At 42.4% G+C, this 57,671-nt stretch carries 53 protein-coding genes and 2 pseudogenes (1 of these 55 cut by a window edge); 40 read left to right on the plus strand and 15 right to left on the minus strand.

The genetic code is table 11. From position 1 onward, the window contains the following. The 4 genes in view from A5883_RS16775 to A5883_RS16790 are tightly spaced (at most 22 nt apart) and all read left to right on the plus strand, a layout consistent with a single transcriptional unit that may run on beyond the window. Positions 1–257 carry the 3' portion of a PTS sugar transporter subunit IIB gene (locus tag A5883_RS16775; RefSeq protein WP_005227537.1) on the plus strand. It extends 25 nt beyond the left edge of the window, so only the last 257 of its 282 coding nucleotides appear in the window; its start codon lies off the left edge, out of view; the stop codon is at positions 255–257. Positions 258–273: 16 nt separating this feature from the next. Further along, complete coding sequence (locus A5883_RS16780) at positions 274–1,638, plus strand: PTS ascorbate transporter subunit IIC (protein ID WP_005232062.1); 1,365 nt, start codon at positions 274–276, stop codon at positions 1,636–1,638. A 22-nt stretch (positions 1,639–1,660) separates the two neighbouring features. Beyond that, complete coding sequence (locus tag A5883_RS16785; RefSeq protein ID WP_086339103.1) at positions 1,661–2,518, plus strand: transketolase; 858 nt, start codon at positions 1,661–1,663, stop codon at positions 2,516–2,518. 3 nt (positions 2,519–2,521) lie between these two features. After that, positions 2,522–3,484, plus strand: coding sequence for a transketolase family protein (locus tag A5883_RS16790; RefSeq protein ID WP_086339104.1), 963 nt, complete (start codon positions 2,522–2,524; stop codon positions 3,482–3,484). 117 nt (positions 3,485–3,601) lie between these two features. Here A5883_RS16790 and A5883_RS16795 read toward each other — a convergent pair whose 3' ends face one another. Both A5883_RS16795 and A5883_RS16800 read right to left on the minus strand, forming a co-directional pair. Next, positions 3,602–5,068 (minus strand): PH domain-containing protein, encoded by a 1,467-nt coding sequence (locus A5883_RS16795; protein WP_086339105.1) that lies wholly within the window; start codon positions 5,066–5,068, stop codon positions 3,602–3,604. After that, positions 5,058–5,549 carry a PH domain-containing protein gene (locus tag A5883_RS16800; protein ID WP_086339106.1) on the minus strand — a complete coding sequence of 164 codons (492 nt, stop codon included), beginning with the start codon at positions 5,547–5,549 and terminating at the stop codon, positions 5,058–5,060. The genes A5883_RS16795 and A5883_RS16800 overlap by 11 nt, the downstream gene beginning before the upstream one ends. A 264-nt stretch (positions 5,550–5,813) precedes the next feature. On the opposite strand from A5883_RS16800, the gene A5883_RS16805 reads away from it, so the two are divergent. The 4 genes from A5883_RS16805 to A5883_RS16820 all read left to right on the plus strand — a co-directional run bounded on the left by A5883_RS16805 (position 5,814) and on the right by A5883_RS16820 (position 9,356). Further along, positions 5,814–6,533, plus strand: a complete 720-nt coding sequence (locus tag A5883_RS16805; RefSeq protein ID WP_086339107.1) for an ABC transporter ATP-binding protein — start codon at positions 5,814–5,816, stop codon at positions 6,531–6,533. Then, a complete protein-coding gene (locus A5883_RS16810; protein ID WP_016609706.1) occupies positions 6,530–7,270 on the plus strand; it encodes an ABC transporter permease in 741 nt (246 codons plus the stop codon). Before A5883_RS16805 ends, A5883_RS16810 begins: the two co-directional genes overlap by 4 nt. A gap of 21 nt (positions 7,271–7,291) precedes the next feature. After that, positions 7,292–8,125, plus strand: a complete 834-nt coding sequence (locus A5883_RS16815) for a MerR family transcriptional regulator (RefSeq protein WP_086339108.1) — start codon at positions 7,292–7,294, stop codon at positions 8,123–8,125. A 388-nt stretch (positions 8,126–8,513) separates the two neighbouring features. Next, positions 8,514–9,356: a class I SAM-dependent methyltransferase gene (locus tag A5883_RS16820; RefSeq protein WP_086339109.1), complete on the plus strand. Its 843-nt coding sequence runs from the start codon at positions 8,514–8,516 to the stop codon at positions 9,354–9,356. A gap of 123 nt (positions 9,357–9,479) precedes the next feature. On the opposite strand, the gene A5883_RS16825 is transcribed toward A5883_RS16820, so the two are convergent. The 3 genes from A5883_RS16825 to A5883_RS16835 form a co-directional block, all read right to left on the minus strand. Next, positions 9,480–9,941, minus strand: a complete 462-nt coding sequence (locus A5883_RS16825) for a GNAT family N-acetyltransferase (RefSeq protein ID WP_034868779.1) — start codon at positions 9,939–9,941, stop codon at positions 9,480–9,482. 99 nt (positions 9,942–10,040) lie between these two features. Continuing rightward, the gene (locus tag A5883_RS16830; RefSeq protein ID WP_086339110.1) at positions 10,041–10,559 is read right to left on the minus strand and encodes a helicase; all 519 of its coding nucleotides are present in this window, start codon (positions 10,557–10,559) and stop codon (positions 10,041–10,043) included. 40 nt (positions 10,560–10,599) lie between these two features. Next, positions 10,600–11,508, minus strand: a complete 909-nt coding sequence (locus A5883_RS16835) for a helix-turn-helix transcriptional regulator (protein WP_015508973.1) — start codon at positions 11,506–11,508, stop codon at positions 10,600–10,602. Positions 11,509–11,601: 93 nt separating this feature from the next. Between A5883_RS16835 and A5883_RS16840 the strand changes: the two genes are divergently transcribed. From A5883_RS16840 to A5883_RS16855, 4 genes are all read left to right on the plus strand, one after another. Further along, positions 11,602–12,030 (plus strand): effector binding domain-containing protein, encoded by a 429-nt coding sequence (locus tag A5883_RS16840; RefSeq protein ID WP_015508974.1) that lies wholly within the window; start codon positions 11,602–11,604, stop codon positions 12,028–12,030. 15 nt (positions 12,031–12,045) lie between these two features. Continuing rightward, positions 12,046–12,558, plus strand: coding sequence for a ClbS/DfsB family four-helix bundle protein (locus tag A5883_RS16845; RefSeq protein WP_015508975.1), 513 nt, complete (start codon positions 12,046–12,048; stop codon positions 12,556–12,558). Positions 12,559–12,980: 422 nt separating this feature from the next. Beyond that, positions 12,981–15,344 (plus strand): HAD-IC family P-type ATPase, encoded by a 2,364-nt coding sequence (locus A5883_RS16850; RefSeq protein ID WP_086293993.1) that lies wholly within the window; start codon positions 12,981–12,983, stop codon positions 15,342–15,344. Positions 15,345–15,573: 229 nt separating this feature from the next. Beyond that, a complete protein-coding gene (locus A5883_RS16855) occupies positions 15,574–16,500 on the plus strand; it encodes a LacI family DNA-binding transcriptional regulator (RefSeq protein ID WP_176324019.1) in 927 nt (308 codons plus the stop codon). 414 nt (positions 16,501–16,914) lie between these two features. On the opposite strand, the gene A5883_RS16860 is transcribed toward A5883_RS16855, so the two are convergent. After that, a complete protein-coding gene (locus A5883_RS16860; RefSeq protein WP_005227564.1) occupies positions 16,915–17,103 on the minus strand; it encodes a hypothetical protein in 189 nt (62 codons plus the stop codon). A gap of 603 nt (positions 17,104–17,706) precedes the next feature. Continuing rightward, on the minus strand, positions 17,707–20,454 hold the full coding sequence (locus A5883_RS16865; protein WP_086339111.1) for a sigma 54-interacting transcriptional regulator: 2,748 nt from the start codon (positions 20,452–20,454) through the stop codon (positions 17,707–17,709). Between the two features lie 252 nt (positions 20,455–20,706). Here A5883_RS16865 and A5883_RS16870 point away from each other — a divergent pair, with 252 nt between their 5' ends. From A5883_RS16870 to A5883_RS16910, 9 genes and pseudogenes are all read left to right on the plus strand, one after another. Beyond that, positions 20,707–21,147, plus strand: coding sequence for a PTS sugar transporter subunit IIA (locus A5883_RS16870; protein WP_086339112.1), 441 nt, complete (start codon positions 20,707–20,709; stop codon positions 21,145–21,147). A 1-nt stretch (position 21,148) separates the two neighbouring features. Then, positions 21,149–21,631, plus strand: coding sequence for a PTS system mannose/fructose/N-acetylgalactosamine-transporter subunit IIB (locus A5883_RS16875; protein WP_086339113.1), 483 nt, complete (start codon positions 21,149–21,151; stop codon positions 21,629–21,631). 2 nt (positions 21,632–21,633) lie between these two features. Then, on the plus strand, positions 21,634–22,407 hold the full coding sequence (locus tag A5883_RS16880; RefSeq protein ID WP_086339114.1) for a PTS mannose/fructose/sorbose/N-acetylgalactosamine transporter subunit IIC: 774 nt from the start codon (positions 21,634–21,636) through the stop codon (positions 22,405–22,407). Then, the gene (locus A5883_RS16885; protein ID WP_074536577.1) at positions 22,404–23,228 is read left to right on the plus strand and encodes a PTS system mannose/fructose/sorbose family transporter subunit IID; all 825 of its coding nucleotides are present in this window, start codon (positions 22,404–22,406) and stop codon (positions 23,226–23,228) included. The genes A5883_RS16880 and A5883_RS16885 overlap by 4 nt, the downstream gene beginning before the upstream one ends. 48 nt (positions 23,229–23,276) lie before the next feature. After that, positions 23,277–25,859, plus strand: a complete 2,583-nt coding sequence (locus A5883_RS16890; protein ID WP_086339115.1) for a family 78 glycoside hydrolase catalytic domain — start codon at positions 23,277–23,279, stop codon at positions 25,857–25,859. A 203-nt stretch (positions 25,860–26,062) separates the two neighbouring features. Next, positions 26,063–26,587: pseudogene (locus tag A5883_RS19740) on the plus strand (hypothetical protein). A 231-nt stretch (positions 26,588–26,818) separates the two neighbouring features. Further along, positions 26,819–28,126, plus strand: a complete 1,308-nt coding sequence (locus A5883_RS16900) for a DUF3440 domain-containing protein (protein ID WP_086339116.1) — start codon at positions 26,819–26,821, stop codon at positions 28,124–28,126. A gap of 36 nt (positions 28,127–28,162) precedes the next feature. Beyond that, positions 28,163–28,654 carry a hypothetical protein gene (locus A5883_RS16905; protein WP_074934567.1) on the plus strand — a complete coding sequence of 164 codons (492 nt, stop codon included), beginning with the start codon at positions 28,163–28,165 and terminating at the stop codon, positions 28,652–28,654. Further along, positions 28,581–29,114 carry an IbrB-like domain-containing protein gene (locus A5883_RS16910; RefSeq protein WP_005227576.1) on the plus strand — a complete coding sequence of 178 codons (534 nt, stop codon included), beginning with the start codon at positions 28,581–28,583 and terminating at the stop codon, positions 29,112–29,114. Before A5883_RS16905 ends, A5883_RS16910 begins: the two co-directional genes overlap by 74 nt. Positions 29,115–29,177: 63 nt before the next feature. On the opposite strand, the gene A5883_RS19290 is transcribed toward A5883_RS16910, so the two are convergent. From A5883_RS19290 to A5883_RS16920, 3 genes are all read right to left on the minus strand, one after another. Further along, a complete protein-coding gene (locus A5883_RS19290; RefSeq protein WP_010748814.1) occupies positions 29,178–29,330 on the minus strand; it encodes a hypothetical protein in 153 nt (50 codons plus the stop codon). A gap of 490 nt (positions 29,331–29,820) precedes the next feature. Continuing rightward, positions 29,821–30,696: a LysR family transcriptional regulator gene (locus A5883_RS16915; protein ID WP_016609730.1), complete on the minus strand. Its 876-nt coding sequence runs from the start codon at positions 30,694–30,696 to the stop codon at positions 29,821–29,823. A gap of 459 nt (positions 30,697–31,155) precedes the next feature. Next, positions 31,156–32,661: a helix-turn-helix domain-containing protein gene (locus A5883_RS16920; protein ID WP_016609732.1), complete on the minus strand. Its 1,506-nt coding sequence runs from the start codon at positions 32,659–32,661 to the stop codon at positions 31,156–31,158. Between the two features lie 267 nt (positions 32,662–32,928). Here A5883_RS16920 and A5883_RS16925 point away from each other — a divergent pair, with 267 nt between their 5' ends. Next, complete coding sequence (locus tag A5883_RS16925) at positions 32,929–33,210, plus strand: LPXTG cell wall anchor domain-containing protein (protein ID WP_254907889.1); 282 nt, start codon at positions 32,929–32,931, stop codon at positions 33,208–33,210. Positions 33,211–33,377: 167 nt separating this feature from the next. On the opposite strand, the gene A5883_RS16930 is transcribed toward A5883_RS16925, so the two are convergent. Beyond that, the gene (locus A5883_RS16930) at positions 33,378–33,953 is read right to left on the minus strand and encodes a recombinase family protein (protein WP_086339118.1); all 576 of its coding nucleotides are present in this window, start codon (positions 33,951–33,953) and stop codon (positions 33,378–33,380) included. 177 nt (positions 33,954–34,130) lie between these two features. Between A5883_RS16930 and A5883_RS16935 the strand changes: the two genes are divergently transcribed. Continuing rightward, on the plus strand, positions 34,131–35,621 hold the full coding sequence (locus tag A5883_RS16935; RefSeq protein WP_034868770.1) for a helix-turn-helix domain-containing protein: 1,491 nt from the start codon (positions 34,131–34,133) through the stop codon (positions 35,619–35,621). A gap of 196 nt (positions 35,622–35,817) precedes the next feature. Here A5883_RS16935 and A5883_RS16940 read toward each other — a convergent pair whose 3' ends face one another. Then, positions 35,818–36,021, minus strand: a complete 204-nt coding sequence (locus A5883_RS16940; RefSeq protein ID WP_005232004.1) for a hypothetical protein — start codon at positions 36,019–36,021, stop codon at positions 35,818–35,820. A 182-nt stretch (positions 36,022–36,203) separates the two neighbouring features. Here A5883_RS16940 and A5883_RS19585 point away from each other — a divergent pair, with 182 nt between their 5' ends. Next, on the plus strand, positions 36,204–36,326 hold the full coding sequence (locus A5883_RS19585; protein WP_254907890.1) for a DUF7006 family protein: 123 nt from the start codon (positions 36,204–36,206) through the stop codon (positions 36,324–36,326). A gap of 117 nt (positions 36,327–36,443) precedes the next feature. On the opposite strand, the gene A5883_RS16945 is transcribed toward A5883_RS19585, so the two are convergent. Continuing rightward, the gene (locus A5883_RS16945; RefSeq protein WP_086339119.1) at positions 36,444–37,931 is read right to left on the minus strand and encodes a helix-turn-helix domain-containing protein; all 1,488 of its coding nucleotides are present in this window, start codon (positions 37,929–37,931) and stop codon (positions 36,444–36,446) included. Positions 37,932–38,410: 479 nt separating this feature from the next. Here A5883_RS16945 and A5883_RS16950 point away from each other — a divergent pair, with 479 nt between their 5' ends. The 13 genes and pseudogenes from A5883_RS16950 to A5883_RS17020 all read left to right on the plus strand — a co-directional run bounded on the left by A5883_RS16950 (position 38,411) and on the right by A5883_RS17020 (position 50,072). Continuing rightward, the gene (locus A5883_RS16950) at positions 38,411–38,806 is read left to right on the plus strand and encodes a DUF7006 family protein (RefSeq protein WP_005227597.1); all 396 of its coding nucleotides are present in this window, start codon (positions 38,411–38,413) and stop codon (positions 38,804–38,806) included. Between the two features lie 762 nt (positions 38,807–39,568). Next, positions 39,569–39,856 carry a hypothetical protein gene (locus A5883_RS16960; protein ID WP_086339121.1) on the plus strand — a complete coding sequence of 96 codons (288 nt, stop codon included), beginning with the start codon at positions 39,569–39,571 and terminating at the stop codon, positions 39,854–39,856. A gap of 584 nt (positions 39,857–40,440) precedes the next feature. Continuing rightward, positions 40,441–40,950 carry a hypothetical protein gene (locus A5883_RS16965; RefSeq protein WP_086339122.1) on the plus strand — a complete coding sequence of 170 codons (510 nt, stop codon included), beginning with the start codon at positions 40,441–40,443 and terminating at the stop codon, positions 40,948–40,950. A gap of 22 nt (positions 40,951–40,972) precedes the next feature. After that, positions 40,973–41,581, plus strand: coding sequence for a hypothetical protein (locus A5883_RS16970; RefSeq protein ID WP_086339123.1), 609 nt, complete (start codon positions 40,973–40,975; stop codon positions 41,579–41,581). A gap of 21 nt (positions 41,582–41,602) precedes the next feature. Further along, a complete protein-coding gene (locus A5883_RS16975; protein ID WP_086339124.1) occupies positions 41,603–41,926 on the plus strand; it encodes an LPXTG cell wall anchor domain-containing protein in 324 nt (107 codons plus the stop codon). A 443-nt stretch (positions 41,927–42,369) separates the two neighbouring features. Then, the gene (locus tag A5883_RS16980; RefSeq protein ID WP_086339125.1) at positions 42,370–42,738 is read left to right on the plus strand and encodes an LPXTG cell wall anchor domain-containing protein; all 369 of its coding nucleotides are present in this window, start codon (positions 42,370–42,372) and stop codon (positions 42,736–42,738) included. 12 nt (positions 42,739–42,750) lie between these two features. Next, positions 42,751–43,575 (plus strand): WxL domain-containing protein, encoded by an 825-nt coding sequence (locus tag A5883_RS16985; RefSeq protein WP_086339126.1) that lies wholly within the window; start codon positions 42,751–42,753, stop codon positions 43,573–43,575. 23 nt (positions 43,576–43,598) lie between these two features. Continuing rightward, the gene (locus A5883_RS16990; RefSeq protein ID WP_086339127.1) at positions 43,599–44,522 is read left to right on the plus strand and encodes a WxL domain-containing protein; all 924 of its coding nucleotides are present in this window, start codon (positions 43,599–43,601) and stop codon (positions 44,520–44,522) included. Between the two features lie 93 nt (positions 44,523–44,615). Continuing rightward, positions 44,616–45,680 (plus strand): annotated as a pseudogene (locus A5883_RS16995) (DUF916 and DUF3324 domain-containing protein). A 367-nt stretch (positions 45,681–46,047) separates the two neighbouring features. After that, positions 46,048–47,466 (plus strand): helix-turn-helix domain-containing protein, encoded by a 1,419-nt coding sequence (locus A5883_RS17005; RefSeq protein WP_086339128.1) that lies wholly within the window; start codon positions 46,048–46,050, stop codon positions 47,464–47,466. A gap of 76 nt (positions 47,467–47,542) precedes the next feature. Then, positions 47,543–48,022, plus strand: a complete 480-nt coding sequence (gene lepB, locus A5883_RS17010) for a signal peptidase I (RefSeq protein ID WP_086339129.1) — start codon at positions 47,543–47,545, stop codon at positions 48,020–48,022. 74 nt (positions 48,023–48,096) lie between these two features. Beyond that, positions 48,097–48,861 carry a hypothetical protein gene (locus A5883_RS17015; RefSeq protein WP_086339130.1) on the plus strand — a complete coding sequence of 255 codons (765 nt, stop codon included), beginning with the start codon at positions 48,097–48,099 and terminating at the stop codon, positions 48,859–48,861. Positions 48,862–48,908: 47 nt separating this feature from the next. Beyond that, a complete protein-coding gene (locus A5883_RS17020; RefSeq protein WP_086339131.1) occupies positions 48,909–50,072 on the plus strand; it encodes a hypothetical protein in 1,164 nt (387 codons plus the stop codon). 54 nt (positions 50,073–50,126) lie between these two features. On the opposite strand, the gene A5883_RS17025 is transcribed toward A5883_RS17020, so the two are convergent. Then, entirely contained in the window at positions 50,127–50,576 is a 450-nt protein-coding gene (locus tag A5883_RS17025; protein WP_015509014.1) for a MerR family transcriptional regulator, read from the minus strand. Between the two features lie 89 nt (positions 50,577–50,665). On the opposite strand from A5883_RS17025, the gene A5883_RS17030 reads away from it, so the two are divergent. Both A5883_RS17030 and A5883_RS17040 read left to right on the plus strand, forming a co-directional pair. Further along, entirely contained in the window at positions 50,666–51,715 is a 1,050-nt protein-coding gene (locus A5883_RS17030; RefSeq protein ID WP_254907893.1) for a zinc-dependent alcohol dehydrogenase, read from the plus strand. 428 nt (positions 51,716–52,143) lie between these two features. Then, positions 52,144–53,622, plus strand: a complete 1,479-nt coding sequence (locus A5883_RS17040; protein WP_086339134.1) for a helix-turn-helix domain-containing protein — start codon at positions 52,144–52,146, stop codon at positions 53,620–53,622. Positions 53,623–53,722: 100 nt separating this feature from the next. Here A5883_RS17040 and A5883_RS17045 read toward each other — a convergent pair whose 3' ends face one another. After that, the gene (locus tag A5883_RS17045) at positions 53,723–55,216 is read right to left on the minus strand and encodes a helix-turn-helix domain-containing protein (protein ID WP_086339135.1); all 1,494 of its coding nucleotides are present in this window, start codon (positions 55,214–55,216) and stop codon (positions 53,723–53,725) included. Positions 55,217–55,425: 209 nt separating this feature from the next. Here A5883_RS17045 and A5883_RS17050 point away from each other — a divergent pair, with 209 nt between their 5' ends. Next, positions 55,426–57,555: a VWA domain-containing protein gene (locus tag A5883_RS17050; protein WP_086339136.1), complete on the plus strand. Its 2,130-nt coding sequence runs from the start codon at positions 55,426–55,428 to the stop codon at positions 57,553–57,555. The last annotated feature ends 116 nt before the right edge of the window (positions 57,556–57,671 follow it).

The raw sequence follows: 57,671 nt of genomic DNA on the forward strand, positions 1-57,671 counted from the left end.
CAGGATTAGGATCAAGTTTTATGGTGGAGATGAATATCAATTCTGTTTTAAATGAACTGGGTGTCTCAGGCGTGGAAGTGTCCCATTATGATTTAGGAAGTGCTGCACCCGATATGGCGGATGTTTTCTTCGTTGGCGGCGATTTAGCCGATAGTGCGCAGCATCTAGGTGAGATCGTAGTTTTAGACAGTATTATCGATCTCGATGAATTGAAGCAAAAGGTTCAAGCCGTTTGTCAGGAAAAAGGATTACTATAAAAAGGAGTAGACAGTCATGAACGAATTTTTAGATATTCTTGTTGATATCGCGAGTACCCCAGCGATCTTAGTTGCGCTGATCGCCGTTTTGGGGAATGTGCTGCAGAAAAAAGACATTGCCACGATCGTCAAAGGGGGCATCAAAACCTTTGTTGGGTTTCTCGTGGTCACTGCCGGGGCTGGGGTGATCGAAAGCTCTCTGGCGCCATTTGGGGAGATGTTCCAAGCAGCCTTTAACATGCAAGGGGTCGTACCAAATAACGAAGCGATCGTTGCGCTAGCGTTGACGACTTACGGCACCTATACCGCACTTATTATGTTAGCCGGAATGGCCTTCAATATTTTGATTGCCCGTATCACTCGCTTTAAATACATTTATTTGACTGGGCATGCCACGTTGTATATGGCTTGCATGATTGCGGTGATTTTGAGCGTTACTGGAATGAATACTTTTAATCTAGTTTTATTTGGGGGCTTAGCGTTAGGGATCTGTAACACGATTTTCCCAGCGATCGCACAGCCGTTTACCCGAGAAATTACTAAAAATGATTCCGTCGCATTGGGGCATACGGGAAACTTCGGCTATGCATTGAGCGGGTTGATTGGGAAATACGTCGGCAATAAGGAAAAATCTACCGAAGACATCAATTTTCCGAAAGGCCTGTCTTTCTTGCGGGATTCTACTGTTAGTATCACGATTACGATGGCGGTTGTATACGTGATCGTAGCAATTTTTGCTGGGAGTGAATTTATTACGGAAAATCTAAGCAATGGCACGAACTCGATCATTTATTCGTTGCAGCAAGCAGGTTCGTTTGCCGCTGGTGTCTTTGTGATTTTAGCTGGTGTCCGTCTGATTTTGGCAGAAATCGTACCAGCCTTTAAAGGGATTTCTGAAAAGCTTGTTCCTAATGCGATTCCTGCATTGGATTGTCCAATCGTCTTTCCTTATGCGCCAAATGCTGTTCTGATTGGTTTTCTAACCAGTTTTGTCGGAGGGATCGTTAGTTTGATCATCATGGTCTTCACAGGAACAACCGTTATTATTCCAGGTGTCGTGCCCCATTTCTTCTGCGGCGCAACAGCAGGTGTTTACGGCAATGCAACGGGTGGTGTGCGAGGCGCCGTCATTGGTTCCTTTATTCATGGGATCATTATCAGCTTCATGCCGATCTTGTTGATGCCAGTCATGGGGGATCTTGGGTTCCAAGGATCAACTTTCTCTGATACCGACTATGGGGTTGCAGGGATCTTCCTAGGAAACTTAGCCAATATGGGCGGTCAAATCGCCATCTTCTCAGGGATAATTGCGGTAGTCGCGGTCTTGATCGGATTGACGATTTTCAAGAAAAACAGTCGGGCAAAATCTGTTTCTGAATAAATAGAGGATGGAGGGATAAATAGTGGCAATCAGTGAACAAAAATACCACGAGCTTGAAGAATTAGCGGCAAAGATTCGTTTAGATACCCTTTGCAGCATCAAGAAAATGGGACAAGGCCATCTGGGCGGCTCCTTTTCAATTGTTGAATTATTGGCCGTTTTGTACGGCAAACAGCTGCGAATCAATCCACAAGATCCACAGTGGGCGGATCGTGACCGACTCGTCTTGTCAAAAGGGCATGCTGGCGCCGCCCTGTATAGTGCATTAGCAAATACGGGCTATTTTGATCGGTCGTGGTTATGGACGATCAATGAGGGCGGCACGAGACTGCCTTCCCATCCGGATCGCTGGAAAACGCCAGGGGTTGATGCCACCACAGGTTCACTGGGGCAGGGAACTTCCATGGCTGCTGGGATCGCGACAGGCCTGCGCTTGGCAGGCAAGGAAAATTTTGTTTATTTGATCGTTGGAGATGGCGAACTAAATGAAGGACAGTGCTGGGAAGCCTTCCAATACATTGCCCACTTTAAACTGAATCACTGTATCGTCATTATTGATGACAACAAAAAACAGCTAGATGGGCCAACCAAAGACATTCTTGATCCCTTTGACATCCAGCAGAAGATGACTGCTTTTGGCTTTTATACAGAAAAAGTTCCAGGGGCAGACATGCAAGCCATTGATGAGGCAATCGAGCGCTGCAAAGCAATCGAAGACCAAGCGGTTTGCATTGTCTTGGACAGCGTGAAAGGACAAGGCGTTCCTTTCTTTGAAGAACTAGATGCCAATCACTCCGTGAAGTTTACCACGGATGAGATCAATCAAGCGGCAGAAGCGGCAATCAAAGAATTGACGATAAAAATCGAAGGAGGACGCTAAGGCATGTTTACATTAAGCAAAACCACTGCTGCTGGTAAAGAGCTGCGAACTTGTGTCGTTGACACATTGGTGGAACTCATGGATGAAAATAACCAGCTAGTTGCGTTAGATGCCGACCTTGGTTCTGCCAGCGGCTGGACCACGATTGCCAACAAACATCCCCAACGCTTTATCAACATGGGGATCGCGGAAGCCAATATGGTTGGTGTCGCGGCTGGCTTGAGTTTAACTGGTTATACACCTTTTATCCACACCTTTGGGCCATTTGCAACGCGTCGGGTATTCGATCAGCTGTTTATTTCTGGCGGCTATGGCGGCAATACGATCAATATTTACGGTTCTGATCCAGGGTTTGCAGTCGGGCACAACGGCGGCACCCATACGACATGGGAAGATGTGGCTTTGATGCGAATGATTCCCCAATCGATCGTCTGCGATGCAGCGGATGAAGTCCAAATGGCGTGGATCATAAAAACCTTTAGCCAATTATCAGGCATTCATTACGTACGAGGCAATCGGAAAGCGGTTCCGACGATTTATGAAAAAGGCTCGACCTTTGAACTAGGAAAAGGCAATATTTTAAGACCAGGCGATGAACTGTTGTTGATTGCTAGCGGACAATTGGTATCTGAAACACTGCAAGTGGCAGAAGAATTAGCAGAAAAAGGAATTAGCTGCGAAGTGATCGACATGTTTACCATCAAACCAATCGATAAAGAATTGATCCTCCGCGAAGTTCAGGGGAAACGGCAAGTCATCACCATCGAAAATCATTCTCTTACCGGTGGACTAGGAAGTGCCGTCGCCGAAGTGCTTGCTGAAACAGGCAGTGCTGTCCCCTTAAAACGTATTGGTGTCAACGAACGATTCGGTCAAGTCGGCACACCCGATTTCCTGCAAAAAGAATATGGCTTAGATGCTGCTTCAATAAAGCAGCAAATAGTCGAAGGGAAGGTTAAGGGATAGAAAAAGGAAGCATCAACGAATCAATGGTTGATGCTTCCTTTTCATTCCTTTCAGATCTTGTAAAAAAAGCGTCAAACAGCGCGTCAGTCCTACTGTTTGACGTTTTTTTTGTGTGAACTAAGACAAAAACCAGCGCCGTAAGTTTTCTGCTTCGGTTAATGGAAAGTAGAAAAGCTTACTTTCGGTGAGAGTATCTTCGGTTTTGATGGTTAGCTGTGACTTGCCAAGCCCTTTTTTGTGCTGCCAATACGTGGTGGTGACAGTGAAATCTTGGATTTTATTTTTCTTCAGATAAGCGGTCACCTTCGTAAGACCGCGAATCGTTTGGCACAACAATACGTGGTTATCTAAAAATTGATACCCTTGTATTTTGCCTCGCCAGATGCTTGATAACACGAAGGAGCCAAAGAACACGAAGAAAATCAGCGCTAACCACCAGAAAAAGAAGGCGGAGATTCCTACAGCAAGCAGTCCGATCAGCAGCGGCCAACGGCAGAAGTACCAAAAGTTGGGTCGTGGATTTTTCACTAGAGCAGTTTGTTGAAACGACCATTCGGGCAAAAAGCGGGTCAATGTTTCGGTCAGCTGCGCCTCTTTCAAAATGGGGAACAGATAGACCGTATCATCGCTTTCTGACGAACTGCCAGCAGCCAGCAGTAATTTGACGGAGCTTAGATGAAAGATTCTTCGATAAAGGTTTTGTTCGACACTCAGCCCTTGGATCCTAGCGAGGGGAATCGTTTGGTGTCGTTTAGAAAACAAGCCCTGCGTGATCAGCAGCTGTTGTTGGTTCGTTTCCACCGTAAAGCCATAATAACGGAAAAGATTCCTGGCGATCGCAAGGAAGAAAAACAAAATCAGCAGCCCGAGTAAAAGTGCAGCACCTAATAAAAGGCCAAGTTGTTGCAATTCCGATGCATAGGCAAAGAGATTGGGAATGTTGTCGATCACGTTGTAGCCGATGACTAGAACCAAGGTGAAAACAGAAAAATCAGTGAGAGAAAACAAGAAAATCTCCTTGAATTTCAAAGTGAATGTTTCTAGCGGCGGCTTGGCTGACTTCTCAGCTGAAAACGCAGCGTAATCGTCGGTTGGTTCTTCTCTACTAGTTGTTTGGGCAGTCGGCTGTTGTGGTGTCGCAGCCGCCTTTTTTGACGCTTCGATGGAGGCAATGAGAGCCAGCGGCAATGCAGGGAAAAGAATTTCGGCTTCACCACTCGAACTTGCGGCGCTTTCCAATTTCACTTCAGCTAGTTTAAACGGACGTAAATAAAAGTAATGATTCTCTTGAATCGTTTGGATGCGTTCAAATGGCAAAATCGTTTGTTTTTGGATAAAGAGTCCTTTGTTGACTAGTACACTCGTTTGATCGATTTGAAAGGTAAAGCGGGCGTAAGACAGTACCGCAAAAATCAGACACACCAGTAAAAATAGCAGAATGCCGCCCAGAATCATCGGAAAAGAAGGGGCGTCGTTGAATAATTTGAATACAAGCAGAAATGCTAGTACCAGAAAATTTTTGCAATTTTTGAACCAATAAAGACCGATACACAGCAACGGCAGTCGTTGTTTTTCATAGATCATCTTTGACCACCTCGACTAAATTCATGATGGTTTCTCGCAAGCGTTCGGCTTGCGCCACTGGCAAGCCTTCAATGGTGTGGTTGGTCGCAGCCGTATGGATCTGTAAGGAGACTAAAGCGTATTTTCGCAAAAAGATCCCTTGGTCTGTTTCGATGTGCTGGATTCGGCGGATCGGAATATACGTGGTGCTGCGAAATAGATAGCCACGTTGAATAGCGATATCCTTTTCTTGGATCTCGTAGCGATGGAATTTGTAACGATAGCTCATCAGCACAAAAGAAAGCAGATGACTGATCAAAGTCAGCGCCAATAAGCTTGACCAAAGGGCGAACACCCAGAAATGCAGCCAGTTTTGCATGGATAAAAACCAAAAAGAAGCAGCGAAAATCAGGCTGAAAATGATCAGTGAAGTAATTGTCCGCAACCGCCAAACACGGATGATGGTTTGCGGCATTTGTTCATTTAATAAGGGATAATTCAAGGGAAACGTCCTTTCTACATAGAAATAACTGGTTTACCCACAAATATAGTGGAGATAGAAGAAAAAAACAAGCTTAGAAATTAAAAATAGTTAATTGTGATTTAAATAGTGTGGCTCTATCGAACAAAAAGAAAAAGCCGCTTTTAGCTAACCAATGAGTATGGGGTTATGAGTATGGGGTTGTTCGTCATGAAAAAAGGCAAGTAGGCTATTGACTCTCCCTCAAGAGGAGACAGTATGCTTTAGTAGAAAGGGGCGATTGCTGTGGAAAAAATGATTGAGGTTGCCGAGCTATCTAAGAAAATCAACGGTAGGAAAATTATTGATCAACTTACCTTCACCGTAAAAAAAGGCGAGGTGTTCGGCTTATTAGGACCAAATGGAGCAGGAAAAACATCAACGATTGAAACAATTTTAGGTATCAAAACACCAGAGGAAGGTTCTGTCAAAATTCTCGGATCAGATCCTCAAAAAAAGCGACGTGAGGTATTTGAAAAAGTGGGGGTACAGCTTCAATCTTCAAGTTATCAGAACAATATTCGCGTCGGAGAATTGTGCAAAGAGATGACGCTCTTGTATCGACAGCCTCAAGACTATCAAGAGCTTTTGCGTTTGTTTCAGCTGGAACCATTCGAATCGCACTTCATCGACAAACTTTCTGGTGGGGAAAAACAAAAGCTTTCAATTGTACTCGCGTTGATCCCGAATCCCGAGGTGATTTTTTTGGATGAATTGACAACGGGACTGGATACAAAAGCACGGAGAAGTGTCTGGCAAACGCTCCTCAAACTAAAAGAAGCACAAATGACGATTCTATTGACGACCCACTATATGGAGGAGGCGGAGATTCTTTGTGATCGGCTATGCATCATCGCTCATGGGCGCAAGGTAGTTGAAGGCAGCACGAAGGAGCTATTAAAACAAAGCGGTCAGCAAAAACTTGAAGAGGCATATCTTTGGTTTGTAGGGGAGGAGATAGAATGAGCAAAGTAATGAAACTAGCAAAAATTGAAGGAAAGTTAGCGTTGCGAGGAATTGATGGGATCGTCTTTGGTATTGGCATGCCGCTGGTCGTCCTGTTTTTGACGAATATGATCGGTGGAGAGAAAGTGATTGGTGCTACTTCATATACATTTCAAGAGGGCAGTTTTGCTTCATTGCTGGTGGTGGGGATTTGCGCAACAGCCTTTATGGGGATTCCGTTAACTATCTGTGATTATCGAGACAAAAAGATTTTGAAACACTTTTTTGTTACCCCAGCTTCTCCAGTTCATCTGATTGCGGCTCAAGTGGTAGTAGCTGCAGCGACTGCACTACTCTCAGCGATAGGTGTCGCATTCGTGTCGGTGGTATTTCTCGACTATCAAATGAAAGGCAGCTGGATAGTATTGATAGCTAGCTATTTTTTCGTTATGATTGCCATGTATAGCCTAGGACTATTGATTGCTAGTTTGTGTAAAAATATAAAGATTGCCAATCTCGTATGCACAGTGGTTTATTTTCCCATGTTGTTTCTTTCTGGGGCAGTGATTCCCTTTGAGCTCTTTCCAGAAGGTGTACAAAAAGTCGCTAATGTTCTGCCATTGACACAAGGCGTTAAATTGTTAAAGAGTGTGAGTCTCGATCAACCAATCGGTGACCCTCGATTCATTCTTTTTCTATTGACAGTGGTGACGATCATAGGATTTGGTTTGGCAGTTAAGCTTTTCCGTTGGGAATAACAGGAAACGGAGGAAAGAGTTATGACACAAGAATGTGAAAAAACACCAGATAAGCTGTATCGAATCGGCATGTTTTCTAAAATGAATCAAGTGACGATAAAAACACTGCGTTATTATGATGAGGTGGGGCTGCTTAAGCCCCATTTTATCGATCCAGATAATGGGTATCGCTATTATATCTCTAGTCAGTTGGCACCATTGCATCGGTTATTAGCTTTACGCAGAATGGGGTATAACATCGATGAAATCAAACAAGTGCAAGCAGGAGAAAGCGAAAGGCGAATACTGCATCGCAAGAGACAGCAATTGATGAGAGAGATCACGGAACGGATGGCGATGCTCACGCAGATCGAAGGGTATTTGCAACAGGAAGAAGCCAATTACCAAATGATCGTGAAACGTTTGCCAGCGGTTATCGTCGCTTCAATGAGAATGGTCGTGCCAAGCTTCGATCGATTGTTTTCTATGATCCCAGAAATGGGGCTGAAGATGGAAACAGCTGGTTGCATCTGCGCATTGCCCGAATATTGTTTTACTATCTATCATGACAACGAGTACAAAGAAGAAAACATTGATGTGGAAGTTTGCGAAGCGGTCACAGAAATGAAAGATAATCAAGGAAATTTGACCTTCAAGCAGATAGAAGAAGTACCAGAGGCAGTTTGCACGGTCCATAAAGGAGCCTATACTGAGTTTCCGAAAGCCTATGCTGCGGTGATCCAGTTTGCTGAAAATAACGGTTATCGAATCACAGGGCCTTTTCGTGAAAGCTATATTGATGGTATTTGGAATAAAGAAAGTGAAGAGGAATGGCTGACTGAGATCCAGCTTCCTGTTGAAAAAATCAGCAGGTGAAGGGAAGTAAACATTCAGCGTTCTTGCAAAATTTCTACTCCGTAAGGCGTGAATTTCGGCAAGACCATCGTTTAATCGAGTGTCTACAGTCAATTCCCATTGACAAATCGACTGGCGCCTTCTAAACTAAAGGCAGAAAAACAAGAGAAAAAGGTGATGTCTCCGGCCTATCTGCTGTTATTCCTTCGTTAACAGGGGTAGGACTGGAAAAGAGTAAATAAAATCAATTTCATAGGCAAAAAATTGACTGCATGCAGTTTTATTTGAAGTGCCTATCATTGATTTTATTTTACTCTTCGCTTTTTGATCTTCATCGCTTGAAGATTGACCGCAGAGTAAAATCTGCGGTCTTTTTTGTTTTTCAATTATTTTGAAAGGGGAAAAGAAGATGTACCAAGAATTGAGAAAGGCAATCGAGCGGCCACCGCTCTATAAAAAAATGGCAGAGGCGTTTTGGGACGATGCGTATATTTCCAAGCAAATGTTAAAGGCTCATTTGGATCCTGATTTTGAGGGAGCGAGTAGAAAGGCTGACTTTATCGACGAATCCGTTCGCTGGATCAGTCGCATTGTTTCACCAGAAAAACAGACGCAACTTCTTGATATCGGCTGCGGACCAGGGATCTATGCGGAAAAATTTGTAGCGCTGGGCTATCAAGTGACAGGCGTTGATTACTCCAGAAGGTCCATCGCCTATGCGAGAGATTCCGCGAGTAAGCAGCAATTAAACATTACCTATCTATTTGATAATTATTTGGAGATGGCATTGCCTCAGCAGTTTGACTTTATTACCTTGATTTATTGCGATTATGGAGCCTTAAATCCAGAGGAACGAAAACTGCTGCTAAATAATGTGCTGGCGCATCTAAAACCGGGTGGCAAATTTTTGTTCGATGTATTTACGATTGCCCAGTTTTTAACGCTTGATGAAGAACAGACCTGGGAAAGTCATGAATCAGCAGGGTTTTGGCGGGGCGATCCTCATCTTGTGCTGAATCAACGATGGAAATATCCTGATCACGTCTTGCTGGAGCAAACAACGATTTTAGCAGAAACTGAGCTCACCAATTATTATTTATGGACGACCTATTTTACAAAAGATGCATTGCTGAAGGAAGTTCAGGCTGTAGGCTTTGATATCTGTGAGGTATTTGGCGATGTTAAAGGCAGTCATTATAGCGAAGAAGGTTCAACAATGGCGATACTACTGAAAAAACCACGCACTCAGTGAAAGAGTGGTTTTTATGTAAATAGAAGCAAAAAGAAACGACGATTTTTCGTCGTTTCTTTTTGTTTGGGTCGGAACTGATCGATCAATTCTTTCGTACTAATGATCGGGCATATTCAACACCACTCATTCAGCAAACCGTCGAACCATCGTAATATCTGTTTCCAAATAGCCCATTTTTTTGTATAGCTGATACGCAGACTGATTATGGGCAAAAACGTGCAAGCCGATTTCAATGATGCCTTGCTGGATCGCCCACTTTTCCAAAGCCTGTAACGCTTTGGTGCCATAGCCTTTTCCTCGCTGGTCTTCCTCGATGATAAAGTCATAGATGAAGGCTTTCTGGGCAGCTGTGTTGACCCAAATCACCCCGATCGGTTCACTAAAATCAGCTGCAAATAAAGAAAACAAGTGATTGTTTTCGGTGGCAGTCCCTTGAGGAAGCAGGGAAGCAAAGCTTTCTTTGGCTAGGGCGAGGGCCTCGTCTTTGGCCCATGTGCCTGCTTGGACTTTGTCATTGGCGTATTCGAAAACTGCATTGGTTAAGTAAGCAGCATAGTCGCTGTCTTTCATTGGGATTAAGTTCATCTGTTTCTCCTTTTGTCCTTTTCGGCTCTTCTTAACCTACAGAATGATTGTAGGCAATGAGAAACAAGGACATTTGATATGAAACGGTTTGTTTCCCCTTCAGTTGAGACGCTCTGACAGCGGGTCTCGTCGTTGAAACAAAAACAGGTCATCCGGTGCAAACTGGTGTCGTGCATCGCAAGTATAGCCTCGTAGCCAGTCAACCCCATCGATGCGGCGAACGTAGAATCCTTTGGGGAAATCGTCGGTTTTTTCCAAAGGCACAGAAGCGATCGTGATTGCGGCAGCTGGCGCTTTTCCTTGGGATTTCAGTCCGGTACTATTTGCCAGTTGGCGATAGCTAAGACGAAAGTGTAAGGCCATTTCCAAGGTACAACAAGTCAATCCATAAGAAGGCGCAGCTGCAAAAATCTCCGTCAAAGAGCCGCCTTGGGGGAGTCCCAGTTCTTTAAGGGGAACAATCACACAAGCAGCACGCTGTTTATCGGCACTGAGGGAGAGCTGGGGATGGTGCAAGAGCTGGTTGGCATACGCGTTTAAGTGAATCTGATTTTCTTCCAACTGCTGGCAAAGGCGGTTTAGCGAAACCCCGCCATACTGTACGATCACTTTTTTCAAATCAAACACTCCTTTCAATAGGGATCCTTTTTATGAAAAATCAGTTTACACCCTCGTTCTTGGACAAATTGGCATAAATCGCAGCAACTTCTTCTTGGTAACGATTCTTTAGTCGAGGGGGACTTAAAATGCGTAGGCTTTTTCCAAAAGAGAACAAATAGGGCACTACCCAGCTTTCCTCGGGCAAATCAACGGTAACCACAGCAGTGCCTTCCTCCGTCAAAGTAATATCCTGATGATCGAACTCATCATATACCCGATAAAGAACGTCGGCTTGAAAGAATAGACGCGCAGGATAGGTGTCAACAGTCAACTCAATGGCAGAATCAGGCGCAGTGACTGGGAAAAAATGCTGGTCAGTGACGTGGACTTGACTCATGCGGCTGATTTTAAATGTCCGAAAGGCATTCTTTTGCTGGTCGAAGGCTTGCAGATACCAAGCTTGCGAGCGAAAAAGCAGTTTATAAGGCTGGCAGATGCGTTTTTGCAGTCCCTGTTTACTGATATAGTCAAAGGTGATCACGTGGTTTGTTAAAATACTCTTTTTTAATAAATCAAACGTGTCGTTGCCGTTTTCTCGCCGATGCCAAGTGGAAAAATCCACTTCTAGCCAATCAGCATCGGGCTGCTTAAACAAGGATTGCAGTTTTGCCAGCGATTGCCCACTGATCTGTGGCGTCAGCTGGCGAATCCCTTTCAACGCCAAAAGCAGGTTTTTCCGTTCTTCCTCTGATAATAACACTTTATCCAACACAAAACTGCTTAACAGATAAACGCCGCCATTTCGACCCGTTTCGGTATAGATGGGCACGCCAATACTGCTTAGGGTATTGATATCTCTGGTGATGGTGCGAGTCGAGACTTCAAATTGTTTGGCTAATTCAGAAGTGGTTGCTTTTTCATGATTCAACAGGTGGTAGATAAGGCCGAATAGGCGTGTCGTGCTCACTTGGTTTACTCCTTTTATAAAAAGATGATAAAACACTGACACAAGGTGTCTAGGTTTCTATCGTATCATAAAGACAAAGAAGGAGGAACTCCAATGAAATTTTCGATAATGGCAACGGAAAGAACCAATAATTTTACTGATCCAGCGATTCAAGCAAAAATCACTGGCTTATGGGAGAAAAACAGCGAGGCGGTCAAGAAAGCCGCAGAAAAAGGAACGGTCATCGCTTGCGTTTACCACGAGTATGAGTCAAACTATCAAGGAGACTATGCCGTTTCGCTTTGTTTCGAAGAAACGGAGCAAGCAGACTTTGATACAGAAAAATATACTTGGAAAAAGTATCCGATCGATCGGCGCGATGCGCAGGGCATTTTGACTACTTGGCGTCAAATCTGGTCTGAGGAAGAAAACCAGCAGCTGCAGCGCAGGTATTCCTTTGATTTTGAACAGTATGCGCCAGACGGCGAAGTAACGATTTTTATCGCCATTGCTGAAAGCGACAAAGAGCAGCTATTTTCCTGAATAGGAGGACAAACAATGAGGCAGTATGAAAGCAAAGCAGCGCTGATCCAAGAGATCACAGAACGTTACCAAAAATTTCGCCAAGAATTTGATGAAATTCCTGAAGCCTTGCGAAATCAACGGATAGCAAGTGTCGACAAGACCCCTTCAGAAAACTTGTCTTACCAAATCGGCTGGGTCAGTTTGTTATTGTCATGGGAAGCACAGGAACAGCAAGGGATGAGCGTTCACACACCTGCTGAAGGGTACAAATGGAACAACCTTGGCGGATTGTATCAATCTTTTTATCAGACATACGGCAGTTTGACCTTAGCACAGCAACAAGAGCTCTTAGACCAAAAAGTGACGGCCCTTTGCCAGTGGATCGAGGGTTTATCCGATCAGGAATTGTTTGAAGCAAGGCAGCGGGATTGGGCAACCACCAAAGCACAGTGGCCAGTCTATAAATGGATCCATATCAATACAGTAGCACCCTTTACCAATTTCCGAACGAAAATCCGAAAATGGAAAAAGGAAGCACTGCATTGATCAATAAAAGAAGCAAGCTGGTTGAGCGTTTTTTAGCAACTGAGGGAACAGCTAACTTAAAGAATTGTTAAACAGTTGATCTGTGAAGATCAGCTGTTTTTTTGTTTTGTGTCATCGCAAGAAATCACCTGGAAAGTCTATGCTAGCTTATTGTCTAGTCGGTTCAGGTTAAGAAATAAACTGTTATTTTAATTCCTAAAGTGACGCGAAGGTGACAAAAATGAAACGCCAATTCGTAAAAGGGTATGCTATATTTTAAACAGTACTTGTTTTTTTACAGAAAAAAAGCGAGGAGTCGATGGCGTATCTTACGCAATCGACGCCAATTGGTTTTATAGAAAAAACACAAAACCATTCCCAAGTCTGATGCAAGTTTGCTGAATATTCAGCAAAATAAAAGTAAATGACTAAGAATAGAAAGGGTGAGGATCATCGAAAACAACCAAACCATTGGCTTGACGTCAGGAGAAGTCAAGGCACGGGTGCAACGCGGTCAAGTCAATAAGACAAAAAAGGATACGACGAATACGTACCCGAAAATACTTTTTACCAATATCTTTACCTTTTTCAATTTGATCAACTGTGTCCTATTCTTTCTCGTCTGTTTGACGGGTTCTTATCAAAACGGCTTGTTCGTCTTTGTTGTCTTCAGCAATGTGATCATCAATCTCTTTCAAGAAGTTCGTTCCAAACGAACGCTGGATAAGCTGGCATTGCTAAAAGTTGCCAAAGCCGATGTTTATCGGGATGGCAAGCTGGAGAACTTGCCGATCCACAAACTCGTAATGGATGATGTGTTACGACTGAAAAGCGGGGATCAAGTGCCGACGGATGCCAAAGTCATTCAAGGATCTTTAGAAGTCAATGAATCCTTGCTGACTGGTGAAATGGATACGATCTACAAGCAGCCAGCAGACGAGTTGTTTTCTGGCAGTTTTATCACTGCTGGCGAAGCGTTATGCCAAGTGATCCACGTAGGCGCTGACAACTATATCGCAAAAATCAACAAAGAAGCCAAAACCATCAAACGACAAAAATACTTGATCCAAGGCAGTTTAAACAAAATCATTCGTTGGATCAGTCTGATTTTGGTCCCATTATGTACCCTCTTGTTCGTTAAACAGTTCTATTTCTCTCATGCAACTTTCAATACTGCCATCTTACGGACGGTGGCGGCAGCTGTGGGAATGTTCCCCGAAGGTTTGTTTTTATTGACGAGTGTCACGTTGACCATCAGTGCTGTCTATCTGGCGCGCAAAAAAGTGATGGTGCAGGAATTGAACTGCATTGATGCCTTGGCACGGGTCGATGTTCTTTGCTTAGATAAAACGGGCACGATCACCGAAGGCAAGATGACGGTGGAAAAGACGATTTCCTTTCATTCAGAAACACCGTTGGCAGAAATCACTGGTAACTTAATGGCGCAGCTGCCCGATCAGAATCCAACGGCAATGGCGCTGCGAACCTTTTTCCCAGAAAAAACGACGTACCAGATGCAGCAAGTCGTCCCTTTTTCATCAGATCGTAAATTCAGTTGCGTCACGTTTGAAGGACAAGGCACTTATTTTATCGGAGCTGCGTCGATTTTACTGGGAACCAACCATGAAGCTGTCTTAAAACAGGAAAGGCAGCTGGCAGAAGAAGGCTACCGAGTGATCGTTTTGGCTCACAGTACGCAAGGCTATGAGGAGGCAGGACTGCCGACGGATATTGAACCGCTGGGCTTTTATTTACTGTCAGACACGATTCGTGAAGATGCCAAGGAAACCTTGGAGTATTTTCGTTCACAGGCAATCCAATGCAAGATCATCTCTGGCGATGATCCAGTGACAGTCAGTCAAATCGCGAAAAAAGTCAATCTACCAGGGGCTGCTGATTTTATCGATGTGTCAAAATTAACTGCGACCGAATTAAAAGAAGCTGTCAGCAACTATCAGATTTTTGGTCGAGTGACGCCGCAACAAAAGAAAGAAATGGTGCTCTACTTGAAAGAACAAGGGCATACCGTCGCAATGACTGGCGATGGCGTCAACGATGTTTTGGCGCTGAAAGAAGCCGACTGCTCGATCGCAATGGCTTCTGGTGTTGATGCTGCGCGTCAAGTGTCAAATCTGGTTCTTTTGGAAAATCAATTTGATGCTTTGCCATCGGTCATGGATGAAGGCCGCCGAGTGATCAATAACATTACCCGCTCAGGTTCATTGGTGCTAGTGCAAGTCTTATTTTCCATCATGATCACCATGGGGACGTTGTTATCAGGAACGACCTATCCTTTTGAGCCGATCCAATTAACGATCATTAATGCCTGCTTTGTCGGCATTCCGACCTTCTTTTTAAACTTTGAACCAGACTTCAATCGGATCAAAGGGGACTTTATGACGACGATTTTCAAAAATGCTTTTCCAACAGCCTTGACGATTACGGTAGGAACTTTGCTGATCATCAACTTTGGTTATTGGTTCAACAGCAGCAGTAAAGCTCTATCGATCATGAGCATTATTTTTACTGCTTGGAACTATCGCTTGATCCAGAAAAAAGTCTATCCAGCGATCAACAGCTATCGAACGATGATTTTTTTCAGCACTCAGATCTTGTACTTTGCTGCTTTGATCGTCGGTCGCGACCTCTTTAACCTAGGCAATACCAGCTATCTCAACCTCATTCTCTTGATTGCCTTGTTGAATTTTTCCGCCTACATGCAACGCTTTGCGGATAAGGGCATCGAGCTGCTGATGCGAAGATATACGAAGAAACGTAAAAGTTTATCAAAAGAAATGATTCAGTAAATAATAGAAAAACTGATTGCTTAAGCAGCGTTTGCAGCCTGCTAGGCAGTCAGTTTTTGATTTTAAATAAATTTCTTTTCAAGGAGTCTAACTAAGTCTTGCTATGAAACTCGTTTCATACCGTACAATCAATCAAGAGACCTTTTCAGAAAATTGTCGAAAGTGGAACAACTAATTTTCTATGGTAGACTTAGGTCACGAGCAAAACAATCAGATAGGAATGAAAGAAATGGCAACGATTCGCGATATAGCAAAAATTACTGGTTTTTCGATCACGACGGTCTCTCGTGTGATCAATGGCCATCCTTATGTTGATGAGCAAAAGCGAGCAGCGATTTTGGCGGTGATCGAAGAACTGGATTACAAACCGAATAAAATCGCCCAAAAACTTAGCTCGGGGAAAACCTATAATATTGGAGTCATCGTACCGTTTGTCAATCACGCCTTCTTTGATGGAATTTTAAATGGCATCATGGAAGAAGCCTTTGCCCAAAAATACAAGGTGACGTTGCTTCCGACCAATTTTGATCGGAAGCTGGAGCTAGAATATCTAGAAGAATTCGCTGCAAAGGGATTTGACGGCTTGATCGTCATCACCCGCGCAAATCATATCGAGACATTTTATCCCTACATGGAAAAAGGACCGATTGTTTTTTGTGAAAATTCGACCGGTACTGCCGTTCCTTTCGTTGCGATCGACTTGGTCGGCTCTGTGACAGCCAGTATCAAGTATTTGAAAGAACAAGGTGTAAAACGCTTGGGACTGACGCTCGGGCGTAGCAAACGCCTCAGCTGCAATTCAGTCAACACGATTGCAAAAGCCAAGGAGCTGTTTCCTAATTTTTCTGAAGCAGATATTTATTGGGATTGTATCAAAGCACAAGATGGGATTCCCGCAGCTGCATTTTTTAAGGAACGAGGAATCGATGGGGTGATCACAAATGGGGACGAGATCGCAGCGATGATCTTAAATCAATACTCCCACGGGACAGCACCCATCGTGATTGGGCAAGAAAACCTGCTCATCAGTCATATGCTGCACTTTTCTTCCGTTGAGTTTCATCTGGATCAATGCGGCAAAGAAGCCTTTCGCTTGTTTCAAGAAAGAAAACAAGAGCAGATCATTCTGCCTTACGAACTTATTATTCGTGAATAATCATCGTTATAAAAAAACCCACCTTTTCGTCGAGAGGTGGGTTTTTGCCTGCTTTTTAAAGGGAATTTGAGGAAGGAAAATAAAAAAATAAAGAAAAAATCAATTTTGAATGCTTGCTTTTCACAGAGTAAAGGGCTACCATTGGTCTGTGGCTTTTTCGCCACAAAAATAGGAAACGTACCAGACAAGAGTACTTGGGGAAGATTCTCTTGGGGGAAGCCTGATACGTTTCCTTTTGTTCATTCTAACACTATTTATATATAAAGTAGAGAGATATTGAGTAGATAAATAAAAATACTACTGTAATTGATGAATAGGAAAAAGGCAATCTCACAGACGAGTATCTCTGGAGCGATTTCCTACAACATGCTGGATGGCAAATTGCTCCATCATGTTTTGATTAATTACAAAGCATCAACTAACTAATTGTGTTGCACCCACTAGAAAATTACATAATTTCGCAACACCTGTTTCAGCTGTTTCTTTGATTAGAACAGTCGCAGTATTTTCGTAAACATGAATCACACTAACTTCTTGTAAACCGGTAAAGCCAATAACATTTGCCTGATAGTTTTGACCAGGGAACACTTGGTATTTTTCCATGTTTTTATCTCCTTCATTAATCTTATTTCAAAAGAATAATAATTAAAATTTAAGAAAAAGTAAAGTGAAACGATTTTTCATTCAAAAACTCGGCCTTTCGGCTATTTATTCGAGTGGAAATCAACTTTTTCTGTAATTTTTCATTTGGGTTTTCAATAAATATACGATGGCTAGTTGAATATTATTCAATGGATCGTACCAATTTACCGAGCAATCGACTACAAAGTTGAGGGAAAGAAAGCTGGAAATTTCCAGCTATATTGTTTGTTTTGTCCCGTCTTCACGCTTATAATAAAGGTAGGAAGAACGACCGGCGTTACCACTTCCTAATTCAATTGAAAAGGGCGTGCAAGTTATGGAAAACGTATACCGAAATAACTTTGTCAAGAGAACGGTTCAACTGATGTTTGCACCAAAAAAAATCAGAAAACGTCCACCCGAACAATGGATCAAAATGCCTACCGACCGAGGTATTCGGAGAAAGGACGCGTGATCCAGCATCTCGCAGCTATGCGTGAAATAGTTTTTGAAGAATGTAGAAAACAAAGGCAAACCTGTTTGTAGGTTTGCCTTTTTTATTTTACCAAGTAGTGATGGCGTTCATTATTTTTCCAAAATGATATCCAATAGGAAATAACATTCATCGTCAGAAATCGTGATCATAAACTGTTTTTCAATTTCTGTTAGTGCCGTTTTGATTGATCTTAATGTAGTTTCATCATGTTTGTTTGTATCGGGATAAGCCAATTCATTCCCTTTTAGTAACAAACGTTCAATCAAATAAGCCGTATGGACCAATGTGTTTAAGATGATCGAATTGGAAAAAGTCATGCCAAAAGCTGTTTCTAATTGGACGACCAAAGACTTTAAAGTGTCTTTTAGTTTAAAACCCGAAAGCAAGTAGAGGTATTTGTCTACGGATTCGATCCCCATGTCAATGACGATATCACGTGTGTAAAGCTCTGACGTAGCAGTTTGCTCTTTTTTTAATACACCACCAGCAAGTTTGATTAGCTTGTGCAGACCATTGTTTAAGATGATTTCTTGCAAGGAGATGAAAGGGATAAAGGCAATTTTAGGATCTAATGTACCGACCATTGCGAGAATTTCGTAATCGTTATGTTTATCAATGAATTCGGTGACGGATCGTGCATCATTGCCACTGATCGGTTTGATATCCACGTCGTAAATACCGAAATTCTGAAAGCTGCTCTTTAAATTTGTTTCTAAAAATTTGGCAGTTCCTTCACCAGTACGGCAAACAGTATAAATGACTTTTCGCTTTTTGATACCAAAGTATTGATTGATTTTTTGCTGAATACCGTGGCTTCTTTTTTTCTCCAAATCAGCCAGTGACATTGCGGTCAAAGCCAGTTCCATTGAAAGTAATTCTTTGTTTTTTGCGGCTTCAAGCAGTAACAGAGTATCGATTCGTTCAAGAATAAATAAGTTCTTACCGGTTTCTTCTTTGATTTGTCCTTCAATCCCAGTCATGGAGCCCATATCGACAAACAATAAACAGTTTTCATAGTCTAGTTCCACAATCAATTGCTTGATTTTATCATAGACTTCTTTTGGGGCAGCCTGAAGTGGCATATCAATCGGTACTATAATCTCTTTACCTAAAAGCTGATTGATCGTATGGCTTAATTCAGTCGCCACTCGGTCACCATGTGCACAAACGAGTATACCAAAATCGCTAGTTTGTTTTTCGTTGTTTTTTATCGATGTAATTATTTCCGATAGAACAAGAATGTCATCTTCAGAGAAGAAGAGTGAATATTGGTTTTCTAGCTTTCGTATGATCCTTCTCAGTGCATTCGTCACTTTTTTATCAGCGATTTTTTTGCTCAGATCCAAAGTCGGTGCTTTTCCTTCTGCAGAGCGACTGTACATGTACAAAGCAAAGGCAGTACTGATAGTGTCACTTATGATAATGTCACATTCTTCATACAAAATATCGGAAACGATCAACATGATATTTTTTATGTCTTCATTCAAAAGGAAAGTGAACTGTTCGTTCATCAGCCGTTGCTTAGCGATTTTTTGACTGTAATCATTAAATGCTTTGGTGATTGAGTAGCCGTCTTTCTTTTCTTGGAAAAATTCCAGAAAATCATAGTCACCTTCAATAGGTTCATGCAAGAAAGATTCACTCCCGAAAATAAAAGCTTCTCGGTCGATCAATGTGTTGATGATCTTTTTTTCTTTTTGAGTGGTCGAAATAAAAGCAGACATGACTGAAGGTGGGAAGAACTCTTGGGTAATCAAGACTTTTTCAGCCTGTGTCTTTTTCTTTTCTAAAAGCCCTCGGGCTACGGACAGCTGGATATCGCTTTTCAGTTGTCCGATGTTTCCAATTGGCGTGTAGGTCAATAAGGAGGCAACGGCTTTTCCATCAACAGTGATCTGAGCGTTGATTTTTTTACTTTCACGGTCATAGAGATGAAAAATAAGTTCCAGGCGTTCTGAAAGATCACGATTGTTCAAACTAGGCATCTGAATGGAAACTGGAATACGTCGTTTAAAGGTATCCAACAAAACAGAATTAGGTGGTTCAGTAGTGGCAATGATCAAGAGTGCAGACGCATACGTTTTATCTTGCGTTTCTCCTAGTTTATAGTAACTGCCTTTATCAATATATTGGAATAGCATCTCTTGACCTTCAGGAGGCAATCGATGGACTTCATCAAGGAATAATACACCGTTATCTGCAATCTCAATCAAGCCTTTTTTATCTGCTTCAGCCCCAGTATAAGCGCCTTTCTTACTTCCAAATAGCTGTCCCAGTAGCAGTTGCGGGTTGGTGGAATAATCCGCACAATTTAAGGTGACAAACTGTGCTTCTTGAGAAAACACCCCTTCTTTTTTACCATGCTCGTACATTTTTTCAGCCAGTAGGCTTTTTCCAGTTCCTGATTCACCCAAGATCATCGTATGTAATCCTCTCGGAGGATAATTGATTGCGGCTTCGGCTAATTGAATAACGGGTGCTAAGCTTTTATGAGCACCAATCAGTGTCTCGAATGGTCGGTCTGATGATTTACTTTTTGACAAAGCGACGATCTCCTCAATGCTAGAAATCGTTTGCAATGGAATATATCGCAAAGAAAAGAGCTTCTCAAGGCTACGCTTGCAGAGAAAACGAGTAGGTTTTCCTGTGATTTTGATCAGTTTGTCTTCTTTTACTAATGCATTTAGATCAGCCGAGACATTGTTTCGCATCAGTCCTAATTGCTTTGCCACAAACATTGCGGTGATTCCAACATCAGGTTGTTTTACTAAATCTGATCGCGTCAAATCGGCGGTTACTTCTAAACAAAAAGCATATATTTTATCTATTCGTTTCATCAATCGTTCACCTCATGTCTAACTATACCGATAATCTTCGTAAAAGCAATACTCCTTCCTAAAGGGATGTGTCTCTCATGCATTGTTGGATCGTCTCATGTGTATTGAAGCGTATCGCAGCGAAACATTTTTATAAAAGTGAACAATTATGTGTATGGGATGTGTCTTATTATCTGTGGGAAAGCCTATTATTTCAGTAAATAAAAAAGTTGGCACGCAAATTGCATAAAGAAAAGTGAAAGGAGCGAGGATATGGAAAACAAAATAGGCGTCTTATTAGCAAGCCATGGGAAATTTGCTCAAGAGGCATTGAACAGCTTGAAAATGATTTTGGGAACGGTAGAAAATATCGAAGCAGTAGCTTTAGAACCAGGTACTGATCTTTCTGGATTTGTCGAGGTGATGGAGGCAAAGATCGAGAAATTAAATACCGAGGACGGTTTGCTGATTTTAAGTGATATTTATGGCGGCACTCCTAGTAATGCTGCAGCAATTATTTTATTAAATCATCAACAGGAAAACTTTATCGCCTATTCTGGATTGAATTTAGCGGTCTTATTGGAGATTGCTAATAATCGTAATCAGTCATTTGTGAAGTTCGAAGATAGTATAAAGCAAGTGCTGCCGTTGATTTTTAAGAAAATCGAAGTGGCACCACTAGAAGCAACGGCAAAAGAAGAGGAGGAATTATAAAGTGGCTATTGAACTAGTTAGAATCGATGATCGGTTGATCCATGGACAGGTAGTGACGACTTGGGTCAAACAGAAAAAAATTGAGCAAATTTTGATTGTTAATGATGATATTGTAAATGACCCTGTTCAAAAATCAGTTTTTGACATGATGGCACCGCAGGATGTTTTAGTGAAAACATTTGGTATAGATAAGTTTATCGAGGTCTACCACAAGACGACGATCAAACGTAGAACGTTGATTCTGCTGACCAATTCGATTGATGCACTCAGTCTTTGTACAGGAGAAGTTGCCTTTGATACGTTGAATGTTGGTGGGATGAAAAACAAACCGGGCAGAAAGCAATATACCAAAGCTGTTTCTTTATCCGAAGATGAATTGAAAGCCCTTCAACTTATACAAAAAAAAGGAGTCGCTGTAGAAATTCAGATGATTCCTTCGGATAAAATCATCACCTTAAAAGAGATTGAAAGGAGTGAAAAATAATCATGTTGATACAGTGTTTAATGTTGGCGATTTGGGCAGGGATTTGTACGGTTGATGAAAGAACCTTATGGACAGGTACCCCGAAAGCAATCCTAGCAGGATCTGTTGCAGGTCTGATTATGGGGGATGTAACGACAGGGTTAGTGATCAGTGGAACGTTGCAGATGATGTGGCTTGCTAATGCGGCGATTGGGGCTTATGTACCACCGAATGAAGCGACAGGTGCAATCATTGGGGTGGCAATTGCAAGTATGACTGGAGGAGGCTTGGCTACAGGTTTAGCAGTTGCTGTTCCTACGGCATTGTTGTGTCAGCAAATTATTATGTTGACGAATACAGTCAATATTTTCTTCCTCCATCAAGCGGATAAAGCCGTTGAAACGGGTGATTTTGACAAAGTAGCACGCTATAACTATTTGGGGATTCCGTTGAGTTTTGTTGCTGGAGCGGTACCGGTCTTTTTGGCATCATACTTTGGTGGACCAGCGGTGGAATCTGTTCTTGATTTCATACCGGAGCAAGTGTTTGACGGCTTGACTGTCGCAGCGGGGATTATTCCTGTTGTGGGGATGGGAATGCTACTTATGATGATGATGGGGAAAAACATGTGGATCTTTTTGCTATTGGGCTTTGTTTTCTCCGCTTATTTAGGGTTAGGGACCATTGCCATCTCATTGATTGGGATTAGTTTAGCAGCGTTGTACGACTTGATTATCAATAAAAATGAAAAAGAAGCAGTCAATGTAGAAAGAAGTGAGGGGGACTATGATCTATGACGAACAAAGTACAACAAGATGACGTGATCAAATCAGAACTAAGAAAATCATTTTTTCGATCAAATTTGTTGATGGCGACAAGCAACTTCGAGCGGATGCAGGCATTAGGTGCATATTATTCGATCGTTCCAACGTTGAAACGGCTATACGGGGATAAGCCTAAAGAGGAACGTGTGGCAGCGATTCGTCGGCATCTGGAATTTTTCAACACTAACCCATATGTTTATGGTCCTATTTTAGGGATTACAATGGCGATGGAAGAACAGACACCGGAGACCCAAAAGGAGTCAGTTATTGCGGTTAGAACGGGACTGATGGGTCCGTTTGCCGGGTTAGGGGATAGTTTGTTAGCAATGACTGTTGTTCCGATTTATATGAGTATTGCATCAGGGTTAGCGATTGAAGGCAATCCAATTGGTCCGATCTTATTCTTTGTTTTATTCTCCTTAACTATTTGGCCCATCAAATACAAAGGATTGATGCTTGGTTATGAAAAAGGCTCGGCTCTTTTAACGGGGAAAGACGGCAACAACATTTTGAGACGTCTTTCAACAATGGGGAATGTCGTAGGTATGATGGTCGTGGGCTCGTTGATCGTCACAACCGTTCGAATCAACACTGCAATTGAATACACAGTAGGAGAATCAACGATCAATGTTCAAGAAATGCTTGATGGCATCATGCCGAACTTGTTTCCATTCCTGTTGACTATCGGAATTTACTATCTTCTAAAGAGAAAGAGTGCAAAAAATGCCGTTCGCATTATTATTGCTATCATGGTTGCTGGGGTAGCACTTTCTCTGCTAGGAATTTTGGCATAATCAACAACGGCTGCTAGTGAATGTCAGCAGTAAGAGAGGGAAGGTTCTATGGAAACAATGCGTGTCAACGGCAAAGAAAATAACTGGTCGGTGGATCTTGAACAGCCGATTAAAATTGATTGGGCAGCACTTGATATCGACTTACAAAACGCAGAACTGATCATCTATCACGAAAACAAACAGATATATCGATCAGCCGTAGGTAGTGACGAAGTGTTTCGATACTTAAAATTGTCCATATGTGGTAAAAAACGGAAAAAATTTGTTGTTCAGCTTCTGGATTTGTCAGAAGAGACCGCTGAGTCAATAGTAAGAGCGGCGACAGTGTTTTATTCAGCTAATGGACAATTAGAAACAGCTTCTTGGATCACACGCTTAGATGATCCGATTGAAAAAGAACATACCTTTTATCGTCCACGAGGCAATATCTGTTTTGAAAGACAACTGGTGATCAAGAATAAACAGGCAGATACCTTTTTAGATATCGCAGGGCTTGGGTATTATGACGTTTATATTAATAACAAGAAAATCAATGATTATTTTTTAAATTCTGATGTAACCAATTATTCGGCTTGTGTATATTACGACACGTATAAAATCAACGATTTTTTACATCAGGGTCAAAATCTAATTCAAGTGTTTTTAGGAAATGGTTGGTATACAGCAGCCCCATTGAAACTTTTAGGGAAATACAATATGCGTCATCGTCTAGCAGTCGGCAAACCGATGATGATTTGCCAAGTAAGTCAATATCAAAATGGAACGATTACTGAGTGCTTATGCTCTGATAGCAGTTGGCAAGCATCGGCGACAAATCTCGTGTTTGATAATCTTTATATAGGGGAAATAAGAGATTTTAGCGGTCGCTTCATGGCTGCACACGAATGCCGAAAAGTTGACTTGACGACAGTTGAAATACCTGGTCCCGGTGGAATACTTACTCCTAGTTTTATTGAGAAAATCAAACGAGAATCTGGACTTACACCCAAATCGATTGTGAAACAGGACAATCATTACTTGATCGATTTCGGTCGGATTATTTCGGGTCAAATCAGATTGGCTGTTAGGGCAGATAACCAGCAGATTTGTATCGAATATGCCGAAAAAATAACCGAATCGAATGAATTGGACTATTCTACAACGACAACCAGTACGTATGGGGTAGATGATCCTGAGATGAAGATTGCTGCGGAAGATCCTGTGATTCAAAAGGATCAATTTACGACAAGTGTGGGTGTGACTATTTTCGAGAATCAGTTTACGTATCATTCTTTTCGTTATGTTTCCATCTATGAAAAAAGAGGTGCTTCTTTCGAGATCGAGAAAATCGAAGCATTTCCGACTTATACAGAAATGAGTCAAATCACAACATTCGATTCTTCAGATGAATCATTGAATCAGCTTTTTGAGGCACATGTTCAGACGAAAAAAAACAATATCCATTCCTATTATGAAGATTGCGCGCGGGAACGTTTAGGTTATGGTGGGGATATCGCAGCCTTGTTGGAGTCACAGCTTACGTTATTTGATTCCGAAAATCTGCTGAGAAAAGTATTGGCTGATTTTCTCTACGACCAGACGATAATCGGTGGAATCACGCAAACAGCACCTTATATGGGGATTCAGACCTATGGACCAAGTGATAAAGCTGGGTCTTTGGGATGGCAGTTGGTCTTACCAGAAATAGCGATCAAATTGATCAAATATTATGGGACTCACTTCTTAACAACGCCTATTCGAGATGGGTTGAAACAGCACTTGAATTACTTGCTAAGCTTTAGTTATGACTATATCAAGCAATGCTGCCTTGGCGATTGGGGTGCTTTAGAGACTAAGATAATCAACGGTAAAGAAACACCACCTGATCGAGAATTTTGTTCTGCTGCAATGTACTTGATTTTATTGAAGAAGTATCGATTATTGTCGCCTAAATTAGCCTTATCATCGGAACAAAATGAACAGCTGAATGAAAGAATCGCTCAATCGGAGGCGCAGATCAATGAGGAGTTCAAAAATCCTGATGGTACTTTTCAAAGTGGCAGCCACTCTTCGTCCGTCTTTGCATTAAAAGCTGGTTTAGTAAAAGATGAAGTTGTGTTTATCGAACGTTTGGCAGCTCAGATTCAAGCAGCGGATTCGCTTATTACTTGCGGTATTTTTGGCATGGCATGGTCATATGAAATTTTTTCAGATCAACCACAGTTGATTTATCGTTGGTTAACTAGAAAAAAACACCCGAGCTTTTTCAATATGATTCAGCAAAACAGGGGTGTATTGAGCGAATACTTTGAAGCGATGCCGGGTTCTTCGCTGAACCATGCAATGTTCTCATCATATGGCAGCTGGTTTGTCACAAATCTACTAGGACTGAAAGTAACAGAGGACAGTGAAGGTACTGACTGCTTGTTCTTCTCCCCTTATGTGCCAGAGGATTTACATTTTGTTAAGGGAAGCTATCGATCCATACATGGGATGATCACCACTTCTTGGCAAAAATCCGAGAAGATTGTCACTTGTCAGCTTAAAGTACCTAAAGCAATAAAAGTGATATTTAGCGCACAAGTTCAAGTTCACCAAAAAGATTGTTGTGAGCAGGGAGATCAATACGTTTTGACGATTGCTCGAAGCTAATCCGAAAAGATAAAACGTAATAAAGTAAAAACGATCAGAGAATGATTCTGATCGTTTTTATTTTTCACATGAATAATAGGAGGAATACCAGAAAGAGGGGAAGAAGCATTTAGGTAGTCTTTTTCGTACTTGAATTCTGTTAAAATACATATATAGGTTCAAACATGAAAAATAATCTTATAATTTTTAAAGAAGGTGAAAGCATGGACTACCAAGAAATCGCGCGTCATTTTCAGACAACATCGTTTGATCCCCAACCGTTTGTGCAAACGGCGATCGATGATCGAAAGGTAAGAGAGAGGCTAGTGGAGAATATCGTTGATGGTCAAAATCATATCAATGAGTATTTTAATAGTTATTTGATCATTAAAGAAGTAGCCGTTAAAAACCCTTAGCTGATTTATGATGAATGGGAACGGATCTGGGCATTGCATACCCATAAAAACTCCTATCATCGGTGGATCGCTCATGATTTGATCACTCAACTTTTGGTGATTGATCATGAAGACAAGTTTGAAGGGATCAAGCAAGAGTATGTACTGCTGCCTAAAGGAGAAAAAATTAGTAATTTCTTGAAGATGACTGAAAACATCCAGGAAGCCAGTCGATACAAAGACCTTCAGCAAGAGATTCAGCGTTTACTTGCGGATCAAGAATGGCTGTCCCACTTCAATGAAAAACAAGTGAAGCGTATTGAAAAAGTCCTTCAAACCCTTTTGGCTGAATGAATCAAGAAAAGCAATAAAACTTGTTTCAGAAGGAATTTTTCTACTATTTTTCTTGATTACTAGGAATAGTAGTGAGCAATGAGGAACACATTGCAATGATAGCTAACAATTATTTGCATGTATCGAATGCAAAATCTCCCTTAAGTCCTTGTAAGAAGCTAAGTGAAACTTTATACTAGAATGTAATACTTATTCAAAAAAAGGACAAATAAAATGAGGACATGAGCTTTTATGAAGAAATATTGTAAGGATAATGTGCTGGAAGCGGCGATGACGCGCCTGGAATATATTTTTGATACCTTTCCCCATGTTTATTTCTCTTTCAGTGGTGGAAAAGATAGCGGTGCCATGATTCAGTTGGCTGACCAAGTCGCCCGACAAAAAAAGAAAACTTTTGATCTGCTGATTTTAGATATCGAGGCAAATTATGATGCTACGAGAACGTTCATGGAAAAAATCAAAGCGTTACCAAGTATCAATCAGACCTTCCACTTCTGTTTGCCCTTTTACGAGGACAACAATACCAGCGTCTTTCAGCCACAATGGCTGATGTGGGATGAACAAGAACATGAGAAGTGGGTGCAGCCGATGCCAAAAGATGCGATTTCACTTGCTGATTTAGATGAATCATTGATGGAAATCTATCAGAGTGCAAATATGAACCCTGATAAGTTCTTACGAAACTTTGCTCATTGGTACGCAAGCTATCATCAGTTTGAGCCGGTTGCTTGTGGTGTGGGGATACGAACCCAGGAAAGTCTGTATCGGTATCGATCGATCACATCGCCAAAGTATAACTTTCGGAAGCAATGCTGGATCAAACGGCAAGTAGCAGATTCAATGGTCGTTAATTTTTACCCCATCTATGATTGGAAGACCGAAGATGTGTGGGGAGCCTATGCCCATTTTGACTGGCCGATCAATGGCTTTTATGAAAAATTATATGATCATGGCGTTCCGATCCATCAAATGCGGATCTGTCAGCCTTACGGTATGCAGCAACGAAAAGGCTTGTACCAATATGCTTTGGTGGAACCGGAAACGTGGGAACGCGTCGTAAATCGTGTGTCAGGAGCCAATTTTGGTCGCTTGTATGCCCAGACGGGATTATTGGCGCATTACAATACGAGAAAGCCCAGTCATATGACTTGGCAAGAGTATGCGGTCTTTTTACTGGAATCAATTGGACTTTATTCAAAGAAATTACAGGATCATTATTACCGCAAAATCACGATTTTGATTGATCATTATCGAGAAAAGCACGGGATCGAAGTGGAAGATATACCCGATGTGACCAAACGTAAGGACTGGCTGAAAAACGAAGTACTCTGGCATGACTGGAAAGGGATCGCTCGTGCGTTAGAAAAAAATGATTTTTCTTTGAGTACGCGACAATATAGTTTGACGAAAAAAGATGAGTCTGAATTGTATGAGTTGGCGGTCGATTTTGGGGCGGCTTTGGGGATCGAGCATTTACCCAAGTATCAGTTAAAAAAATTGAATGCCAAATACGAGTATTTAACGAAAAAAATCACCTAACGATGGACGAGTGCGTCCTTAGAGAGGAAGGGTTTTGTGAACGAACGATTGGTTTTATTTTTTCCACCGTATAAGAAAAGCCAATTCTATCAATTGATGGGGGCTTTTTTTGCAGAACGGGTGTATCAGCAGCAATTTCCGTACTTAGTCAATGATGAGAACTGCTACTGGTACGTGATTCTTGATGACGAAAAACGGGTGACTGCTTTTTCTTATTATGAAAAAGGCGCCAACAAAGTGGAGCTAGGGGAATTTTATGAAAAAAATCCAGCCGCTCAATTTAAAAAGTTTCTTTTACGGAAAATGTTGGTGGATATCAGCCGCAACTACCCAGAAGCAGAGATTCTCGCTTCTAGTAACCAGCCTAGTGAAATTGCCCTTTTGGAATCAAAAGGGTTTGCGGTCTATCGCCAAACAAAAAATTATTCATTTCTAAAAAGGAGTGTAGTCCCTCATGAGCGATATCGATTTTCCAGTGTTAGCGGCGAAGCTGATCCCAGTCAGCAAGATTCACGCGAATACGTATAATCCCAACACCGTGGCTGCTCCAGAAATGGATTTACTGGAACTGTCGATTCGAGAAGATGGCTTTACGCAGCCATTGGTTTGTTACCACGATAAGGAGCAAGACAAGTATATTTTGATCGATGGGTTTCATCGGTACATCGTAGCAAAAGACCGCTTGGAATTGCCAAGTGTTCCGGTCACGGTGATCGATAAGCCTTTTGAGAATCGCATCGCTTCAACGATTCGCCACAATCGAGCACGTGGTACCCATGGCATCGAGAAGATGGGAAACATCGTGCAGCAGTTGGTGGCTAACGAGTGGTCGGATGAACGAATTGCCAAGGAATTGGGGATGGACCGCGAAGAGGTCTTTCGCTTTAAGCAGCGTTCAGGTTTAAAAAGTGCCTTTTCTAACCATGAATTCAGCAAATCTTGGATTGAGTTTGAAAAAAGATACTACAAAGGCAAAAAAGAGACCTGAGAGGTTGAAAAAACCATTGAAAAAACTATCTAAAAAAGCTATCTATTAGAAGATAGCGATTCGTTAATAATTCTTTTTAAATTTTGAATAGGTGTTTTTTACAACGATAACGATCAAATTGACTACCATCGACAAGCAAAGCGTCCCTAAGAGAATAGCTAGGATCACACCTAATGCGTCTCTTAAAAAGCTGAAGATCGCTTCAATGATAAACATGGTTTTTCCTCCTTTTCTCATCGTCTATTTTTTCTGACAATTGCAAAAACAGCTTCCTTGAGCAATAACTACCCAAAGACTTTGCCCTGCGGGGTACAAGCCTCAGTTTCTTGAGAACTCGTCGCTTCAAAATTGAGTATACTTTGTAAATGATGAAAAAACGTTTCTATTTTTTACAATCGGAGAAAAAATCGGAAATGTTAAGAATAACGACATCTTTTCTGATTTTTCTTCGGTTTACATGAATAATCGTATCAGGTTGCATAAAAAAAGTAAAATGATAACAAAAAATCGAATCGAGAGAAAAGATACCATCTCATAACTTTATAACCGTAAGCGAATTCAAAAACCCTGCTGCACCAAGTCTTTAATACGTAAAGACTTGGTGCAGCTCTTTTGTTTCCCGCTGTGACGAAGTTTACAAAATGACTGACATTATTTTTCTGGAAAAAGCATCATTGCATAAAAATCAATGCGGATTAAAACCGTTTTATAACAAAGATAGTAAACGCATTTTTAGCTCGACGACAAAATTTTTTGTGATGCTGGGAGAAAGCATCAGTGGATGTTTTGACAATAAGCCGATCGACATGTGGGGATGAGGCAAAGGAAGCGAGACGATTTTTACTCGAGCATGAGTTTGCTCAATGATGGAACGAGGGATCAGACTGCAGTATCCAGTTCGTTCGATCAAGTAAGGAATCGTACTGATATTGCTGACAGACTCCCAATGGATCGAAGGAACCTGATTGTCAAGATAGCTTTCAATTTTTGTGCGAGCTGGACAATCAGACTTGGAACGATAGAGATGGCTCCCTTCAAGGTCGGCTAGCTTATTGATGATTAATGGGTTTGAGATTGAGGTAATGCAGCAAAGCTCTTCTTGAAACAATTCCTCGTAGGCAAAATGTTTCTCGTGAGGAAGTGAGCATAAGGCGAAATCAATTCGGTTTTCATTTAGTGCATTGGCTAATTCCAGTGTTGAGCCCACGATGATCTCGAAGTTTATTTTTGGATAGTGCTGCGAAAAATCGTGAAGCAGTGCAGGCAAAACCAAAATGTCATACGGTTGAAGGATGCCCATCCGCAACGAATACTCGACCGTATGGGAAGCATTGATCAACTGTTCTTTGACCCGCTCCCAGTGAGCAATCAGTTCGGGTACTTCCTGTTTCAACAATTCGCCTTCCAAGGTCAATACATTGCTTTTTCCTTCCAAAAATAACGCTACTTCTAATTCATCTTCTAACTTTTTGATATGGTTCGTAACGGTCGACTGGGCATAGTTTAGTTTGGCGGCAGCTCTAGTAAACGTACCTTCCTCGACGATTGTTTTGAAGGATTGCAGCTCCTTGATAAAATCCACGTTTGTTCCCCTCTCTTTTTACCTATTATACAAAAAAGGAGCGGGGAGAAAATTTCTTTTTTTTCTAGTAAATAAAAAAATTAGATACAAAAGTTATTTAAAACATGCAGTCTGTTATGACCGTATGTTTCTTTGCTTTTAAAATAACGAATTTCACATTTGTGGCTAAGGATATCCGCTAAAATTTCATTTATTAAAAAATCCACGAAGCAGGCCAACTTTTCAGGGATTACGAACAGCACATAAAAACAAGACAGGGGCTTTCTCCGCTGCGCTTGAATGGAAAAGCGTTTATTAGGAGAGGAATCTTGCAAAAAAGGTCTGATTTTTTTCTGATGTGAAAAAAATAGACACGCTAAGAGAAAAGAAAAATGGATACTTAGGAAAGGGTCAAAATAGCAAACCGCGCAATGAAAAACTGGCGGCGCTTCCTTCAAGAAGGCCGTCAGTTTCCTTAGGTCAACGAATCGGTGTGATTCTTGGCTGAATCAGCTGTTCAATCGTTTTGTGGATGATCGTCCAGTCCGAAAGGGTGGGGACATTTGAAATGCGTAGTTGCTGAAATTTGGTGTTGCTTTTCAGATGCAAGTCAAAATTGCTGACGATCAAATCTATTTCCCGATGGATCAATTCTTGTTCATCAGGAGCCACTTCAAAAAAGTAACTGATTTCTGTATGGTCGTTTTTAAATAATTCCGTTGATGCGGCTAAGAAAGCATCTAGACCAGCACCGCCTTGAAAAGCAAAGGCTACTTTGAGGTGTTTTTTCAGCTGGGGATTAGGCGCTAACTCGCTTAACAAAGTCAATGTGACTGCGATATGTTCCAAGTGAGTAAAGGAAAAGAAGCGGCTTTGATCGTTGAAAGGTTTCAACCACTCATTCCAAGCAAGGTAATCCGTCTTGAATGTCGTTTCAACAAAGGCTTTGATCTGCGGATCAGCAAACTCATAATTGGCAGAAATCATCGTCAGCAGGCGAAGATTTACGAGATAAGCGATGATCTTGTGGGCGGCTGCAGGTGGAATAGCGACGCCGGATTTCTCTAAAAAGGCAGCCGCTTCTGCAATAATTTCTGGTCTTTCTGTATGGTGAAAAATGTAATCCGCATCGCTTTCTCCGTTGATGTCCATCGTACTATAGGAAAGACAGTGGAGCGCATTGACAAAGATCCAAAGCAGCTCTTGTTGCGGCAAGTGGATGATTCGGTATTTTTTCAAGTAATGTTCGTTTAATATTTCTGAGAAAATAGCGAAGCGTTCTTTCTCCAATAGATTGCGTTCTAAAGACGGCGGCAAGGTCAAAAAGTAAGAATAGCGCCACCTACGCTTGGCGATACTTAGCCACAGAGCAAGTCGGTAATGGCTGTAATGCAAATCTTTCGTGTTGGCTTCCTTGGCTTTTTGGACCAGCAGGCGGGCATCCGCTGGACTATCCTTATCTAAAATCGTGCTATCGCCATAAGCAGAAAAAAAGACGAACAGACAAAATCGGATGTCCGCTTCGGTACCAATAAAGTCAAGATGATTCGTGGCAATAGTTACAGAATAGGTTTGCAACGACTTGTTCATGTAGCTGATCGTCCGTAAAAGATGACTGCGAGAATAACCGAATTCAATCGTTGCTCGGTGAATAGAGTATTTTTTATTATCGATAATACTCGTCATGATTTTAAACTCCAGCGTCTCCATCCCCAGGTATTGAATGGCAGAATTGATGGAAGCGTTCGGCGCATAAGCGATCGAGACGATGTTCGTTTCTGAGAGTGTGATCTTGACCAGGTCTTTTGGCAAACTGTCACTTAAAATACTCAGCTCTTTAGTAACTGTAGGCAAAGATAGCCCTAGTAATGTCGCTAATTCTTGTGGATGATACCCTGTCGGTGCAGCATTTAGCACTTGCAAGATTTTTACTTGTCGAGAAAATGCTTTGTCCCGATGCAAGTTGATAGATAAATTTTCTAACATTGAAGTCACCACCTATCCATTGAAATTACGCTCGTTTTAAGTAAATTATATAATACTCTGCGCCAATCAAGAAGTCTTATCCCTTGAAAATTGGCGGATTTCATGTTAATGGTGCGCCGCATGTTTCATCGAGTGTGAAGCAGTCATTGAAAACAGCTTTTTTAGAAAAAACAACCTTGCCAGTTGCAGACCTAAAACGCTTGGATAGATTGGTCCAAAGATAAGTGTGAATAACGTTGGGGAAAAGAAAAAGGAGAAAAAATGAAAATGAAAAAACACGTAGTTATAAGTAAGAGCGCTTTAGTAGGGATGCTGATTTTAGGGACAACCTTTCCAAGCACATGGCCGATCGCTCAGGCAACAGAAACACAACAAACAGAGCAGCAAACACCATCAATAGACTCATCGGTTCCCTTGCTGACAGATTCAACAGGAAGCATGGACACAGGAGAAACAAGCAGTGTCATGCTAAGTGTGACAGGTATCTTATTCTTAATCGGCGTACTAGTGCTCTTGTACCGTAAGAAATCATGGAGAAAACAACAATAGGATCAGCAGAAAAGCTAGCAGAATAAAACATACAGGACGAACAAGCTGGATGAATTGCTTTAAGAGAACAAATATCGATCTTTAAGCAATCACAAACATCAGCAATGTTCGTCCTGTTTTTTATATAGTGAGCAGCCGAAAGTACTAAGTTCAGCCAGCACGTGTATTTATGAAATGACCTCATCCTTCTCCAGACTAAGATAGCGATAAAAAGTCGAGCGCTTTAAGCCTGTTTGGGCACAGATATCCACAACGGCTTTTCCTTCCTTTTGATAAAGGTTCAATGCGTGTTGGATCAGTGCGGGATCGATTCGTGGACGACCGCCAATATTTCCTCTAGCACGTGCGGATTCTAAGCCTTCTTTGGTCCGTTCAACGATGATGTCTCGTTCGAATTGGCTGAAGGCTTGGAAAACAGTCATCATTAATTTTCCTTGAGGGGTTTGTGTATCAAAATTTTCTTTGATACTGATGACTTTTACACCTTTCTTTTCGAAAAAGTAGACGAGATCAATCAGGTCTTTGGTACTTCTTCCTAGCCGCGAGAAACTTTCAATAATGATTTTATCGTTTTCTTTCACTCGTTTTTTTAGTTTATTTAATTCAGGACGATTTGCGCGTACACCACTGATCTTTTCAGTATAAATTTTGTTGCATTCATACCGGTCAAGTAAATCCAATTGACGAGAGAGATCCTGTTGTCTTGTGGATACACGGGCGTATCCATAAACCATATTTGTCATACAAATTCCTCCAGTTGCACAAAAGAGTCTACATAGAGAATACCTTGTTTGTTCACTTAAGTACATATTCTAACACCAACTTAAGTAAATTTGGGAAATAGGAAGGTTTTTTTATAGACGCAAATATTGTACTATAGAAAAGAAACCAATCGGTGAAGGAGAAACACGGAGGGCAAAATGAGAGAATTGCAGTTAAATTTTATGCTAAACAAAACGACCGTTCGATGGCTTCAAATGTTAAATACCTTTGAGCGAGAACGGACTTGTTCCATCGCAAGTTTAGCCAACAAGCTTGATGTGACCCAAAGGACGATCAGCTCTGACATCAAGGAATTGAAAACCTATCTGCAGGAGGCAGCGGAATTTACTCTTGAAGCCAATGGCTATCATTTTAGGGAAACTGATCCGAAAAGATACTTGTCTCAAAAAAAGGAGCTTGTTGCAGAAGAAGGCATGTATCAAATCGTGGAAGCCATTTTCCACGGGGAATTCTGTTCGGTTGAAGAGTGGGCGCAGCGCTTGTATGTATCAGAAAGTACGATGCGTCGCTATTTGAATACCGCTTCTGCGACGTTACGAAAGTATCATTTGGAGTGGATCTTGCAACCGGTCAATTTGAGTGGATCAGAAGCCAATATTCGCAAGTTTTTTAAAGATTTTTATTACGAATCAGATGTCACGCCGCATACGCTCTTGCCCCCCAAAGAACTGATTGCGTTAGTCAGTGATGCCTTCTCAAAAATTCCCACAGCGCTGGTGAATACAGGCGTTTCTCCGAGTGATTTTTATTATAGTTTGTATATTGCGATCAAGCGCTATCAACTGGGAAAGACCGTTCAGATTCCTCGATCGTTGGCAGCAATCGTCGAAACGCATGAGGCGTTTGCGATAATGAAGAATTTAGCACCTAAAATCGAAGCGCTATACCGAGTAAGACTACCGCAACAAGAAATGATGTGGCTTTATTTAGTGACCGTGATGAAACGAACTTTGACCGAGCCTGAAAAAGAGCAGCAATTCGTTGCAGCGTTTGGGCTGTATCCTGAACTCGAAGAACTGAGTCAGCGCTTCGTGCAAGAATGGGGCATTTCCTTTCAAGAGCCTCAACAAGTCCAGACGATGATCCACGCCTTTTTTCTGTCAAAGAAAATCAATGAGCAGCTGGCGCCCGTTTTAAATCACTTGCTAACAGAAGTAAAAAATGAAGCGCAAAAGCATGGTTCTGCTGCTTATCAAAAAAATCTGGCATTTATGAAGCAGCACCAAGCGATTCTAGGGATCAAACAGGAGTATCTGTCAGATATTTGTGCGGCACTGACCCTTTACAGTGAAGCAATCAGGGAGCTTTATGCTCAAAAAGTCAAACGGATCGCGTTGATAATAGAAGGCGATCTCTATGCCTGTCACACGATTCGTGCGCGCTTCTTGCGTTATGTCGGCAATGATCATCGGGTATTTTTTCCAAAAATCAATGAATTGACGAGCGATTATTTGAAGGAAAACGCCATTGATCTTGTGGTCACGAATTATAGTGAATATTTATCAGAGTTCATCTTATCGACTGACTCTCTTTTACTTAAAGCAATTCCCGATCATCAAGATTGGCTACGAGTGATTGAAAAAATCGATCCTCAGTTAGGGCAAGCGTTAAGCGTTCCCACAACGTGATACACGTGTTGCAAAACAGCATGACGAGGACATAGGTGGATAGATCAAAGAGAAAAGCCGCAACCGTTACGATCGACGGGTGCGGCTTTTATTCGTTTGTCTAATAAAAAAGGGAGTTATCTGAAAATATGCCCACTGTTCCTGAATACCAAAAGATTGGGTTGTTTTGGTGAAAGAACAGCCTATGCTCAAATAATTAGTTGGCATTTACTAGTTTATCAAAAATCGCTTCAAAGGTTTTGAACGTATCACTATCTAACTGACAAAGCCATAAAAGGTAGCTTTTTTCTTTAAATGTCCATTCGATTGAAGGGTAAGAGGCAATCAAGGCATGGTATTTCTCTCGTTGTTCACTGGTAGCTAATAACCACCGCTTCTCAAAAATCTTTTTCTCTTCCATTTTTTATCTATCCCCCATAAAGAAACGTTGCCTGAAACTTCACTAACGGGCAACGTAAATCTAATGATACGCAGATCTATATTTAGTATACCAAAGAAAAATGAATTTTTTTAGAAGATGTGTAAAATTACAAGGAATTTCTTTTATTTTGCTTTTTTTCGGACTTTTTTAAAGAAATCGAATTGGCAGAAGAAGAGATCGTCAAAATGATCAAAAAGGACAAAAATGTCTATTACCGACAAATGGCAGGGATCGGTACGAACCAAAAAGCGCCCCATGGGTTGATCTACCTCAGCGAGAAATGAACACTCTGATCGGCTTGATCGATCAGAGTTTCAACCACTCGTTGTGTAGGAGATGCTCTTATAAAATAACGATTTGCAGCTGTAACGATTCCGCAAAATAGTGCCCGAGAAAATGTCCTACGCGTTGTTCAAAACGACTAGACGCAAGATTCGTGGATTGATTTGGTTAAGTAATCGATTCCAATCCGTGGCATCTGGAAAAGATTTTAGCAGGATACACTCGACTTCAAGCAAATATTCCATCGTATATTCCGAATAGTTGGTTACTAGCAGATCAATTTGCTTTTCCTTTAAATAGGCTGGGGAGAGTTCGCTGGCATCAGGATAATACAACGTGTGGAAGCGTCCTAGATATTTCCGTACGATACTTTCGGCATATTCGCAGACATATTCATTTCCTTCAAAAATTACGGCGATCGTCCGTTGTGTCCCCCAATTTTCTTCTTTGATCGCTTCCATGTGAATCGTTAGACTGGCACAAAAGTCTTCGAGATAGGAAGGCGAATAGAGCTTTTTGACTAGCTTATGCTTTGCCAAAAATGCATAGTTTCTCTTATATTCGTAGGAAAACTTGTCTTTGACGAATTGGGTAAGATCGTCAATATTGACGTTCATGATGGGAGAGAGCATGTCGCGTATTTTCACGATCGTAAAAAACGACTCTAACCAGTGCAAGTCTTTTTGTTCATCGTAGGAATTGCCACGATTGATGGCATAGAAATCTTTTGCCACTTGTTTGATCTCAGGCCAGCGATTGTAGGTTTGGCAAAACTCTTCGATCGAAGGATGATTGATTTTTCGGCGACAGATAAGGCAAAGAAGCAAATAAATGATTTCATCTTCAGGTAGGCGATAATGAAAATAAGAATAAAGGATCTCCGTCAACGTATCGGGTGAAATCAATGAATCGTAAGCATAAAAAATCTCCTTCATCTCAGGAGAAAGTTCGACCTGCAACCCTTTCTTGCTGCGTTCCAGCGTAATGTAGAGAATATAGGAAAAGTAAGAAAAGGTAGAAGCTGGCTGTTTTTTTGAATGCAAAAGATTCGTGATCTCAATCACGGCATCTTGGACATCCAATGACGGGAAGATCGTATTGACATTGATATCGGACTCATAATAAAACAGACAAAAAAAGCGGCGAATATCGATCTCGGAACCCACCAGTGTGACAGGATTCGTTGATAGGCGAAGGTTGAAGGGCTTTAATAAGCCATTCATTTTTTTTAAGTAGCCAAGCAATGCTTGTTCAGAAAGATTAAGGGTCAGGCTCCAATCCAGCACCGATTGTAATTCATCGAAAAAAATACTTTCGAGAATCATAAAAAAAGGTTCATCTTTGACTAAATTTTGTTTTTGTTTGATATATGCCTCGGGATCCAGTTCTTCAAATAAATAACCAAACTTCGAGGAGTAGATTTCGATTGCATCATTGAAATGTTCACGAATCATAGCAATGTCCGCAATGATCGTGCGAGTACTGCTTTTTGTTACTTCTGATAAATCGCCCAATGTTGAAGACGGATTCTTCTCAAATTCATTTAATAATTGCAATCGTCGAATTAAAGAACGATTTTTGATAAATTTTAACTGAAAATTTTTCATAGATGCCCCCGTTGAATTTTAAAAAGAATTAATCATATTATAAACAATTGCTTAAAATACTTCAATTTTTATGTTTATTTTTAATTTATTTGACTAAATAAAAAGTTTTTATTATTCTAATGGATGTAAACGTTTGAAACTATTTTGAACAATGTAGGTTTTTTCACCGACAGGTGAAAATTGCTATTTTTTTTTTAATGAGATTTGACGCTATAGTGAAACCATAGTCCGATGCTTAGGAGTATTTGTTTTTTCTCAAGAGGAAACCTGTGAATTGTTGGTTGGATCAAAAGAGAGAAGATGGAAAATAAATGGAACTAGCAAATGCGTGAATGTGCCATCAATACCTAGAAATGCAATGTCGTTGAAGGCTGTCCACGAATGAGATAGAAGGAAAAGAGATTGGTTGAAGAAAATTTACGGTTACTAGAAGAGGGAAACTGGGAACGATCGTACAGATAGATTACGAGGAGGCTAATATGCTGGCAGAAAAGATAGCGGGAGCAGAAGAATATTTGGCGCATTTTCAAACAGAGCTAGAAAAACAAGGGGTGTTACGCTTTTTTCCAAAACTAAATGCCTTTTATCACCGGTTAGCAAAAGAGTTTTTAACGATTTTTCATAGCAAGGAAGAAAACCTGTTTGTTCAATGGGGCAACTTATTGGCGATTGATGCACAATTGCAAATATTGATGGAAATCAGCAACAATCGCAAAGAAGGATTGCTAGATGACCTTGGGATGAGTGAGGAAGAAGTCATTGAAATGATTGAAAATGACCATAAGTATTTTTATCGTGAAATCACGGGGGCAAAGCTAACGCAAAAACCTAAAATGGGCTTGATTTATTTGAGCGAACATTTAGCAGAGTCCTGAACATTCATTCTTGGTGCGCCGAGTTGTGTCTGAGAATTGGGAGAAAAGCTTGCGATAAATGGAAAACGATGACGAGCAATAGACTATTGGGGAAGTTTTATAGATAGAGCGTTTTTGGGATAGAAATGAAGAGTAGTAGTGGGGCGAAACGGACGATTTTCAGGTGGTAAGGACCCTTGAGAATAACCAAGAGCAAAAGGGCTACTCAAACAACGCAGTGGGGAAGGCAATTGGTTGGTCTTCCTTGCTTGAGTAAGAGCTTTTTTAGAAACGTTAGACTGACGGGTCAGGATCGTGGCAATGACGAACGCTGGTTGACCTTTTCGGCGAAACGAGGTACCTTGTAAGACAAGTTATAGTAAGGCAAGTCACAAAGAATACAAAAAGCGTATGAAGGTAGGACATCAATGGAATGAAACTTTTTATCATTTTTGCCTGCTTATCGGTAGGCATATCGGTGACACAATATGGCATATATTATTTCTTTCCCAGCATATCTGTGATCCTTCGCAGCTGGTTTCAATTGGGACAAATCATTCTTTTGCTGGGTTATTTCTTTCTGCTGGTTATGTATTTTTGGGTGCAGCGCTACAGGACAAGGAAAGAGAAGCAATCTTTAGGAGAATGATCAATAGGTAAAGCACAAGGATCTGCAAAGAAGCGTTTTTTTATAGGAAGAAATAGCTTGTTTGTAAGAAACAGCATACATAAATGAAATGACCCAGACGATCCTTTTCGTAGGGGCTACTTAACATAAGAGAATTGGTAGCAAATGCTTCTCCTTTTGGTGAAAATCAAGGAGTGACGTTTGCTGCTTTTTTAGTGCAAACAAATGGGGCTTTTTTCAAACCATCAGCGGAGTGTTTTTTAGAGGAAATTGAGAAATTCTTAAGGTTTCTGTCGCATCAGGCGAGCTTCTCAGCACGTAGCGGAGCGAAAAAAGAGATGTGGGAGAGAAAGAGGGAGATTGTGAAAAATCTCTCTACATCAACCGTCTTAGCAGCTAAATCATTGGTTATTTTTTCGTTTAAAACTAGTTCATGCACATAATTCACTGGGCAGTGAAATCCTTGATTTCAGTTTTGAGAAAAAGCTCGTTATAATGATAGCGTCAACAAGGATTCGCTTGATTCGATCAAAGTGCTGCTTTGCTCTGCCTAGGTTTGATGGGAAAAAAGAGGCAAGGATTAGGCAATCTAGTTCTTTTTTCTTGAACGAAAGGCTATTTTTCGCTCATATTTTCACATGTTTGCTAGAGGATGTATGGTGAGGAAGCAATTGCTTCGCTGCGCTTCACTCGACGAGAAGGAAACAGGAAAGGAAAAATGGAATCGACCGTTGTCATTTTATCGATCCAAGGAACTCTTCTCAGGGAAGATTCGGCTGGTTCACAAACCGACACTTTTGTTTGGGAAAAAGCAATCATTTTAAAGAAGTAAGTGAAGCTGCTAATAAATAGGAAGAAATAGGACAGGATACTAGCGAACAAAAACAATCGATCGTTGACAACAAAAAATAAATAACGAAAGCATGAAGGACGAAAGCGTTGAAAAGGCGATCTATTCAGGAATGATTTCATTTGGTGAAACACGATTGCTAAGGATTGCCCAAGGAGAACATAGAGGTGAAAAAGGATGGAAGAAAAAGAGCAAAAGAAGAAAAAGTGGTTGTTATGGTTATTGCTTTTATTGTTGTTGGGTCTAGGGGGTGTTTGGTATTACTTAAACAATCAAAGTACGCCTACTCCGCTAGCCAGTCGCGATTTGATGCCAGATATCATTGACGCCACCGATCGTGAATTGGCAGAACGGGCGCAGGAGATCGCAGATGCCGATTATTTTACATTGAACCTTAATCCAGAAGCCTATTTTGAAGACGGAGAAAGCGAAGGCAGTATTCAGATCATCAATCCCGGGACAAATGTGTACCCTATTGCGTTGGAGTTGTTTTTAGAAGAGACGGGGGAACTAATCTATGAATCAGGTGGTATTTTACCCAATCAAGAAGTGACCTCTGCTCGTTTGCTGATTCCTTTAGAAGCGGGAGAATACCTGACCAGAGCAGACGTGCATATTTTTGATCCAGATACCCTGGAAAGGCTAAGAACTACCCATGCACAGGTAAAAATTTTTGTTAACAATTAAATTATTTTAGGAGGAAAAGGAAATGAAAAAAATGAAAAAAGCCGCTGCTGCGTGTTTTACGACGATGGCATTGCTTGGCGGTGTCGGGCAAGTTCTTGCAGATGAGTACAGGCATATTAATGGAAATGATGGTCAAGGGAATGAAAGCTCACTCCAAGTGGACGGAATTATCGGTGAATTTGATAATACAGATATTTCCCAGCCTAATCCACCAGATATTAATCAATGGATCAATGTAACATTCCCAGCAAGAACGCTCTTTTATACGACCCGATGGTCTGACCATCGAGAAATCATGTCCCCTGAACACGAGTTTGTGAACCACTCCGGACGACCGGTGCAAGTCTTAGTCACTAGGGTGAGTGAGGCAAGAGATATGGAAGAAGTTGATTATTTGGAGGTCAATAAATTATTTCCCGTGATTATCGATGGAAAAATCGTTCCGGATTCGGAGTTTGACCCGCCGAAGGAATTATTCGTACTAACGGACCGTACGGATATAGATTCTGTAAATACTCTCTTTTTCACAGGGAATGCCACGCCGGTTGAAAAAGAATATAATATGTACCCGGAATTCGAGCTGCACTTAAAATTCGTTCCATTAGATCGTGATGGAAATCCATTTAGCTAAGAAATCTATGAGGACAAACAGATGAAGCCAAAATTCTTAAGAGCTGCACTAACCATCGGCTCACTCTTTGTTTTGACTGCATCACCTGCATTGGCAGCGACGGCTGTTCAGCAAAATGAAGGGCAAATGAAAGTGCAGGGTCAAATTGGCGAGCCGAAGGTAGAAGAATCGATCATTGAGGAGCGAATCGTTGAGGAACCACCCGAGAAGGAACCACCCGCTCGTTTGCCCCAGACAAATAGCGAAACGAGCAGAAGGTTGCCATTGCTAGGCATGGTTCTCGTTGTAATCAGTTTAGCAACTCTAAGAAAGCGGCACAAAAAAAATGACACCTCAAAAATTTAGTATAGGGGTGTTCGTTAGAAAGAGAGGAACGTCCTTATTAGTAAGAATGTTCCTCTCTCTTTTTTTACTGTTATTTTATTTCGGTTATTGCAAAAACATGAGTGCAGATACTTTTTAGTGATTTGTTTTAATTTCTTTTGATAGCAAGGGTTTTTAGGTATGCAAAGGATTTCTCGTTTTAGCAAGAACTCAAGATACATGTTTTGTTTAAAACGGGGGTTTGTTTTTTTATTCAGGCATCGATTTCATCAGCCAGTGAATTTATTGATTTTTCCCGCATCACAAAGATAGCTATAATGAAGTATATCGAGGATAAAAACCAGCGTTTTTGAAAGCCAACTGAAACAAAGACCAATCGACTTTGTTCAAGGTTACCGTCTAAGTGAGGGTGTCTAAAAAATGGTGGTTTTTAGGCTTGATGATGTCAAAAAGGGGGAGGGAGAATGAAAAAAGCGAGGGGGAATGTTTGGGTCCACCTGATGATCTTCGCTGCTTTTTTTCAAGTGATCAGTGCGTCGACGATTTTGGTTTCGGCACAAGAGCAGCGTTCCGTCGATACAGAAGGCTCAGTGCAGTTCACGGGTGTCTATGAAACAGACAAACCAGAACCTTCACCACCGAGCGGACCGTCACAGCCTGGCGGCGATGGGGGACGTTTGCCCCAGACGAATACCCGAAAAAGTTCCAGTGCCACGGCACTCGGATCCTTGCTGCTATTGATCGCTGGCTATGCAACAGTGAAGAAGACACGCAGGTACCAAAAAGAACAAGCAACCTCACGAACACCAGAAAAATTGAGCAAGAGAGAATAAGGGAATGATCTTATGAGATTTTTGCGATTTGCAACGAGTACCATACTTGCCGCAACCCTTTTGATTGGCGGGTTCCAAGGGACCGCCGCTGAAGTAAGAGTCGCTGAAACCGATGGTCAAGTCAGCTTTGTGCCCAATGACCGAGACCCGACGGAAGTCATCCCACCTGATCCAGGACCAGAAGGACCGGATGTGGAGATCCCGCCGATCAGACCAGACGGACAAACAGGGCCATTGACGATCGCTTATGCGCCGACTTTGGATTTTGGTACCCAAGAAATCTCCAACCGCGATGCCGTCTATTCGATGGTGGCAGAAAAACAACAACTAGCCGATACCCAAGGGGAAGAAAACAAAGTGCCCTATGTTTCCTTCGCCCAAGTACAAGATACCCGTGGGTCAAATGCTGGCTGGCGTTTGACGGTGGCATTGAGTGCGTTTGAGTCTGGGACGCAGCACAATGAACTGCGAGGGGCGCAAATCATCTTTGCCTCACGCGAAGTCGAGTACCTCAGTTTTAATCAAGAGAATGCACCGAGTGCCCATGAAGCGGGCTTACGTTTGGATGCCAATGGGGCGGCACAAGCTGTTCTGACCGCCGATGCGGGCAAAGGGGCAGGCACTTCATCCGTTGTTTGGGGCGATCAAGATGAGCTGAATGCACAGTTCCATGACCAAGCGCCGGTGGTTCGCAATGAGGCGATCCAGTTGTTCATTCCGGGAGCCACCGCCAAAGATGAAGCCCTCTATGTGGCGACATTGACATGGCAATTGAGCACCACCACCCCCCAATCAGGAGAAACAGTTCCAACGGCGCAAGCCGATGAAAAAAACTAATTTAAAAGAAAGAAGGAATAAAAATGAAATGGATTCGCTTAGCAACAGTCGCTGCACTGACCTCTACGATCTTCGCAGGTGGCGTACAAGTAGTAGCAGATGAGGAACCAACGCCGAACCCAGAGCCGAGTGGAGAAAGACGTAGTCAGGAAACAGAAAACAATATTGAGTTCCGAGCTGGTGATGGTGAGGGCGTAGAGGTCGTTCCTCCTGTACCGTATCCGCCAGTAACAATCGTTGATCCAGATCCACCAACCGGACCGTTAACGATTGCCCATGTACCGAAAAAATTTGATTTTGGTATACAAAGAATTTCAACTGCTAATGAATTTTATCCAATATTCGCCGAACATGAAAAGCTTGTCACCGGTGATGATGAGGAGGAAATCACAAGAGATAATGACGAGGATGTAAGAGTACCATATGTATCCTTTGCACAAATCGTTGATACTCGCGGGTTGATTGATTCACAGTGGGAACTGAATCTTGATTTAACAGAGTTTACTACATCAAGCGGGAGTAATTTGAGAGGTGCTTATTTAGAATTTCTTAATCCAACCATTGTTCACAATGATTACACTGAGGAAGAGCTGAAGGCACTGCCTGATGACCATGAGGATAAGGTTTATTTACTGCAATTACTTCCAAATGCATTTACCACACCAGACGAATTAGGAAACGAGAGTTTGATTGTCCCTGCAAACTCGACCAACGTTACAGTGATGGCTGCTACCGATGGGCAAGGGCAAGGTGTATCGTCAATTTACTGGGGGGATCAAGAGGAATTGAATGCTGCTTATGAGGCAGAAACAAATCCAATTTTGAATCAAGCTATTCGCTTGCATATCCCGGGAACGGCTACACCACAAGCTGCTGAATATACGGCAACACTAACTTGGCATTTAACAAGTGCGACGGATGGAAATGGCGAAACAGTACCAGACTAAGAAGACTAATCTTTAAAGCAACGCAACAATAATGTGAAACAACTGGCAGGAGTAGACCGTTATTCCTGCCTTTTTTTGGAAGGAGAACCAACAGTGATCGAACAACCAACAAACCAACGCTGGCTGCGGCTTTTGACTGCAATGATCGTGCTTTGCTCATTGATTACTTTGCCGACAGCAGTACGAGCAAATGATGACATAGAATCAGAGTTGAATTTTTTTGTCACCCCGATTTTCCCTGACAGCCAGATAGAAGGCGGTGCCAGCGGCTATTTTGATCTGAATTTAGGCGCAGGGGAACAAGAGGAATTGCAGTTACGCATCCAAAATACATCGGAAGAAACCATCGACGTCGAAGTATCGGCTCATACTGCCTTCACCAACGTCAACGGAGTAGTAGAATACGGTCGTGATGCCGAATATCCTGATCCGACATTGCCGGCCTCGATTGCCGAATTGATTGAAGCACCCGGGGTCATCACCTTAGAAGCCCAAGAAGAACAGATCCTTACCCTTCCTCTGACGATGCCTGAAGAAGAATTTGAAGGAGTACTGGCAGGATCGATCCGAGTAGAAGAGGTCCGCGATGCAGCGGCAGCGGAGGCGGAGACAGAAGGAATCGGGATTCGTAATGAGTTTGCCTTTATTTTAGGAGTCGTCGTAAGCAATAACCGCTCGTCAACGGATCCGGGACTTGAATTACTGGAAGTTTTTGCCAGTCAAGTCAATTATCGGAACGTGATCAGTGCCAAGATTCAAAATTACACACCGACTTTCGTCAACCATATAGAAATTGATGCCGAGGTTTGTGCCAGCGGCAGCGACACCGTCTTGTATGAAACGCAGCGCACAAGCATGCAGATGGCACCAAATTCCCATATGGATTTTCCAATCCCTCTAAACGGCGAGCGTTTCCGTCCAGGAGACTATGTCCTGACTATGACGGCCCGTTCACAAGGGGAGGAATGGCATTAGGAAGAACCCTTTACGATTGCGGCTGCTGATGCTCGACGTTTGAATGAGGAAGACGTGACATTGGAACCAGAAACAAATTGGTGGCTGATAGGCGGAATCGCCGCACTTGTTTTGTTGCTGATCATCGTTGTTGTTTTAATCATTAACAAGAAAAAAAAGGCTAAGGAAAACAGTGAGCAATAGAAGAAAAGACACAGAAAAACGAGCGATCACATAAGATAGAAAGGTTTTGTATTTCCTTGTCTTGCTTAGCTGGTGATGTTTCCTTCATGGAAAAAAGGCAAGCGGCAGCTGCAGTTCCGTTACGCTTTTTTAGTTGTTCTTGAAAAATCAGACAGGCAGACAGCAATACCCGAGCTTTGCTGCTAGCGACCATCGATTTACTGGTGAGAGGAGCAGTGAAAGCAAAAGGGAGGAAGCGTTGTTTCGATGGAAACCATTGATACCATTATGTGAGCGCAGAAAAACGAGGTTTTAATAAGAATCAAGCAGAAGCTGCTGGAAATTGCCTGCAGCTTCTCTTCTTTCGGATGTGTGGGGAGGTGAAACGATGAGAAACAAGCCGTCTTTATTGATGAACAGTTTATTTTCAATGACGCGCAAACGGCAACTGACGATTTTGCGGCAGTTGGAATGTTACGGACATTTAAGTGGGCAACAGCTGGCACAAGCGTGCGGCGCTTCACGGCGGACGATTATTTCAGACATTGAGGAACTACGCCAACGGTTTGGGGCTTCGACGATCCTCGCATCTGCCAGCAATGGCTATGAATTGGTGATCCAAGAATTGGCGGAGTATCAGGAAAAAAAGCGAGCATTGCTGGCGGATGACCCAAATCTGTTGTTTCTGCATTTCTTGTGTCAGCAAGAAACGGCGATACCTGAAAAACTGGCTGCCATCACTGGATTAGGCAATCAAACCTTTTTGAAACAATGCCGCCAGCTTCAGACCTTGTTCGCTGCTTATGAGCTGACTTTGAATAAAAAGCAGTGGTGCCTAGAAGGGGCAGAAGGAAATATACGGTATTTCTATAAAGCCTTTTATTTTGAGGAAGAGGAACAGCCTCACCAACTCTTTGAGCAGCTGGCTGAGACGTTGACACTGCGGTATCGTCCCTCCTTGCCGATCGATCCAGTGGTTTCGCTGCAGTGGACGAAGGTCTTTCTTTTGCGGGCGCAACAAGGTGGGCGCTTGGAGGAAAATTGGGAAATGGCTGACTTTTGTCGGTTGTTTCTTGAAAAAACGGGCTTTGTCATCGAAGGCTTGGAGGTCTGCAGGTCCTTGTCGCAGCAAGAACGGTGTGTCCTATTGTTTTTGATGATGGCAGATGAAGGGGTACTTTCGTTTTTATTGAAACATCCGTGGGTCGAAGAAACGGTGCCCTTTGATCCAATCGATAGTTTGCGAGAGACGTTTCCTAAGCAAGCAGAGACATTGAGAGAAGATCGCGTCTTCGTGCAAGTGACGTTAGCAGTCATGTTATTGGATCGACTCTTCCATGTGCCACCTTCTTTTCTGCGAGATCGTCAAAAGCCAGCAGCGTCTGGTATTGGAAAGTCTACGGCACTTTCTAGCGCTGCTTCTCACTATTTGGTGACATTGGGGGAGACGTATTTAAACAAGCAGCAGTTAAAAAACAAACAGCTGATGATCACCTATCATTTGAGTGGAAATGAGAAAATCAAAGGCTGGATCAAGCAACGTCTGAGGGATTGGCTGGTTGCACAAGGAGTGGATGTCGTCGTCGAGGCTACGAGTGAGCTGTCGATTTTCACCGCCCGCCAGGTGTTGGTCACCGATCAACCGCTCTTTTTGCTGGAATTGGAACAGCCCATCTATCGGTTGGAACGACCGATTGAGCCAAATTCCATCGAACGCCTCGGCAAGGCAATTTTAGCCGATTTTCTTGGTTCATGTGAAGGCTCGATTCCTAGTGAAGAGCTTCCAGCAACATCTGCCCTTCGCTAAAAGCGGTAGAGTCAACGGTATAATCAGTCAAAGGCTACGTACGACGTAAAATTATGGTAGAGGAGCAACAGGTATCATGGGTCGATTCCAAAAGCAATGGACACTTCGTGTGTTGGGAATAAGTTGTCTGCTACTGCTGCTGTTCTTTTTCTTTTCAAACTACAAGATTGCTCGGGTCAGCGGTGAGTCGATGGTCCCCATCATTCAAAACAACGAATTAGTCGTTATTCAAAAGAATCAGCTGCCCCATCGCTATGACCTCGTGGCTTTTGAGCATGAAGGGCGGCTGATCGTAAAACGAGTGATCGGGGTTCCTGGCGATTCTTATGCCCGCAGTGGCAATCGCTTGCTATTGGGTGCGTCAGGTTCCTATTATGATTTTTCCTATACCTTTACGCTGACGCAAGAAACGGCGAGGGAACTGCCAATCGGGGGCATCTTGCAGCCAGGTGAGTATTTCGTCGTCGGGGATGCCATCATGCACTCGATCGATAGTCGTGAATTTGGGATGGTGACGAGCGAGGCGCTTCGTGGGGTCGTCTTGAATTTATTTTAAGAGTTCAATGAGGTCAGTCAGCGTGTCGGATTGAAAATCGAGGCTTATTTAGAGACCGAAAGCTGGAAAGGGGGATGTCCGTGAAGATGGTTTATGGCAGTATACTGCTGCTTTGTTTTGTGGCGATCGGGGTACTTGCTCAACGGGGATACCTCGAAATCTTTGTTCGAAGGCTTGAGCGGCAAACAAACATGACGGAGTTGGAAAAAAGAAAACTGGCTTTTTTTAAGCATAAGATTCGTAATGAACATCCGTTAGCGTTGCTGATGGTCAGTGGTCTGTTTCTTTTAAGTCTGCTGCTTTTTACCTTTCCCCATTTTTCCTTACAGACGCAAGTTCGTAGGATTGAAAAGGAAAGCCAGCAGCTGAAACAGGAAATCTTACATTTACAAAAAGAACAGATGGAAGGGATGCAACAATCGTTATCGGTGTACCCGTCTGCGGGACTCCCTTTTGAAAGCCTTGCTTGGCAGACGCTGCTGATGGCGGATGATCGAGAAGCACGTTTTCAGCTAGAAGAAGAATTTGGGGCGCAAGTGACGCCCTTTTTAGGACCGACCGTCGTATTGATCCATATTGATCAACCGCTGCAAGAAATCACCTTAACGAGTGCCAGTCATTTGCACTCGGTTGCCGATTTTTCCACTTGGGAGGCCAACTTGGAACGAATCATCGATGATCTATCACAGGCACAAGGCGTGCAACGGTGCCATTTCGTTTTACAAGTAGCAGATGCGCCCGATACGTCATTTGAACAAACGATCGTCCGCGATGCCCAGGGACAGTGGCAAGTACTCAACCGAAAAGAGCTTGCTCAAGCTTCAGACACGGGCGCTTAGAAAGAAACAATCAAAAGAGTTATTGATGAAAGGGAGGGATTCATGGGATGAGTAAGAAGAAGGGGCGTGGGTGGTTTTCTGCTCAGACGCTATTCGATGAAATGAACCAAGTATCATTGAAAGAATTAAAAGGATTTGAAGAAACGTATGAGAAAGACAACGGATCTGCTGAGGCAGCTGTTGTCAGTGGACCAGCGAAAGAAACGATCGCCGATACCTCAAAAAAGAAGGCTACGAGTAACGATCAAGGGCTAACGGATACCAGTAGTAAACCCCAAAAAGGCAAAAAGCAGGGGCAACGAAGCGGGCAGGCGCTGGCACCGTCTCCCTCCGCACAAGCAGGGCTAGAGGAACGATCAGGGCCAAAAGGATCGCCTAAGCACTCTGCGCAATCTTGGTCGTCAGAAACGGGCATGCCACATCCGACAAGCAGTAAAGGGAAGAAAAAGCGTAAAAGCACCAAAAAGCGCAATGACACCGTCAATGCGCCCTTACACGGCTATCAAGAAAAACGTTCCTTTGAAGAGTTTAGCGCAGAAGCCAACAAGGAGCAGTTGGAGCTGGCGCCTGACCTACCAGCAGATATGTGCTTTGAACAAACCCATCAAGAGTTAGCATTGGCACGTACGAGAATCACCGAACTTGAAAAACGGCTCCATGCAGAAGCCTTGCATCGCTCACAATCGGATATCCAGCAAGTGAAAGAAAAAGCGATTTTTGAACGCTTGGATTGGGCGAGAGAAAAACAATGGTATGAAAGCAAAGCCCAAGAACAAAAACAGCTGCTGCTCCAAAAAGAAGAAGTCATCACAAATCTGGCGAACCAACTCGCTGAAAAAGAAGCACAGCTGGAGGAGCAGGCTCGAGGCGTTCAGGAAGAAGAAGCCGCTGCGCTTCGCAAAACAGTCAATGAGCTGCAAAAAGAAAACCAAGAGTTACAAAAAGAAAATCAGCAGTTTCAAGCGGAAATGCGGGATATTTTGCTATTTGCTAGAAAGAAAGCAGATCGAACGCTTGAAGAAGCGCAGGTTGAAGCAGAACGGATGATCTACAACGCTGAAATGCGCTTGAATATCGCTCATCGTACGGCAAAAGAGATCCTTGATGAAGTGAGCGATACGAAAGAAAACATGAATACCCTCTTTGATTATTTGTATGAACAAGTCTATTCACTAGCAGACAAGCAAGTATTTGAAAAGTACCAAGAGTAGGTTTGCTTCGGGTCACTAGAAGCAGGCAGATAGTCCTGTGAACGATACATAACGTTAGCGATCTTCGCTTTGGGCGGTGAGCGCTTGAAACTTCTCTTTGTTTCTCAATGACATTTTGATTGGGAAATGGATTTGTTCTGTACCGGCTGCGATCGCTGATTCATAATACCAGCACTTATGGTCGATCAACGCCATCGATTGCTGCAAAGCGTCTATCTGCGCTTGCAGCGCTTTTTTTTGTTCAAGAAACATTTTATGGCGTTCTTGCAGCGAGTCATCACCAAGGCGTGTCAATTGTGCATAATCTTTGATCTCTTTAATGGTCATGCCTGTTTCCTTCAGACATTCGATCAATTCCAGCATCTCAATTTCGGTATCTGAAAACAAACGGTAGCCAGATTCTTTGCGCGCCAACGTCGGCAAAAGGCCTTCTTTGTCGTAATAGCGGATGGTTGACGTAGGGATATTTAAAGCTTTCGCAACTTGGGATATTGTATAGGTCATTTTTTCCACTCCTTAACATTGACTTTGAAGTTAACTTTAATGTTAGTATGACAGTAAGCAAAGGAAAAAGCAATGAGGAGGAAACAGAAATGACAGAAAAAACCAGGAAAGCTGCTGTATTAAAAGGACCAGAAACAATCGAGGTCAAACAAGTCCCTGTGCCGAAAGTGGAAGAAGGACTGATCGAGATCCAAGTTTCAGCGTGCGGCGTCTGCGGCAGTGACGTGCATATGTGGCAAGCAGGGAAAGGTTGGGGCAAAACAGGGGAGTCCGATTTTATCATGGGTCACGAGTTTTGCGGTGTCGTGACGGATGCAGGCGATAGTTCCTTTAAAATCGGCGATCGTGTTGCTTTTTGGGCCAATCTTTATTGCGGGAAATGTGATATGTGCCAAAAAGGGCAAGAGCATTTGTGTCGGGAAGTAAATGGCACCAATTATATCGGCTTTGTCTGCAATGGCGCCTATGCCGAACGGTTTGTCGGAAAAGCGTCCAATGCTTATAAATTGCCAGATACAGTTTCAGATACAGCGGCTAGCTTGATTGATCCTTTGATGGTTGCCTATCATGCCGTCCGCAAATCCAACATCAAGTTAAATGACAAAGTCTTGGTTTCTGGGAGTGGGATCATCGGGCAATTGATTGGCGAATTGGCAAAAAAAGCTGGGGCTTCTTATGTGGCGATGTCCAAAATCAACGATACAAAAATTGAGAAAGCCAAGGAAGTGGGAATCTTTGACGATTACTTTGATGCCAAGGATCCAAACCGTGGGGAAGTATTGAAAGACGCGTCTGCTGGTGGGTTCGATTTGATTTTTGAAGCGGTCGGTTCCAGCAGTTCCTTAGCGACGTGCATTGAGGCTGCTCGTCCTGGTGCAACGATCGTGGCGATCGGAAATTCCGTTGCTCCTGAAATTCCTTTTTCATTCAATCGGTTGGTCTTGCAGGAAATCAAGCTCATCGGCAGCGTTTCATGCACCCGCCAAGAGTTTGAAGCAACGATCGACTTGATTGCTAGTGGCATGATCGATCCCACAAAATATATCACGGAAGAATACCCATTAGAAAAACTGCAAGAGGCGCTAGAACGCCAAACGTTAGAAGATGATCCATTGGTCAAAGCGGTTGTGACGTTTTAACTCGGAGTTAGAGAAGAATATCAAATGAAAATCGGGCACCGAGTATTGAACAAACATAGAATGATAGTTGATTCTGCTTAACATCTACGAGGTGTTAAGCTTTTTTATTTGAATCTGTAATAGAAAATCTGCTGCGCACAGGCAAAAGGTTGTATGTGTACATGGAGGTCAGCACTTTTCTTATTTGTCGCGTGTCGCAGTGCCATCATTTGATCCAGGAAAAGAATGGTGCTTGTCTTGCTACGGATTGAAAGAAAGCCCGCAGCAAGTTCAAAAAAGCGAAAGCGAACTTTTCTAACAATGGATGTTTCGTGCCACATCTTATGTTTTCAGAAAGAAGTTCATTTGACGTAGCGAAGAAAGGGGTTTCTGTTGTATGGTAGAATGAATAGAGCCAAGTCAGAAAAGGAAATGAGTGAAGAGATGGCATGAGGGAACTTCAGATGTCTTTTATTACAAGCCCGAGTACAAAGCGTTGGATGCAAATATTAACGATTATTGAACGAGAACAAGTTTTTAAAGTTGGGGTTCTTTCTGAGCGATTGGCTATTTCTCAGCGGACATTGGTGAAAGACATACGCTTGATCAAAGAGCATTTTGGCGAATGCATTGAATTGGTATCAAGCAATAGCGGATTTCATTTCGAAGAACGAAATCGTGTTCTTTTTAAAGAAAAAAAAGAGCAGCTATTAAATCAGGAAATTTTATTTGAGATCATTGGGAATATTTTTTATGGAGAAGTAGTTGATCTGAATGAATTGGCTTATCGATACAATTATGCGGAAACAACTTTACGGCGGTTTATTGCACGTGTGCAACCAGCCTTAAAAGAGTATGGACTTTCTCTAAGTTTCACACCGGTTACTTTGGTAGGCGATGAAGCAAGTATTCGTAAATTCTTTTTTGATTTTTACTATGTAGGTGAGCCTACCCCTTATACGATCAGACCACCAGAAGGTCTGCATCATATGATTCTCAAGGGACTTTCTGATAAATTGGGAAAATATGAAGTAGGGACTGGTTTGACGATCTCAGCTTTTTATTCATTGCTGTATATAACGATTGTACGGGCGCAAAAAGAGCACTATGTTTCGATTCCTGAATGGGCAAAAGAGCTTGTCTATCAAGAAAATGATTTTAAATTGCTTGAGATTCTAAAAGAAGTTATTTTCAAAGAGTATGGGGTATCTTTACCCAAAGAAGAACTTGCTTGGCTTCACTACATGATTATATGTACGCGAACAATCAATCAATACGATCGAGAAAAAACTTTTCTAGCTCGATTTAATTTCTGGCCAGAAGTAAAGCCGATCGCAAAAGCATATTTTGCTAGTGCGGAATTTAAGGGCTGGGATCAGTCACTGTTAGAAGATTATTTAACCTCCTTTCTGGTGTCTAGAAAACTCAATGAAGTGATTTGTCCATCTTTGAACAAGCGACAAGCTGAAGAAGTCACCTCAATAAAAACATACCATCAAGAGTCCTACTACAAAAATAAAGCATTTTTGGAAAAGTACAAAGAAGAGTTAGCTTTTGCAACAGAATTTATGGAAGATATTGCTATCAGTTTTACAACGGTAAGTGACTTACTGCTCGACTATTATCAACCCAAAAAAAATATTTTATTTCTTATAGAAGGGGACTCAATGGTCGTTCAAATGATTCGACTACAAGCAATTCGGCTCTTTGCAAACAAGTATCAAGTCATTTTTCTTTCATTGCACGAATTAACAGAAGAACGATTAAAAGCGGACCAGAAGGTTTTGATCGTCACAAATTATCGCCCCTATGTCCTGGATTATGGTTTGACGGATGATTATATCTTGTTAAGTAGCATACCAACGAAGAAAGACTGGGAGCGAGTGATTTATCGATTACATCCTCAAACTAAAAAGTGCCCTCTGTGAAGTGATCCAAGTGAAGCAATAGGGAATGGGAAGTTAGGGAGTATTTTTAAGAATAGATTGACCGCTCTTGTCATTCAGCCAAGAGCGGGTTTTTTATCCTTTATTTATCTAACGTTTCAATCGCCTGATGAATCGCTAGCAAATCAGGGACGGTGATTTGCGCATTGATCAACAGGACGGGTCCTTTTTCAAAGGTTTCAGACAATGGAGTGGTGCTTAGACAGAGATCGTAGTCGTCGTCGACAAACTGATCACGAATATCAAGGTTGTAGAACCCTTGAAATGGCGCTTTGATCAGTTCTCTGATGGTCAGTGAAATCGCCAGCGGCAAGTCTGTTTCCAGTTTGATCTTGATTTTTTGCTGAAAATCAGCTGGCGGCAAAATCAACGTCCACGCCGTAGCGACATAAAGAGAAAAGCCACTGCGTTTCAGCGGATCTGCTTGGTAGAACGAAGTTTTCGTCACTAGCTTTTCGGCTTGCTTTTGTAAATCAGGAAAATGTTCGGTTAAAAACTGTGCAGTATTATAGCCAGCTAATGTATGGTCGACTGGCCCAAACAATTCGATCGTTAAAAGCCCATTCAAGAGGGTATTCACGATCCTACTTTTGCAAGGACGGGTCAACTTGGATTTTGGTGCGAAAGCGGTCATCGACAAGAGCAGTTTTTGGATGCTGGTCGTTGGTTTTTTTGGGGAAAACGCAGCGTCCAGTTGCGCAGCGGCAAACGTTCGATCGAGATTGGATGCCAGCCATAGAAAACAAAAGCGGCATTCATTTGCATCGAGAAAGAAGTGTTCCGCTAGTTCTGACGATAAATGGCTGTAAATAGCGGTCTCTTCATCAATCAGAGGGTGAAACAGGGAAAGATCTGACCCAATCAAGGGCGGTTTGATCGCCACTGCTTCTGGCGAAATCCGTTGTCCTTTGCGAAACCGCAAAATAGTGACGGCCAAAATGTACGTGGTCATTTTCAATTCGATCGGGTTAAAGGGAATCTGGTTGTTTTGGTAAAAGTCTTGAGCGATGGTTTCACATTTTTTCTGGGAAAGACCAGTAAAGGGCCAATGCAGACCAGCAAATGTTCGCCAAAAGAAGACCATCATAAAGTAGCGGATACGGGCTTCACTGCCTACGAGTCGAACCGTCCCTTTTTGCTTTTGCAGCTGAAATCCCAATGGAGCAAGCAGTTTTTGCAACGCATAGATTCGTTTGCGAACGGTTGATTCGGAGAAGTAATGATCAGCGGCGAATTGGATCAAATTGATCTCATTTTGCAGCAAAAGAGTTTCCAGCAAATAAAAAAAGGGATTTGCTTCCAGCAACTGCCGACTCAATCGCTTGTAGTCTCGCTTCGTCCCAATAAAGGATAACCCCAAGCCGTGTTTGGCAACCAAAAGCGGTGAGGGATCGTCTTGCAAGGAAAGCGAGCGTTTGCTTAAAGTGTCGAAGCTTTTTTGGATGGAGCGGCGATCCAAAGCCAACGCTTGACTGATCTCTTCAATGGGAACAAAGCGTTTTTGAAGATACAAAAACCGCAGCAAGTCGATATCTCTCTTGAGGGTGTGTCCAAAAAATGGATAAAAGCGTTCCATAATCCAAGCTCCGTTCTAAAGGTTTCTCTATGTACTCGATTCTCTTATGATAGCACAAAAAACGTGATTTTTTTGCAAATGAAATCGGCATTTTTTTGTCTCCTTTTCGCAGCAAAACCTTCTATACTGTTTTCTGATAAAGACTCGCTTTCCTCATTACTCAAGGATTTTTGTGAGGAAAGCAGTGCGGAAATAAAGGAGCGAAAGCGATGAAACACAAAAGAGGTTGGCAAAAGCATGCAGGGATTTTTTTCCTGTTGTTGATGGGGTTTCTTATAGGCAGTCTGACTGTAAACAGTGAAACCACCACGTATGATTTTGACTATCAAACCGATGCGACCGGGCAGTATTTGACAAATGGAACGGCGCAAGGAGATACGTACAATTACAAGTATGGACAGGCGCCGGGGGTTGCTTTTGATGAAGAGAACTATGTCAATTATGCAGATGAAGCGTATCTGAAAAAGAGTGTCAAAGAAGCAGCGGATCAAGGACTATTTGATGTAACGTTAGCTGTCAAAGGCAATCAGACCAGTACCCCTGTTGATCTGGTCATGGTGATCGATTATTCTTCCTCTATGACGGGAGAAAAATTGACCAACGCCTTGTTGGGGTTGCAGCAGTTTGGAAATGAATTGGCTGATTCGCTGGCGAATGGTTCCATTCGGATCGGGATCGTTGCCTACAATCGGGAAATCTACACCACCAATGGTTTTTCTACCGATATCGCCTACTTAGAACAATTTCTGCGGGAGACGGCCGAAACCCATTCTGGAACCTTCATGCAAAAGGGCTTGCTGGCAGGGCAACAGCTATTACTGGAAGAAAGTCGACCAGAAGCGGAAAAGCTGTTTATCCATATTGGTGATGACAGTGCCAATCGTAGTTATTTGCCAGCAGATGATGCAACAGTTTATCAAAATACTGGCGCAATCCGCGATTACAATGGCTATCACACGGAAAGCTATGTCGAGTCATTTCAAACATCGGCTACTGCTTACCATACGACAAGTAAAAATCCGTCAGATCCGCAAGCCATTCCTGTTAGCAGTAAGGTGGTGACCGACGAAACCCTTGGCACGATCGTCGCGCTTAAAAAATCTGGGTTTACCTATTATTCGGTAGCAACGGCGCCTTCCGCACGAGGGGAATACATTGGGCGTAATCTGGCGTCTGCACCAAGCAATTACTTAACGACGGATGAAAACCTGAGTGGATTGGGTTCAGCATTGACGGAGATCGCCAATCATATCGATAAAACCATCCCTGATGGGACGATTACGGATCCGATGGGCGAGGGTATTCTTTTGCAAGGAGCTGGCAATTTTGATGCTGACTCGTACCAGCTAGTCGGGTGGCGCAAAAATGCGCAAGGAGAGTGGGTCGAGGCGCCGGAAGTTGCAACTGGAGTAACCGTTTCTGAAAAGAATCAGACCATTACGGTCAGTGGGGTAGCTTTAGGTGAAAATGAAAAACTGACGTTGATCTACCAAGTTCGTCTGAATACGGAAGCCCCAGATTTTAAAGGAGAGACGTGGGTGTTGTGCAATGGCCGTACGACCTTAACCCCAGCAAGCGGTGATGAAGCATTAGATTTCCCAATTCCTTCCATCAAAGCACCCAGCGTTTCCCTTGAGGTTCTTAAAAAGTGGGTCAATGTTTCAGCAGCTGAGATTCCCGACCAAATCGATTATCAAGTCAAAAGAACCACTACTACGGCAGCAGACAGTTGGCAGCAGTCAGACCGTTTGACCCTTGAAAAAGCCAATGATTTTCAAGCATCATTCACAAAACTACCCGTTGCTGGTCAAATGGCAGACTTACCAAAATACAACAATCAAGGGGAAGACTTCGTGTATTGGGTTGAGGAAGTCAATGTCCCCGACGGCTTCGAAAGCAGTGTGACGACTGAGGGAGATACCCTTGTAATCACCAATACAAAAAAAGAAACCGAACCAAGCACGACGGAACCAAGTACCACAGAACCAAGCACCACAGAACCAAGCACAACGGAACCAAGTACCACGGAACCAAGTACGACGGAGTCAAGTACGACGGAACCAAGCACGACGGAGTCAAGTACGTCGGAATCAAGTACAACAGAATCAAGCACGACGGAACCGAGTACAACGACCACAAACAGTGACGGTGCCACACTAGGAAATTCCCATGAGAGCCAATCCACTGACACGAGTGCTGGTAGCGAAGCCACGAAATCTTCCAGTCAAGAAAAAGTAAAGGCTCTTCCTCAAACGAATGAGCAACGGGCTGCATGGCTGGTGATTCTAGGTGCAATCATGGTAGGCGGTGTGTTTATAAGCGTACTGAAAAAGAAATAGGAGATTGCTCTAACTTATAATTCTATATAGTCAGCTAGACAAGTGTCTAGCTGCTTTTTTGTGCTTCAATCAGTTGAAATCGGCGCTGTTACTAAAAAAGCTGTGGCTTATTTGTG

Origin of the sequence: Enterococcus sp. 5B3_DIV0040, from assembly GCF_002140755.1 — a bacterium.
GTDB classification, from domain to species: domain Bacteria; phylum Bacillota; class Bacilli; order Lactobacillales; family Enterococcaceae; genus Enterococcus_D; species Enterococcus_D casseliflavus.

What these genes read in the sequence shown, in the direction of transcription:
- A5883_RS16780 (WP_005232062.1), top strand. Translation starts at nt 274, where the DNA reads ATGAACGAATTTTTAGATATTCTTGTTGATATCGCGAGTACCCCAGCG.
- A5883_RS16790 (WP_086339104.1), top strand. Translation starts at nt 2,522, where the DNA reads ATGTTTACATTAAGCAAAACCACTGCTGCTGGTAAAGAGCTGCGAACT.
- A5883_RS16795 (WP_086339105.1), bottom strand. Translation starts at nt 5,068, where the DNA reads ATGATCTATGAAAAACAACGACTGCCGTTGCTGTGTATCGGTCTTTAT.
- A5883_RS16810 (WP_016609706.1), top strand. Translation starts at nt 6,530, where the DNA reads ATGAGCAAAGTAATGAAACTAGCAAAAATTGAAGGAAAGTTAGCGTTG.
- A5883_RS16815 (WP_086339108.1), top strand. Translation starts at nt 7,292, where the DNA reads ATGACACAAGAATGTGAAAAAACACCAGATAAGCTGTATCGAATCGGC.
- A5883_RS16820 (WP_086339109.1), top strand. Translation starts at nt 8,514, where the DNA reads ATGTACCAAGAATTGAGAAAGGCAATCGAGCGGCCACCGCTCTATAAA.
- A5883_RS16825 (WP_034868779.1), bottom strand. Translation starts at nt 9,941, where the DNA reads ATGAACTTAATCCCAATGAAAGACAGCGACTATGCTGCTTACTTAACC.
- A5883_RS16840 (WP_015508974.1), top strand. Translation starts at nt 11,602, where the DNA reads ATGAAATTTTCGATAATGGCAACGGAAAGAACCAATAATTTTACTGAT.
- A5883_RS16845 (WP_015508975.1), top strand. Translation starts at nt 12,046, where the DNA reads ATGAGGCAGTATGAAAGCAAAGCAGCGCTGATCCAAGAGATCACAGAA.
- A5883_RS16855 (WP_176324019.1), top strand. Translation starts at nt 15,574, where the DNA reads ATGGCAACGATTCGCGATATAGCAAAAATTACTGGTTTTTCGATCACG.
- A5883_RS16860 (WP_005227564.1), bottom strand. Translation starts at nt 17,103, where the DNA reads ATGGAAAAATACCAAGTGTTCCCTGGTCAAAACTATCAGGCAAATGTT.
- A5883_RS16865 (WP_086339111.1), bottom strand. Translation starts at nt 20,454, where the DNA reads ATGAAACGAATAGATAAAATATATGCTTTTTGTTTAGAAGTAACCGCC.
- A5883_RS16870 (WP_086339112.1), top strand. Translation starts at nt 20,707, where the DNA reads ATGGAAAACAAAATAGGCGTCTTATTAGCAAGCCATGGGAAATTTGCT.
- A5883_RS16880 (WP_086339114.1), top strand. Translation starts at nt 21,634, where the DNA reads ATGTTGATACAGTGTTTAATGTTGGCGATTTGGGCAGGGATTTGTACG.
- A5883_RS16885 (WP_074536577.1), top strand. Translation starts at nt 22,404, where the DNA reads ATGACGAACAAAGTACAACAAGATGACGTGATCAAATCAGAACTAAGA.
- A5883_RS16890 (WP_086339115.1), top strand. Translation starts at nt 23,277, where the DNA reads ATGGAAACAATGCGTGTCAACGGCAAAGAAAATAACTGGTCGGTGGAT.
- A5883_RS16900 (WP_086339116.1), top strand. Translation starts at nt 26,819, where the DNA reads ATGAAGAAATATTGTAAGGATAATGTGCTGGAAGCGGCGATGACGCGC.
- A5883_RS16910 (WP_005227576.1), top strand. Translation starts at nt 28,581, where the DNA reads ATGAGCGATATCGATTTTCCAGTGTTAGCGGCGAAGCTGATCCCAGTC.
- A5883_RS19290 (WP_010748814.1), bottom strand. Translation starts at nt 29,330, where the DNA reads ATGTTTATCATTGAAGCGATCTTCAGCTTTTTAAGAGACGCATTAGGT.
- A5883_RS16920 (WP_016609732.1), bottom strand. Translation starts at nt 32,661, where the DNA reads ATGTTAGAAAATTTATCTATCAACTTGCATCGGGACAAAGCATTTTCT.
- A5883_RS16925 (WP_254907889.1), top strand. Translation starts at nt 32,929, where the DNA reads ATGAAAAAACACGTAGTTATAAGTAAGAGCGCTTTAGTAGGGATGCTG.
- A5883_RS16930 (WP_086339118.1), bottom strand. Translation starts at nt 33,953, where the DNA reads ATGACAAATATGGTTTATGGATACGCCCGTGTATCCACAAGACAACAG.
- A5883_RS16935 (WP_034868770.1), top strand. Translation starts at nt 34,131, where the DNA reads ATGAGAGAATTGCAGTTAAATTTTATGCTAAACAAAACGACCGTTCGA.
- A5883_RS16940 (WP_005232004.1), bottom strand. Translation starts at nt 36,021, where the DNA reads ATGGAAGAGAAAAAGATTTTTGAGAAGCGGTGGTTATTAGCTACCAGT.
- A5883_RS16945 (WP_086339119.1), bottom strand. Translation starts at nt 37,931, where the DNA reads ATGAAAAATTTTCAGTTAAAATTTATCAAAAATCGTTCTTTAATTCGA.
- A5883_RS16950 (WP_005227597.1), top strand. Translation starts at nt 38,411, where the DNA reads ATGCTGGCAGAAAAGATAGCGGGAGCAGAAGAATATTTGGCGCATTTT.
- A5883_RS16965 (WP_086339122.1), top strand. Translation starts at nt 40,441, where the DNA reads ATGGAAGAAAAAGAGCAAAAGAAGAAAAAGTGGTTGTTATGGTTATTG.
- A5883_RS16970 (WP_086339123.1), top strand. Translation starts at nt 40,973, where the DNA reads ATGAAAAAAATGAAAAAAGCCGCTGCTGCGTGTTTTACGACGATGGCA.
- A5883_RS16975 (WP_086339124.1), top strand. Translation starts at nt 41,603, where the DNA reads ATGAAGCCAAAATTCTTAAGAGCTGCACTAACCATCGGCTCACTCTTT.
- A5883_RS16980 (WP_086339125.1), top strand. Translation starts at nt 42,370, where the DNA reads ATGAAAAAAGCGAGGGGGAATGTTTGGGTCCACCTGATGATCTTCGCT.
- A5883_RS16985 (WP_086339126.1), top strand. Translation starts at nt 42,751, where the DNA reads ATGAGATTTTTGCGATTTGCAACGAGTACCATACTTGCCGCAACCCTT.
- A5883_RS16990 (WP_086339127.1), top strand. Translation starts at nt 43,599, where the DNA reads ATGAAATGGATTCGCTTAGCAACAGTCGCTGCACTGACCTCTACGATC.
- A5883_RS17005 (WP_086339128.1), top strand. Translation starts at nt 46,048, where the DNA reads ATGAGAAACAAGCCGTCTTTATTGATGAACAGTTTATTTTCAATGACG.
- lepB (WP_086339129.1), top strand. Translation starts at nt 47,543, where the DNA reads ATGGGTCGATTCCAAAAGCAATGGACACTTCGTGTGTTGGGAATAAGT.
- A5883_RS17015 (WP_086339130.1), top strand. Translation starts at nt 48,097, where the DNA reads ATGTCCGTGAAGATGGTTTATGGCAGTATACTGCTGCTTTGTTTTGTG.
- A5883_RS17020 (WP_086339131.1), top strand. Translation starts at nt 48,909, where the DNA reads ATGAGTAAGAAGAAGGGGCGTGGGTGGTTTTCTGCTCAGACGCTATTC.
- A5883_RS17025 (WP_015509014.1), bottom strand. Translation starts at nt 50,576, where the DNA reads ATGACCTATACAATATCCCAAGTTGCGAAAGCTTTAAATATCCCTACG.
- A5883_RS17030 (WP_254907893.1), top strand. Translation starts at nt 50,666, where the DNA reads ATGACAGAAAAAACCAGGAAAGCTGCTGTATTAAAAGGACCAGAAACA.
- A5883_RS17040 (WP_086339134.1), top strand. Translation starts at nt 52,144, where the DNA reads ATGAGGGAACTTCAGATGTCTTTTATTACAAGCCCGAGTACAAAGCGT.
- A5883_RS17045 (WP_086339135.1), bottom strand. Translation starts at nt 55,216, where the DNA reads ATGGAACGCTTTTATCCATTTTTTGGACACACCCTCAAGAGAGATATC.
- A5883_RS17050 (WP_086339136.1), top strand. Translation starts at nt 55,426, where the DNA reads ATGAAACACAAAAGAGGTTGGCAAAAGCATGCAGGGATTTTTTTCCTG.